The following is a 57,671-nucleotide window of genomic DNA, read 5'->3' as shown; positions in this document are numbered from 1 at the left end:
ATTAAACATATTATTCGTACAACTGTCAGAATGTTGTCTGTATTTAGCCCAAATATGGTCACTAACAAAAACAGGAGAATTAAGTAATATTTTAACAAAAAAAACTTGATCTTCATATAGGGTGCGAAATTGATTTTCAAATGACCCCAATTCGGAAAAAACTTGCCGACGAATAATTGCATTACAAGAAGTCGGAGTTTGGACATTTAACTTTAATAAATTAATTAATAATTTTGGAGGAGGAATCAAATTATTTGGCGTTACACCAAGGGGATAAAAAATATCTTGTTCCTTGTCTTCTTCTTTTCCTGTCCAACTATACCAATATAGGGATTTACCATATATCATCATTGCTTCGGGGTATGTTTGAAAAAGAGCAATTTGTTCAGATAATTTGTTTTTCATCCAAATATCATCACAGTCTAGAAAAGCAATATAATTGCCTTTAGCATGAGCAATACCAAGATTTCGAGAAGCACTCATTCCCTTATTTTCATGATTAGAATGCTTTAAATAATAAACTTTTCCGGGATATTTTTTAGTATAGTTTAGGGCGATTTTTGTACTGCTATCAGTTGAACCATCATCCACTAAAAAAAGTTCCCAATTCTCATAAGTTTGAGCAAAAATGCTTTCTATGGCTTCGGTGAAAAATTTCTCACCGTTGAAAAAAATGATAATAACAGATACTAATTCCATTGACTTTTGTTGTTCTAATTGATATTTTTTTTTGAAGAAATGACTTTCTTCTGTAAGAGATTTTAAGGAACCTATTTATACTATTTTACCATTGTTTAATACAAAAATTTGATCAGCTTTTTCTATCGTAGATTAGGATTTACGCACTCTCCAGGAAATTATTAGGGTTTGAGATTGTCCGAGATCTTTCGCTAGCCCCTTCGCAAGCTCAGGGCTAGGCTACGCCTCGCTACGCGCACGGCTCAGGATGACATAAAATCGTTGCTTTTAATCAGGAGTGCGTAACTCCTAGTAGATAAACGATGAGCAATAATAATTCCTGTACGATTTGTACTGAGTAATTCAATAGATTACTGAATCAATTTTTCCGATATATTATAAAGAGAATTAGTGGCCTCATCTAAAATTAATATGTCCGGATTACATAAAATAGCCCTAGCAATCGAAATTTTTTGCCTTTGTCCACCAGAAAGTTTAACGCCTCTATCGCCAACAAAAGTATCATATCCTTGAGAAAGTTCAACTATAAAATCATGGGCATGGGCTTGTTTTGCAGTCATTATAATTTCTTAATTAATTTTTTTTCCCAATTTAAAGTAGTCTTAATAATTATATCCAAATTGTTGTATTTTGGTTGCCAACTTAGCATCTGACGAATTTTGTCAGGACAGGCGATGACACAAGCCGGATCTCCTTTTCGTCTCGGGGCTTCTTTGACAGGGAAGTCTACCCCTGAAATTTCCTTTACCTTTTCGATGACTTCTTTAACACTGTAGCCTTGTCCATAACCACAATTGAAGATCTGACTCGAATTTTCCTGTTCTAGATAACGCAGTGCATCAATATGAGCTTGAGCTAAATCTTCTACATGAATGTAATCTCGAATTGCGCTTCCATCTGGCGTGGGGAAATCTGTCCCAAAGATACTTACAAAAGGACGACGACCCAACGCCGCGTCACAACAAACTTTGCTCAAATGTTCGGCTTTTTGAGATGATGGCCCGATGTTGGCCTTGAGTTCTGCTCCCGCCACGTTAAAATATCGTAAAATTACATACCTAAATTGTGATGTTCTAGCATAATCATCTATAAAATATTCACTCATGAGCTTAGAGCGACCATAGGGATTAATAGGTTCTGTTGGTGATAATTCAGTAATAGGATTTTCTTTTGGTTCTCCATATACTGCTGCCGTACTAGAAAACACAAATTGGTTAATACCAAAAAGTTGACAACACTGTAACAACTGTAAAGTGTTACAGGTATTATTATTATAATAACTAAGAGGTTTCAGTATAGACTCAGAAACAGAAATACTGGCTGCAAAATGTAAAACAGCATCAAATTTATACTCAGAAAAAATTTGATAAAGTAAGTTTTTATCTTCTAAACTTCCAACAATTAATTTTCCAGATAGAACGGCAGAAGCAGACCCTGTCGAAAGATTATCATATACAACCACATTATATCCCGCTTTTGAAAGTTTACTAACTGTATGAGAACCAATATATCCAGCACCACCGGTAACTAATATTTTTTTACTCATAAATTTAGAAGAAAATGTTCGTAAAGGGGATCAATAGATTTTTTTAGCTCAAATTCTTTGAGAATTTTTTGAGGTAATTCTTCACAACTTTCATTGACTTCAACTTGAAAACGATTGCCCATACTTGTTACCCAACTCAAACGCGAAGCGAACAAGGAGAGTGGCTTCTTTTAGTTTAGTGCATCTTCATAAAGAATTGGTACAGCCCTTTCAAGGTCTTGTCTTTTGCCCCCATTTGTAGTTAGGTAAAGAAATCCCGTTTTCGCATTAGGGTAATAGCTAGAATGGTTTTCAGTCAAGTCTTTGAGCGTTTTGTAGAAGCCAGTCCAGTATTTGTTATGGTTCGCGGACTTCTAGAAAAAGTTTTGTCTCCTCAAAAAAGGAATGATTTATTTGAAAGAAGCACTACAACTCAGTACACGCTCTTAACTACTGTTTTCGACAGTCGTGGAGATGATGAATGCAGTATAAGACGGAATTCGACCCTCAATTCATGCTACTTATCAGGTGCTTTGCGTCAAATATGAGCGTTTTTATTACTTCAGTTTATAACAAGCGATTGGGCTATGGAGCCTAATGTTAGTGCTGAATTGGGAGCGATAAACAGCCTGTGAGATGGAAGCGATTATTAGACATCTAAATGGAAATTTGCTGCTCCTATCAACAAGATAACCAAGGTATTTATACTAAAATTTGTTGACACACATCTATCTTAAGATGTATCTTTACTAGGGGGTTGAAAATCGAGGAAATCAAGAGAGTTAAATCTAGTTAAGTAATATAATGCAAAAGTTTCTTTTAAATCTCGCTTGCTCGTCCGAATTCGCTGACTGGTTAACGCAACAGCATTTAAGTCTTGCTTTTACCACCTATCAAACCAACCGCTTACTTTTCCTGGGTAGCAGTCTTGAAGGAAGGCTAAAAGTCCATGAAAGGCTGTTGGATAAGCCTATGGGTCTTTTTGGCAATACAGAGCGCTTGTACCTGAGTACCCGTTATCAAATCTGGGAATTTCAGAATATTTTGTCCGAAGAAGAAACTTATAACGAAGCGGATTGTCTCTTTGTTCCCCGCAGCGCTTATTTTACAGGGGATCTGAATGTTCACGATCTCGTTATTAACGATACACAAGAGTTAAAATTTGTCAATACTGATTTTAGTTGTATTTCTAGAGTAAGTCAGGATTATAGCTTTGTTCCTTGCTGGAAACCCCCTTTTATATCTAAATTAGTAGCGGAAGACCGATGTCATCTCAATGGCTTGGCGATGGTTCAGGGGCAACCAGCTTACGTGACAGCCTGTAGCGCGACGGATACGGCAGCCGGGTGGCGCAATTGTCGTCATGATGGCGGAATTGTTATAGATGTAGCGCAAAATGAAATAATTGCGCGGGGCTTATCTATGCCGCACTCACCCCGTTACTATCAGGGGAAATTGTGGTTACTCAATTCGGGAACCGGAGAATTTGGCTACATAGAGGGAGAGCAATTTGTCCCCTTCACCTTCTGCCCTGGTTTTGTGCGAGGATTAGCTTTTTGGGGAAATTTCGCCTTTGTCGGCCTATCTAAGCTACGTTCCCAGAATTTTACCGGATTAACCTTAGAAGAGCGCTTAAGGGAGCAGGGAGAGGCTCCTCGCTGTGGTTTAATGGTGATTGATTTAGCAACCGGAAAACCTCTGCATTGGCTCTATTTTGAGACGGTTATCGAAGAATTATTTGATGTGGTAGTTTTGCCCGGAGTCCGTCAACCCAAAGCACTTGGGTTACAGGGAGATGAAATTCAAAGACTGGTAACATTTCCGAATAGTGGCGGGATTATCATTACCAAACCCACCGCACAGCGCCCGAGTTTAGGCGCAACTCCTCCCATTGCTGGCTTGCCTTCAGAATCTATTGAGGTAAAGGAAACAAGAGCTAAGTCAAATATCAGTAATAATGAGGTCAAATATCAACGAGTTTATCACCTAAATAGCACTAATATCCTAGATTACGATGAATTAACCTTTCCTCGCTTACAGAAGCGCTTCAAGAAACAACCGCCCCAAGGGGAAGTAACCGGGCTTTCTGCTTCCGTAGCTGGCGCTATGGTGGGGTTTGCCATTGCTGAACGTTTAAATCTCCAACAAGGGGAAATTATTTCTCTGTTCGTCTTACCCGAATACCGAAACCAGGGAATAGGGACTCGCTTAGTGGCTTATTTAGAGAAAGAATTAGCCCAACAGGGCTGTACTGAGTTAATTATCAGCTATCACACCAGTTTATTAACCAAAGCGGCTTTAGAACCTCTACTACAAAAGCTGAATTGGTCAACTCCAACAATTACCTTGGTGCTAGGCAAAACCTCTACAGAAAAAATTGCCTTAGCTCCCTGGTTACAAAAGTATCCCCTACCTCCAACTTTTGAGGTGTTTCCTTGGTTAGAAGAAAGTTCCACTTCTAATGGGGATCACCCCTTAGAACCCCTAAATAGCCTGGGATTGCGCTATGGGGGGGAGGTAATTGGTCGAGTGTTAACCCATCGGGTGGCCTCTGATACCATTCGTTACACGACTCTGGAAATGGCTGAACCCTTCCAGAGGAAAGGACGAGGGGTTTCTCTGTTAGCTGAGGCTATATCTCGCCAAGTTAACAGTGATGTGCCCTACCTTACGGGTGCGGTTTCACCCGGTTATCCGGGTTTGTGGCAGTTTGTCGGACGACACCTGACTCCCTATTTAATTGGGTTAGGGGAAGTGCGCCAAACCAATAAACTTCTTGCACAAATAAGTCAAAAGTAAAAAAAATTGATGATTTCTGTACAGCAATTGATGTTCTTGGCTTTATGCCAGAGGTCTAATAAGTCGATCAAACCAACAATTAAATCTGGAGACAACTAACTCATGAGTGAGCCTAATTTTTCATCACCCGTTACCAACCCCTTCGGACTCTCCAATGTGGGATCTCTTGCCGCCCCCACCTTCGCTGATCTTGATGGAGATGGAGACCTCGATGCTTTTGTGGGGAATGATTATGGCGATATCCGGTACTATGAGAACACAGGTTCTAGCAGTAGTCCTAGCTTTGCTGCCCCCCTTACCAACCCCTTCGGACTCTCCTATCTGATAGCCTCTGCCGCCCCCACCTTCGCTGATATTGATGGAGATGGAGACCTCGATGCTTTTGTGGGGAATTATGAGGGCAATACCCTGTACTATGAGAACATAGGTTCTAGCAGTAGCCCTAGCTTTGCTGACTTCTCTTTCAACCCCTTCGGACTCTCCAATGTGACATCGTATGCCTCCCCCACCTTCGCTGATATTGATGGAGATGGAGACCTAGATGCTTTTGTGGGAAATTATTATGGCGATACCCACTACTATCAGAACATAGGTTCTAGCACTAGCCCTAGCTTTGCTGCCCCCCTTACCAACCCTTTTGGACTCTCCTATAGGGGATCTTATGCCTCCCCCACCCTAGCTGATGTTGATGGAGATGGAGACTTCGATGTTTTTGTGGGGAATAATCAGGGCGAGATCCTGTACTATCAGAACACAGGTTCTAGCAGTAGCCCTAGCTTTACTGCCTCCGTGACCAACCCCTTCGGACTCTCCAATGTGGGAACTTCTGCAACACCCACCTTCGCTGATCTTGATGGAGATGGAGACCTCGATGCTTTTGTGGGGAATCTTGATGGCGATATCCTGTACTTCGAGAATGCTCCTGTTATTGCTAACCAACCCCCTGTAGCGGTTGATGACAGTGCTATTACTAATGAAGATACGGCGCTTACGGGTAACGTTTTAAGTAACGACAGCGATCCCGATGCCGCCGACACCTTGACAATCGTCGCTGTTAATGGTGTTTCGGGCAGTGTTGGGACTCAAATTACCCTGACCTCGGGTGCCCTCTTAACCCTCAACGCTGACGGGTCTTATAGTTACGACCCCAACGCTCAATTTGAATCCCTCAATACCGGTGAAACGGCACAAGATAGCTTTATTTACACGGTTTCCGATGGGACAGCTACTCAGACAGCTACGGTTACGGTCACTGTTGAGGGAGTAACCGACAATACGGCGGCTCCACCCAACTTTTTATCACCCCTTACCAACCCCTTCGGATTCTCCGATGTGGGATATGTTGCCTCGCCAACCTTCGCTGATATTGATGGAGATGGAGACCTCGATGTTTTTGTGGGGAATAACTATGGCGATACCTTCTACTATGAGAACACAGGTTCTAGCAGTAGTCCTAGCTTTGCTGCCCCCGTTACCAACCCCTTTGGACTCGATAATGTGGGATATTCTGCTTCCCCCACTTTCGCTGATCTCGATGGAGATGGGGATCTTGATGCGTTTGTAGGGAATTTTAAGGGCGATACCTTCTACTATGAGAACACAGGTACAGGTTCTAAGAGTAGCCCTAACTTTGTTGCCCCCCTTATCAACCCCTTTGGACTTTCCGATGTGGGAAATGTGGCCTCCCCCACCTTCGCTGATCTTGATGGAGATGGAGACCTCGATGCTTTTGTGGGGAATGGCTATGGCGATACTTTCTACTATGAGAACACAGGTTCTAGCAGTAGCCCTAGCTTTGCTGCCCCCCTTAGCAACCCCTTTGGACTCTCCGATGTGGGATATTTTGCTTCCCTCACCTTCGCTGATCTTGATGGAGATGGAGACCTCGATGCTTTTGTGGGGAATCGTGATGGCGATACTTTCTACTATGAGAACACAGGTTCTAAGAGTAGCCCTAGCTTTGCTGCCCCCCTTACCAACCCCTTCGGACTCGATAATGTGGGAAATGCTGCCTCCCCAACCTTAGCTGATCTCGATGGAGATGGAGATCTCGATGCTTTTGTGGGGAATTATAATGGCGATATCCTGTACTTCGAGAATGCTCCTGTTATTGCTAACCAACCCCCTGTAGCGGTTGATGACAGTGCTACTACCAATGAAGATACGGCGGTTAGCATCGGTGTACTGAGCAATGATACTGATGTTGATGGTAATCCTTTAAGTATCGATAGCTTTACCCAAGGCAATAGCGGCACTGTTACCCTCAACGATAACGGAACCCCAGGGGATACAACCGATGACTTGTTAGTTTACACGCCTAACGCTAACTTCAACGGTACAGACTCTTTCTCCTACACGATTTCTGACGGAAACGGAGGTACTAGCACCGCCACAGTTAATGTTACTGTTAACCCAGTTAATGATGCTCCTGTTGCCGTTAATAACAGCGCTACCACTAATGAAGATGCGGCGGTTAGCATCGGTGTACTGAGCAATGATACTGATGTTGATGGTAATCCTTTAAGTATCGATAGCTTTACCCAAGGCAATAGCGGCACTGTTACCCTCAACGATAACGGAACCCCAGGGGATACAACCGATGACTTGTTAGTTTACACGCCTAACGCTAACTTCAACGGTACAGACTCCTTCACCTACAGGATTTCTGACGGAAACGGAGGTACTAGCACCGCGACAGTTAATGTTACTGTTAACCCAGTTAATGATGCTCCTGTTGCCGTTAATAACAGTGCTACTACCAATGAAGATACGGCGGTTAGCATCGGTGTACTAAGCAATGATACTGATGTAGATGGTAATCCTTTAAGTATCGACAGCTTTACCCAAGGCAATAGCGGCACTGTTACCCTCAACAATAACGGAACCCCAGGAAATACAACCGATGACTTGTTAGTTTACACGCCTAACGCTAACTTCAACGGTACAGACTCCTTCACCTACAGGATTTCTGACGGAAACGGAGGTACTAGCACCGCCACAGTTAATGTTACTGTTAACCCAGTTAATGATGCTCCTGTTGCCGTTAATAACAGTGCTACCACCAATGAAGATACGGCGGTTAGCATCGGTGTACTAAGCAATGATACTGATGTAGAGGGCAATCCTTTAAGTATCGACAGCTTTACCCAAGGCAATAGCGGCACTGTTACCCTCAACAATAACGGAACTCCAGGGGATACAACCGATGACTTGTTAGTTTACACGCCTAACGCTAACTTCAACGGTACAGACTCTTTCTCCTACACGATTTCTGACGGAAACGGAGGTACTAGCACCGCGACAGTTAATGTTACCGTTAACCCAGTTAATGATGCTCCTGTTGCCGTCAATAACAGTGCTACCACTAATGAAGATGCGGCGGTTAGCATCGGTGTACTGAGCAATGATACTGATGTAGAGGGCAATCCTTTAAGTATCGACAGCTTTACCCAAGGCAATAGCGGCAGCGTTACCCTCAACAATAACGGAACCCCAGGAAATACAACCGATGACTTGTTAGTTTACACGCCTAACGCTAACTTCAACGGTACAGACTCCTTCACCTACAGGATTTCTGACGGAAACGGAGGTACTAGCACCGCGACAGTTAATGTTACTGTTAACCCAGTTAATGATGCTCCTGTTGCCGTCAATAACAGTGCTACCACTAATGAAGATACGGCGGTTAGCATCGGTGTACTAAGCAATGATACTGATGTAGAGGGCGATCCTTTAAGTATCGATAGCTTTACCCAAGGCAATAGCGGCACTGTTACCCTCAACAATAACGGAACTCCAGGGGATACAACCGATGACTTGTTAGTTTACACGCCTAACGCTAACTTCAACGGTACAGACTCCTTCTCCTACACCATTTCTGACGGAAACGGAGGTACTAGCACCGCGACAGTTAATGTTACTGTTAACCCAGTTAATGATGCTCCTGTTGCCGTTAATAACAGCGCTACCACTAATGAAGATACGGCGGTTAGCATCAGTGTACTGAGCAATGATACTGATGTTGATGGTAATCCTTTAAGTATCGATAGCTTTACCCAAGGAAATAGCGGCACTGTTACCCTCAACAATAACGGAACCCCAGGGGATACAACCGATGACTTGTTAGTTTACACGCCTAACGCTAACTTCAACGGTACAGACTCCTTCACCTACAGGATTTCTGATGGAAACGGAGGTACTAGCACCGCGACAGTTAATGTTACCGTTAACCCAGTTAATGATGCTCCTGTTGCCGTCAATGACAGCACTACCACTAACCAAAATACTCCTGTTACTATATCTGTGACTAGCCTTTTAGCTAATGATAGCGATGTGGATAGTTCTACATTAAGTATTACAGAGGTTAATAGCCTGGTCGGTGGTACAGCGACTCTCAATGATAACGGTACTCCTGCTAATACCAGCGATGATTTTATCGTCTTTGACCCCGCTAATAGCTTTACAGGGAATGGTACTTTTAGCTATACTCTGAGCGATGGTAGCCTTAGCAGTACCGCTACAGTGACGGTTAATGTAATTCCTGTTACTGGTTTAAACCTTAATGGCGGCAATGAGGATGATACTATCACTGGGGGCGCAGGAGATGATTACATTAACGGAAGCAATGGTAAAGATCTTCTTTACGGTTTAGCGGGTAATGATACCTTAATGGGTGGCAATGGCACTGATACCCTCTATGGCGGTGCCGGCAATGACCTGTTAAGTGGGGATGATAACGATTCTACAGGTAGTGGTAAAGATATCCTCTATGGAGGAGTCGGCAATGATACCCTTAATGGAGGCAATGGAGCAGATGATCTAACCGGAGGTCAGGGGAATGATCTTCTCATAGGAGGTAATGGTGCTGATAACTTCATCTTTAGCATCGGTGATGGTACAGATACTATTACTGACTTCCAAGATGGGATAGATAAAATAGGTCTGTCCGGGGGTTTAAGCTTTGGACAATTGACCATTACTGCTAGTGGTAGCAATACCCTAGTTAAGTTTGGTAGTGAAACCTTGGCTTCTCTGACTGGAATTAATTCTAGTCTCATTACCTCGGCGGATTTTGTGGTAATTTAGCCTGATTCGAGGTTTTAAGGACTTACGCACAAATCCGCACTTAAGACACTATCTATGCTATGGCTGGATGCGTCTGTGGGACACTTCCTACAAGTAGAGTTACTGCGTAAGTCCTAGTTGGGATTAATAGTGGGCGTTTTTCAGTCTTTCCAGGTTTATCTATCCATACCCTTCGAGTGGGTTGGCACATACCTGTAAGTTTTAAACGCCCTGCCAGTTCTAGTCGTTCGTTTGGGGTTAAGGATTTGACTCCATCGACCCCACCCGTCCGTTTTCCCTGATTCTTTTGTGTCACCCGAGGTACCGCTAACAGCTTGGCGTAGTACGAGTTAAGGAGTGTTTTCTGGAGTTGGCGAATTCGCTCGATATTGCCTTGACGTGATGCACTGTATATTCTCGTTTGAAGCTTCCAAACAGTTTTTTCAACAATTTTCCAATTGATAGATTTCCATTATTCTATTATTGGTTGCTTGTTGCTTTTAGCTGTTTTCATGGGAGCATCCCATTTTTGCACTCTAACTTTTTTTAGGCGGCTGAAACCTTTGCAGTAGTTGGCTTTTAGTTAGGTTTTTACAAAAATGTGATGCTCCCCTTATAATGCCGAGCTATACCTTGAAGAAGCGATCAATAGCATTCTAAAACAGTCCTTTAGCCGTTGGGAAATGATTATTGTCAATGATGGTTTAACTGACAAGACTAAAACTATTATTAAAGATTATATACTTAAAGGTCCAAGAATCAAATTGATTGAGTAAGAAAATCAGGGTTCAGCATTAGCAAAACGCACTGGGTTTATGCACTCTCAAGGAAAATACATTTATTTTTTAGATGCCGATGCTCGGAGTAAACCAAATACTTTGATTATACTTAGCTCTAGAGAAAAGGACGGAAGCTGTTGCTTCTTATGGAAAAATGCTAGAATTTGATAGGCAAAATAATGTGAGCTTTGAACCGGATTCAATTGTGGATGATCTGATCCCTATTGATCTGTTCCCTCGCATTATCGAACGGGGAATTTTTTGTATGGGAGGAGTTTGTATTAGGCGTAAATTTTTAAATGAAGCAGATTTTGTAACTCATTTGAATATTGGTGAAGATTGGTTATTATGGTGTCGTCTGACTGCTAAAGGCCCCTTTATATTTATCGGAGAAGATCCCATTATTGAAATTCGTCGTCATCATACAAATAAAACCCAACTGCCGATTTCTAAACTGGTAAAAAACTGGAACAAGTCTAGAGAAATATTTTTTTTAGATCCAGTGATTAAGCGAAAGTTACCATCGGATTTAGCCGCTAAACATTACCAAGCCAATAAATTTTATACCTACTATGATGTAACTAAATTATGTTGGCGGTTAAAAGCCTACGATTTCATGATTATTTATCTAATGAAATCCCTAATAACTGCTCTAGAAAACACCTTATCATTTTTTCATATTTTCAGAATATTTATGAAGGAAGCAAAAAGATATTTACGTTAGTTTATTTTCTCATTTTATCAGCTTTTTTAAAAATATAGTTTTGTAAAAAAAAATTAAAATTAGTGAAAAATGCTACAATTAATTAAAACCATTAAAATTATAAATCCCTTAATACAGCTTTATCCTTGGGGAATTCCATTAATTATAATTTTAGGAATTTTCGCTTCTCTAGCTGAGGGTATAGGAATTAGTTTACTTATTCCTTTTTTGTATTTATTATCCGGGAATTATTCAAAAATAAATAACGTCTTTTTTAAAAATGTTGAGCAATACTTAATTAATTTTAAACCAGAACAAAAAATCTTATTATTAATATTATGTATTTTAGTAGCAATTTTAATTAAAGTTATTTTATCCTATCTTTATACGCTACTTTGTTACTGGTTGCAAGATTATACTCTTCATCAGTTACGTATAGCAGTATTTGAAAAATTAATAACGGTCAGTCAGAGCTTTTGGGATATCAATAAAAGTGGTGAACTTTTAAACTTAATTACTCAAGAAACTTTCTCTGCAAGCCAAGCATTAACTTATTTAATTTGGCTAATTATAAATTTATGTATGTTGGTTATTTTTAGTTTATTTCTATTATTTATATCGTGGAAATTAACTTTATTAGTGATATTGGTATTTGGGTTAATTTCTGGATTAATTCGTACTCTGACCCTCAAAATAAAAGCGTTGGCACGAGAATTCCAACAAGCCAATCGTTACTTAAGTAACTTAACCTTAGAAACCTTTACTGGAATTAAAACTATACGAGTATTTGGAAGAGAGAACTACGAACAAAACCGTTATTTTCAAGCTTCTAAACAATGCCGAGATAAGTCTATAAAACTACGTATCCAATCTGTAGTGATTGAACCTTTTACTGAAGGATTATCGGTAGCGACACTGGTATTTATAATGCTAATTGCCTTCTATGCTCAGATTAGTTTACCTATACTTATCACTTTTATTTTTATGCTTTATCGCTTACAACCGCAAGTGCAAAAATTAAATTATAACTTAACTCAAGTCATTGCTTTAAGTCCTTATGTTAAATCCGTATTTTCCTTACTTGAACGAGATAAAAAACCTTATATAGTATCAGGAAATATTGATTTTAAAAACTTAAAAAAAGGCATGACTTTTAAAGCTGTTAATTTTTCTTATCCTACTCAAAATAAATTAGCTCTAGAAAACATTTCTCTATTTATAGCTCAAGGTAAAATGACGGCTTTAGTTGGCTATTCAGGTTCAGGTAAATCAACTATAATTAATTTAATTTTTCGCTTTTATGATGTGACATCAGGAGAAATTTATATCGATGATTATCCGCTCAAACAACTTAATTTAGCTGTATGGCGCAGTCATATTTCTCTAGTGAGTCAAGATGTGCATATTTTTAGCGCTACAGTTAAAGAAAATATTGCTTATGGTTGTCCAGAGGCAACCGAAGAAGAAATTATAGGAGCAGCTAAACAAGCTCATGCTCATGAATTTATCTGTGAACTTTCTGAAGGATATAATACATTTGTAGGAGATAGAGGCATCAAACTTTCTGGAGGACAAAGACAACGTATTTCAATTGCTCGTGCAATTTTGTGTAATCCTGAAATTTTAATTTTGGATGAAGCAACAAATGCTCTTGATACTATTTCAGAAAAATTAATTCAAGAAGCAATTAGTCTTCTCAGTCAAAATCGAACTGTGATTGTCATCGCTCATCGTTTATCAACAATTGAAAAAGCAGATCAAATTCTTGTAATGGATGGAGGCAGGCTTGTAGAACAGGGTAGTTTTCGAGATTTATTGAACAATAATTCTTTATTTACTAAGCTTTATCAGTTACAATACGGTAATGTAGAACGTTAGAATACTTTAAAGAAAAATAAAAATGAATAAAAAATTAATTATTGAGTTAGGAACTGGCCGCTGTAGCTCGCTTTCATTATGTTATTTTTTGAATAACCAACCTGGAATTAAACTTCTCTATGAAGGAACGATTGATTACAAACCTCATCCTTTAAAGTGGTATAATGAGCATGAAAATATTTTGAAATGGATAAATAATCTAGATACACTATCAGATTCATCCCAATATTTTGAGGATATAGGTATGTATTTTCTTCCTTATGTTTCTTTTTTAACCCACATTCCGCACTTCAAAAAGTAGCATAAAAAGCTACAAGTTGTTTCCCCAAGGATGGCAGTAAAAATACTTAGGAAAAAGAAAGGGGAAAAAGTGAGATAATAAAAACCGAGCAAATTTATTAAAGGCGCAAAAATTGTCGACAATTCCTGAAATAAAAGTAAAAAATATAGATCACTTAAGTATAGTAAGTACCTGGACATAAATAAAGTTCACTATGTTAATTTTTCTTAAGGTCAAAATTTTTAGCGGCTTAAAATTAAAAAATCAAGCATTTTTACTTGTTTTTTTCTTGAACAAGAATGATAATCATTTTCATTAAAGTTTATTTTTGTGGTTCTTCTAGGGGTGAAGAGGTAATAAGTGGAAAATTGAACACGATGTAAAGTTTTGTTACAACCATGTATATACAAGACTTGCCATGTATATACTTAAAAGAGGAAAAATAAATATTATCCACAAATGAATCAATACTCAGGAACCGGCGAAAATAGAAGGTTCGTGCAACCAGGGGCAACTAATTTTTTGTATTGTGAACGCGCAGTGCCCCTTCGGGATGGGGTAAAACTAGCGAAGCTGTTACCAAGTGCAATGTAGCTCAAAAGTCTTGATATATAAAGGTTTCAGACTTTTCTTTTTAACCTAATCCCAAAGCCCCTCAAATCTCGCTGATGATAGCTGTGTGTAACGCACTGTGTTCTGAATATTGGCATGGCCAAGGTAATCCTGAATTATTCTAGTATCTACGCCCTTATTCGCCAGATAATACCCACAAGCGTGACGAAGTAAATGGGCATGAACTGTAAACTCAAAACCCGCCAGAATTCCGGCTTGATGCACAATATGGCTAATCGTCCTTTCAGTTAAAGGAGTGCGACGATTTCCTGTAAAGACAAACGGAGAAGGAGCGTAGTCTCTGCGAAGTTTTTTTAAGGCTCTCATTTCATCCCCACCTATAGGATGACGACCCGAACGAGAACCTTTAACTCGCCGGATATAAATAGTTCCTTCGGCTAAATCGACATCAGACCATCTTATGTGTGCCGCTTCAGTTCGGCGAAGTCCATGACGATAAAGCATTAAAATTAAAGTAGCATTACGATAGGCATACCACCCGCCTTTTTTCTTCACTGCCTCAATTAACTGACTAACTTCATTGGGTGTAAGATGGTCTCTAGTAATTTTGCAGCTTTCAGTGGTCGGTGTGTTCTGTGAGTTCATAGCCAGCCTCCTGTTAAAGCCTGACCCTATCTCTATTTTAATTATCAGCGAGCTATTGATATTCAGGTTAATTTTGCAGCAAGTAGTTAGATGCTGCAAAAAAAAGAGATAATGGGGCGCACCATCTTAATAACCGAGTAGATGAAACGAATCTGGCAGCCCGAAGAATTAATTGAACACTGGACACTTTTACCTTCTGAGGAAACCCTTGTTAAGAGAAAAACCGCTTCTCATCGTTTGGGATTAGCTTTACTATTGAAATTTTACCAGTATGAAGGTCAATTCCCCGCTAATAAAGGAGATATTCCAACTCAAGCAATTCGCTACGTCGCCGAACAGCTAAAACTTGACCCCAATCGGTTCGACAAATACGATTTCAACGGACGTACCGTCAAAGCGCATCGGGTGGCCATTCGGGATTTTTTGGGCTTTCGGGTTCTTCTAGACTTATTATGCTAAAATGTTAGTAAATATACTTAAAGTATAAATCAAATGAAACGGCAACTTACCAAAATTCTTGATTTACCAGGAGTTTTAGTTAAAGAACAAAAAACTTGTGAAAATACTTTGATTTTAGAGGTAGAGCTTCAAGATAAAGCAGCCCGTTGTCCTAATTGTTGTAAAATAAGTCACCGCCTTCATCAAAACCATTATTTTTTAGTTAAAGATATACCTTGGGGAGAAAAAGAAATTATTTTAAAAGTAAATCGACGACAGTTTAAATGTAATAATTGTCAAAAACCTTTTAGTGAACAGTTAGAATTTGTTGGCTCTCGAAAAAAATATACTCACAGATACGCAAAATTTATTACTGAACAAGTTGTTAATAGCGACCTTTTAAGTGGGGAGCATCCCATTTTTGTAAGTGCATAGCTCTTTCGTCACGATAGGTAAGGGTTTTGGCGACCATAAAATGGTTAAAGTGCAAAAATGGGATGCTCCCTTTAAGTGTAGCTCAAAGAAATAATTTAACCGAAGCTGAAGTTGAATCAATGATTAATCAAATTAGTCAAATAGTTTTGCCAATAAATTTAAAATCTTTAAAAAAGCTAGGAATTGATGAAATCAGTTTAGTTAAAGGGCAAGGAAAGTTTGTTATTGTTTTAGTTGATTTAGAAAAAGGAAAATTAATAGGTTTAATTAAAGATAGAAAAGCTAAAAATTTAGAAAATTATTTAAAAAACTGGGGAAATGAAATTTTAGAACAGATAGAATAAGTTAGTATAGATTTGTGTAAAATGTATAAAAATGTAGTAAAAAAAATCTGTCCTAATGCTGTGGTAACAGCAGATAGATTTCACCTAACGAAACTATTACATGAAGAACTAAATCAAGGTCGAATTGATCAAAAAAAAACGGCTGAATCTTTAGATATTAAGCAGCGAAAGCAGATATTTGCAGCAATAAAAGGAGGAAAATATGTTTTGCTTAAAAGAGAAAGCAAGTTAAAAGATAAACAAAAAATAAAGTTGTATCAAATGAAAGAAGCTTCTCCTCTTATAGAAATAATGCACAATTTAAAAGAAGAGTTTACCTATATTTTTGAAAAAAGTCAAAATTTGGGGGAAGGAACTTTAAATCTGGCAGAATGGATGCTCAAAGCTCAAAAATATTTCCCAAAAACTGTCCGAACTATGAAAAATTGGTTTGCTGAAATAGTTGGTTACTTTGAGCATAAAACAACTAATGGCGTAGTCGAAGGAATTAATAATAGATTAAAGGTTTTAAAGCGTTGCGGATTGGGATTTAAAAATTTTGATAACTATCAAAAAAGAGCTTTATTATTCTGGCATTTAGCTGATAGTTTAGCATAATAAGTCTAGAAGAACCCGAAAAATTAACTCTAACCGGAACGGGCAACCTTGAGGCCATAGGAAATAGTCTTGATAACACCCTCACGGGCAATAGTGGTAATAACACCTTAACGGGAAATGAAGGTAATGATAGCCTTGATGGAAAAGCGGGTAGCGATACTCTCGTTGGAGGGTTAGGGAATGATCTTTACACCGTCGATAATATCAACGATGTCATTACTGAAAATAGCGATGAAGGAATTGATAGCGTTAACGCTTCGGTTAGCTTTACCCTTGCAGATAATGTAGAAAATCTTACCCTCACTGGTAGTAGTAACCTCAACGGAACCGGCAACAGTCTTAATAATACTTTGACCGGTAACACTGGGGCTAATATTTTATCGGCAGGAGACGGTAACGATAGCATTAATGGCGGTAGCGGTGACGACACCCTCTACGGAGAGGAAGGAAATGATACTTTAATCGGTGGTGCGGGTAATGATGTGTTCGATGGGGGAAACGGCGATGATAAACTTACCGGTGGGGCGGGTGCTGACTCCCTTAAAGGAGGAGAAGGCGTTAATACTTTCATCATTAATCCTTTAAGTGATTCCTTATTGGCTAATTTTGACCGTATCAGCGATCTTAAGATTGGTGTGGACTTCATTGATGGTTCTAGTGCTGTAGGAGCGGCATCAGTGATAAAATTAGGAAAAGTTACAGAGTTAAGTGAAGTGTCCATCGCATCAGTTCTCAATTCCACTAACTTCGTTAAAAACGGAGCCACTACTTTTACTTTTGTCGAAGGAACGACTACACGCACTTTCCTTGCTCTTAATAATGGTACAGCCGGCTTTAGTGCCAGCACTGATGCAATTATTGAGATTACAGGTTACACGGGTGACTTAACTAATTTAGCTATTATTTAGCTACAGTCTGAACTTCTTTGACTATTTGAACAATATAAAGTTTTTTAAACTTTGTCGGACTTTTCTAGAGCTAACTCCCAAGAAATTTCCGCGACAAGTCTCTTAAATTCAGCTTTGGTCAACCAATATCTGCTATAAATATCGGCTCTCAATAGCAATTGATCAAAAACCGATTTTTGTTGTAAACAGTCCTTGATCGCCATTCTGGCTTCTTGATGACGTTCAGCTTTCAACTGAGCTATTTTTTGTTGCCGAGTTAATTTGTCCATAATCAAAAAACAACAATGAACTTAGACTTGACAATTATAACAATTATTTCTGATTTCAGGACAGTTATTGCTCTTATTGACATTAAACAACTCAAAAATTTAACTCACCCCCTAAACCGAGCCAAAGTATTGACTAATCCTAAAAGCTTTACTTGATAAGGATTTAACGATTTCAACAAGGATGCTTGTTAAACTGTTGTTGAAGACTTGTTGAAAAGATGTTGAATAACTGTTGAATAAGCTGAAATGTATATATATAAACAGTTTTAACAATTAATTAAACCCATTTAGATACACCCTGTAGAGGGGGGGTGTTCGCCGACCTCTTCACAGAACTTAACAATGAAGTTAATGAGAATAACTTTTATTTAAGGACAAATAGTCGCTCTTTAACAGTAATCCTCAAGTCCCAACCAGTTTGTCGAACGGGTAAGGCTTTTTTAGCTCCCTAAACACACCTTATTTTTAATAGAAATGCTCCTTGAGGAGCCGATAAATATGAGCGTCATTTATCTACTGGTTAAATCTAAATTGAATGATCTTAAAAACCGCTAAAGTGACGATTTTTAAGCATCCTGAAAGGGGCTTGTCATAATTTAAGATAACAAACCTACATACTTTTTCCACCACAGTTACTAGCTCAATAACGATGGTGTTTAAAATTGATTTTTAAGGGGTTTTGATGCCGTAGTTAGAGAGAGTTTAACCCCCCTCATTATCTTCAATTACAGTTGCCCGTAGATAACGCTCATGAACCCAAGTATTAGCGGCATCATTTAATAAATAAACCCATTCAAAAACTTTAAACGCTCGATTAACAATTGTCCTTCCTTTTTGTGTTAAATCATAAGTCGGAATGTAACGCTCCACTTGTTGACCAATTTCAAACAAAGGAGCGGGTTTAGATGGTTGGTTTTCTACTGTCTGGTTATCATCTAATTCATTTAAATCAGTTACTTCAACTTGATTGTTAGGAGCCTCCTCAGATAAATTAGCCACATCCGATGCCGCATTACCGTTATCAGTTGTGCCAGCGCTGCTGGTAATATTTGGTTCTGATTGAGAAACGGTTATTGTCTCAGTATTAGAGAGTGATTCGGTTGGAGGCGGAGTATCCGGTACCGGCGGCGGTTGGCCTCCACCATCGTCATCATCATCCCCAGTAGTTGGCAAACAGTACATCCAACGCCTGGGGTTGACCAGTGAGCGCTGTTTAGTAATTAGTTGCCGGTCTTCTAAGCGATCTAATACGGTATAAAGCGATCGCCCGATATTCAGATAGGAGTCAATTTCGCTGTAATCTAGCCCATGCGGCGCAAACCGAGCCAGTAAATCCAGCACACGCTGACCTTGAGTTCTCTTTTCTCCATTTTCGTCACCGAATTCGCCAACATAATCAAATATGGTGCTAGATGCCCATAAATCCTTGGGATTAAGCTTGAGTATATGGCAAACCGCTTGACCTTCACGCGGCTTAACTCTTAACCAACGACGAGGATCTTGTTCGTCATCAGGGTTAACGGCTTTGAGTTGCAAAACTCCCCAAGTAGCGGCTACAATTCTCGCACTCCCTGAAACTTGGTTGATTCCCTTAGCATCAGGACATTTGTTCTCATGATGAATTAAGATCCCTGACGCGCCATAACTACCGATTAAGTTTTTCAAATGATAAATCGAACGAGCAAACTCTGGGTCTTTTTCCGATACTCCTAAATTATCGGTAATGCTAGTCAATGAATCAATAATTACCAACACCGGTTGATGCTCTCCCAGTGCCTTATCTAAAGGCGATAAGTCATTAATATCCAGCTTGGTTATGATTCTTAGATCATTACGGTTAGCCAGCAGATCAAAACCCTTAGCTCTTAGCCGCCTCTTAGTCGAGTTACCAGACTCATCCGAGGTGACTAACAAGACTTTACCTTTGACTCCTGGTTGCTCCCCCAGAACTCGTTCACCTGTTAACACGCCGTAGGCTATGTCAGTCGCCAAGAGAGTTTTACCGGTTTTGGCTAGAGCGGCTAATAACACCGTTTCCCCTACAGGCAAAATACCAGGAACGAGCCACTGCAAGCCCACTGTACCACTATTTAAAAACTCGTCGAAACTAAAATCTGATTGAGCCATTGTTTCTAACTCTTTTTGGGTCTGTTGGACTAAATAATTTAAATCAGCTTTAGAAAGACGATAATGGCTGCAAATGTGACTTTTAAGCAACATTTTCTCATAAGGGTCTAGAGTCTGGACATAAGCCAAAATCTCCAGCTTCAGCCTGGCTTTCTGGGTTTCTCCCCGAAGTTCCTTTTTAGCGGCTTGGACAAAGTTGTTCTCCCATTGATAGGGATTAATCTTTAGCTCCGAGCGTAGGTGTTCTAGCTTGGCGTTCTGTTGAAGTTCGGATAAATCAGGGATTTTGAGGATTTGCTTTATTTGAGCGATCGCTCTAGATAATAGTGATTTATCCCCTGAAGCGATGGTAAGAGATTGGGCTTGATGGATGATCAGTTCGGCGATTTGAGCGGGAGAATAATTAGGGTCTTCTACCCATTCGGTTATTTTGTAACTGAGGGATTGAAGCTCACGTTTTTCCCAGTGTTTTCTGACAATGTTCCGAGCATAGCTATCTATGTTAGCTGCTGATACGGTACGTTCAATTAAGGTAGCCAGCCGAGAAATTCCGCCAATTTGCTCTAGAACACCTTTTTCTTCCAAGTGATGGCTCACTGTCATCAAATCGGTAGGCAGTCCAGAACGGTACAATTCTAAAGCGGTTTGGTAAATAGTGGCGTGACTACGAACATAAAAGTGTTCGGGGGATAGGATATTTTCGACTTTGGCGATCGCCCTAGAGTCAAATAAAATGCCACCTAAGATGAGTTCTTCGGCTTCAGGATTGGCTAAAAATTTGGGTTCTGTTGGTTTATTTGCTACGGTCATAGTTTTCCAGACAGATGTATTAGCTGGAGTTCCCAATCTTACTGGCAGAATTTGGCTGACTACGAGACAATAATATAAGTGAAAAGTAGAATTGAAGCTTGGTGTTCGCCTCCAAGAAGGCTATCGAAAAGCCAAATCTGAAGTAAAGCAAAGGGGGCAGCCAGGTTTTTTAAAACTGATGCGTCACCATCAGTTAAGTTCTGTAAATCGGATCATTGTTTTTCAAGAGGTTAGTTTCAGCAGAGTTCTCAGATGAGTATTTAAGGAAGACTCCGCTCACTTTAATGAATTTTGGTGCGAGTTTCTCGTACCGCTTCCTCCAATTGTTCAAAAGTGCATTGGTACAGGCGCAATAATTCAGAAATTTTTGTCACGCCTAAAGATGGCTCAGTTTTTCCACTTTCCCAATTTCTGATGGTAGAGTGAGCTACTCCAAGCTTAAAGGCGGCTTCTTCAGCACTCAAGCCAGCCTTTTCTCGCAGTTCTTTCATATCCATACGGGTTGCTGTTAAAAACATAGACTAACCTCATTAGACTACTAGATTACTATGTCCAGATTAGCACAATCTATTAGTCTAATTCATTGATAAGTCCAACCTATTGATATCCCCCCTCTCTTTTGTTAATTAAATGGTCTAATGTATTGCTTTGTCCATTTTATTAGACTAATATATTAATAGGAAGACAAAGTTTAACACTTTGTTCTCCTCATCCCATCAGGGATGTCCCATACGGTTCGTCTGTGTACATACGACTAACAAAAACAAAAAAGGGCAGTCCTAATCCTAGGACTCCCTTCTTAAAAATCTTATTTAATTTCTTCATCAATCATGGCACAAACAACATACCTTACGCAAACGATCGCGGTTGCAGGTATCCCCCGCATAGAATACCGCACAGAGCAACCAATCCAGACACAAATCTGCATTTGCTTCACCCCGACTTACGAAGACGACGACTATGCGTATTCCGAACCAAAGTTCGTATGGGGACAAAAAGTAGCGATCGCGGATGAATACGAAAAAGGGATCGCTGCTGGATTAGCGTCGTCCGTGAATTTATACCGTATCAGGGGGATACAACTGGTTGAGCCAACCATCAAAGTCAGAGGTAATGAGCGTTTAAGTGACGAACCCTACTGGCTCTATGGAATTGTAGCTCGCCACTGCAAGCATGAACTGCGCTGGTTCACGGAAGAGGAATTGCTGCACCAAAGTGAGTTAGAAGCCGAAATCGAGCCATTTTAGAAATCCCTGGGGGAGAGGGGACAATACCCCCCTCTTTCACCAACCAATGTCTTGAATAATACAATTATTGCTACGCAACAGGAATTCAAATGAAAAATAGCCTAGCATCCCATATTGCCCCAATATCCCAAGAATACGCTTTACTCTATTGCCAATACGGCCCAGAAAAAGGCAATCGTGACTGGAAACAGCTTTTAGAAAAGGGGGGAGTAAAAGCGCTCGATATTCAAATAGCTCGAAAGGTAATGGAAATACCGAACAAGCAGCATCTATCAAGAGGAATTATTTACTACGGCTCACCTTATTGTCAAACATTGGAAACTGAAGTTCAAAAACTTGAATACGTCAATAGGATTTTAGAGCGGGTGCAGTACCAACCTTCTCTGACAGATTTCGTCGAAAAAATGCTCACTACCCATCTTAATTATGCCGAGCTTGTTGTAGTGGCATCGGCTACAAAAATGGCCTGTATTAAAGGAATTGCTTGGTATCTAGCCAGTGGTTTCTGGCTTTTGGGGTAATTTCCCCGAAATATCCCTAACAAATCCTCACACAGCCATAGAGACTATTCATAGATTTTCAACTTTCTGAGAAATGAACCCATGAGCAACCGACGAAGAATCCCATTATTTCAGGTACGGCTCGAACACTATCTTCTAGTCAATGCCAGCAACCGTTACTGGGATGGAAGTAACTGGACATCTCAGAAGTACAAAGCCAGACATTACCCAACCTTAACGGCAGCCCAATCTGCACAGCGCCAATTACGACGGCTGAACCGTATTTTTTTAAAATCCTCTACAACAACAATCGAGGCAGTGTTATGACGACTAACTCACCAATTCCTGAACAAGATTCCGTTTTGGTCATTGAGCCTAATTTAATTCGAGGAAACAAGAACGGTATTTTAGATCTGTTGATCGTTCTTGCCAGTGCTTTATCGGGCGGTGGCGGTACCGGAGAATTTTTAGCGCCTTCGGGTGATGCCTTTGATGTAAATGTACGTTGGTGTACCACTTTTGAACAGCTAGAAGGCGACGCAGTAACTCTCCCTATTCCCGAAGTCGATCAAGAATTAGAAGCTATTTTGAGGCAGTTAATTAATAAGCATTCTTTAATGGGAATTCTGACAACTTTAAAGCATATCGGCGATCAAGCCCATAAAAACGATCCTGATAACGATTGGAAGAAGGACGCGGATGCTTTATCAGTAGCCATAGAGAGGATAGAAAACTAATGAATAATTCAACTTGTAAGAATTTAAATGAACCGGATATTGATGTGATTGCGGTTTGGTCGGGTCATGGATACCCAGACCGTCCAAATGCTCTTTATGAATCAACAGCGCGAGTAAGAATCTGGAAGAAAAAAAGCCCATTAATCGTAGTGTTCTCAGATTTAGATGCTGAAGATAGCGGAACGTCAATTACCAACTGTTCGGAGAATCTAGCCACATTGGTGAAGCTGCACTATCAACTAACTGAACCGATTATTTGGCTAGAACATTACAATCGGCACAAACATTCAGAGCTTGAAAGGAAATTCCACAGGCTGAGTGAAAGTATAAGCCAAGTGCTTTACTGTACCAAAAATGGTTACTATTTTCATTCGCGTTGGAAGCACTCGGATTTAGATGAAGCGAGAAAATTAATTGGCCATTCTTTATCAATGGATGGCCAATTCGATCTGCCTGTTGTGCGGCTAACTACGCCTTATGAACAGAAACAGAAAGATGCGCGAAACGGGGAGAAAGGATGCTCTGGCTGGAGTTAGTCAGCCCATCGGGGCAACAAAAGCTTATCAACAAGGCTATCAATACGGACTGAGTGCCGGCATAAGTATTAATTAACAATTTTACCCTTTATTCGAGACAAACCATGAAAATCATCACATCAGAAACGGGAAAAACATCAGTTTTACTGCCAACGCAGCTAACCCAACTGTACACGAGGCTGGATGGGGGAGCGATTGTCAACAAACAATTTGATGCTGATTTGGGAGAAGCCTACCGTTCGGGGGAATTTGACAAGCACATTGTGGCGACTAAAGCGGATTTAGTCTTAATTAATCCGTCACGCCCCAATTATTCTCCTGTTCGTCCCTTAACTCTGGGAGATTTTTATAAAGGTGAACTGTTTCGGGAAATTTTTGCCATCCCCGTATCTGGCTGGATTTTAAAGGATAAGCAGTTCGTCGAAAAACCCAGGCGCGATCCTAATCGCTTGGAAGAAAACGTCTTATGTACATTTCTCTTGAGGGGCAGAAGTCTTGATGAATACGCAAAAATGGTGACACCGTTTGAAGTCTCGCTGTTTCAAGAATATATTGCCCGTGTCAAAGAACTAAAAGCTGACTATCCCTCCATAGAATCCTACGTAGCGGCTAAAGCCAATACTATATACAGCGAGAAAATTTTCACTTTCGAGTTCACCTACACGACCAAGGGAGTCAAGGCGCACTGGTATTTGACTTGGAGCTACCGCGACCCCATAAACGATACAGAAAAAGAATTACTCGAAATTGGGCACTCTATCTCTACTGATCCCGAAATTTGCTCCTATTACCTCGTCAATCCTGTAGCCGAGAAAGGCTATTTAAAAGCTATCTCTAATGAAGCGGCTACGCCATCAGTTCCCGGACTGCGCCCAGGACTAGCCGCTAATTCTTTACCGGCCACCACTACTAAGTAACCGATTACAGCAGTAGGAGTTTTTCTCCTACTGCTATTACACTAACCGATTAGGAGACACAAGCGATGAAGGATAAGAAACCATACATCCACCCGGACGGGTCTATATTGCCCTCTGTCAATCAAATCCTAGACGCTACTGATGAAATCCCATCCAAGACTTTAACGCCGTCAGGAGAGAAAAAAAGGCAGGAGCGTATGGACAGGGGTAGTCGCTGTCATGCGGCGATAGCGGATTTATTAACAGGAGTCACGCCGCACATCGATGAAGTAATTTTACCCTGGTGGGCCAGTATCAGTGGTTTTGTTGGGGCTGTAGTCCAAGGGGAAGCCAAAATACTACTCAGTGAAAAGCCTCTTGTTCATCCGGTTTTACGTTACGGCGGGACTCCTGACCTGATTCTTCAATGGTCATCTAAATCTACGGCTCTAATTGACTTAAAATCTACCGAGGGGTCATGGAGCTACGATAAAGAAACGAAAACCCGCAGTTATACCCCTTACTGGCACGAATACCGATCCTTTGACCCATCCGAAACCCCGCCAAGATTCTTAACCTGGGATAACGCCAATCCCTATCTCAAACGAGCCTGGATTCAGTCAACCTTTTACAAGATGTTAGCTGAATATCACGATATATCTATTTCTGAGATTTGGATTGTGGTTCTGACAAAGGCTAATTATCAGGTTATCCCTCTGCCTGGGGATTTGTGGCCTCTGTGTTATGGAGAAGCGATCGCGCGATTGAATCAGTTTTATGAAAACAAAACAGTAACAGAAGTGGCTTAAACAAAAGCCATAGCCAAGATTTTCACTTTCTTACTCAATTTTTTCATCTTAGCCATGAATAGTATCACTTTACCCTCTTCAATCCGTGACGAATTCAGCATCAACCCCGATGGCAGTACCCGAACTTCTATTAGAGGGGCTGCTAGATTGGCCGGAGTTGACCATAAAGCATTAACTTATCATTTTACGAGTGGGGAAAAATCTTTGACCAAACTGGGTCAAAAGCTTATGGAACAAGGGTTTATTCCTCGTTCATTTTTTCAAGCTGGAATTCCTTTAAAAGCGATTCACATCATAATTCAACATTATGCTTTTGAAGCTGGCTCAAAATGTAGACAAAAAGCTTTTAACAATTATTATCAACTAAATAACTTACCTATTCCCCATCAAAAATTTGCTTCAAATAAAGTTACCAGAGTAGAAGATTTTTATAGAAATACTTGGGCAGCGAAACTTAATGGACAAATAGAAATTTTTACGACTGCTGGAAAAATTGACATATTAACTTCATCTGAAGTCATAGAAGTCAAAAACTTAAAAAATTGGAAAGCTGCTTATAGAAAATCATTGTAAGAGGCTAAATATTATTGTGACCTTTCCTCAATAATGAAACTGTTTTTAAACTCAAGAAAATCCCAATGCAAACTTCAATAAAATTTTCCCATGAACCTTGACAAATTTAACGAAGCATACTATCCTTTTTACATAGATCTTGGTTACACAATCACAGATATTCCCTCCGTAACCGACTCAGAACTTGAAAAATTATATACCGACCTTGAAGCCGGACTAGAAGCGGCACTAGAAAAAGGTTTTCGTGAAGGAAAAGTTAAATATTTTCTTCTTCTTTCAGGCTACGGTAATCGAATAGCTACCGTTCCCGTAGATACGGATAGCTTTGACCAGGAAGTGCAGGGCGAAATATTTGAGATAGTAAAAAACTATCAGCCACCAGTATTTGATTAAAAGCTTTAACTAACAAGGAATACAGACGATGATAGACGTAGAGACTTGCCTCATAATAGATACGGAGACAACGGGAAATAAAGATAACAATCAAGTTCTCGAAGTGGGTGCGGTATTGTATTCAATCCCTAATCAATGTATGCTCAGTTGTGGCTCCTCGTTAATAGCGGTAGATGCAGATACAATCAATGAAGCTTACTTGATTAACAAAATTGACCCATTAGCCACACAAATTTGTCCCCAACAACAAAATTATTTCCTCAATTGGTTACAAGCTGCTTATGCTTCTGCTGATGTTGTAGTTGCTCATAATGCTAACTTTGATAAAGACGTAGTTAAAAAGTTGACATGGGCACAGAAGTGGGATAAAATCTGGTTATGCAGCCTCAAAGATTTCGAGCTTTTTCCCAAACAATATAACGGCAAAAGAGACTTAATTAGTCTCTCTCAATTTTACGGAATTGGAATCAGTTGCAGCCATAGAGCAATTGATGATTGCCTGTTACTTAAAGAGGTTTTTAACCGAGTCCAAAATTTACCAGAACATTTTCGGATAGCGCAACTGCCATTAGTGGAAGCGATCGCACCGAGAAAAATTGAAGGGTCGGATAATGAAGCTGTCTTGAGTCATGGCTTTAGATGGGATAAAGACACACACGCGCTCGTAAAGAAAGATAGAAGCGAAACCTTCGATTTCCCTGTTATTCCCTATTGTGCAGACCGGAAAAAATTTAAGGCGCTGGTCAGTTTCGACAACAGACAAAAAGCATCAGACTGGGGCTTCAGTTGGAAACCTGAAACAAAAACATGGTGGCGGTTGCTGAACCCATACATGATAGATTTTTTCCCCTTCCCCGTTGCCGAACTGCATCCTGACCCCGAAGCCCAAGACCATTTAATCAATGCGTGAGGAGTGTAGCCCATGAAACCATACCAGCAACCATCGAGCAATCTGCCCCTCGGTCGGAAATTAAAGAAGAAGCTGCCAGTTAAAGTTATTCGCCCTTTTGGTCAATTACTTGAAGAAAACCAAAAACTGTCTCTTCAATTAGAGCGAGAACGTCCCCTAAAAACTTGTCACTCTAATCCGCTTCTTATCAGTCAGTTACAGGCGGAAAATTCAAGACTTAAAAATGAATTATCCTCGTTATTTTGGGGAAAATTAAACCCCTATCAATGACGATTAACTTCCCTAATTTTTGCCTTAATAAACCTTTTCAATAACTAGAGAGAATCCCATGAGTGTCTTACAAAAATCTATCGAACTAACCGAAGAAAATAATCAAGAGATTCTGTCTCATATTGCTAATCTCAAAAAGCAACTGACTGACTTAGAGCAGGAATTCCGAATTAGAGAACAACTTGCTCAAGGACAGAAAACCGCAGAAAGAGAGGCGCAATCATTATTGAACCAAATCCGAAAATTGTTTAAAGATCTCTGCCCCGTTTTTGACCCTGACAGTTTACAAAACTTGGCAACTGAAATACAAGAGATTGCCACTGAGGTAATCAATAATCATTCTGAGTATGCCCAATCTGGCCGGTTCTTAAATCCACAAGGAGAGGACACTGAACCTACAACTGATGCTCAAAATATTCCTTTAATGGTAGAAGCTTTACCACCCCACGACGACGATAGTACAAAGTTAACTCCGACTCAAATACAGACAATTCTACAAAGTGAACCCGAAACCACCGTGAACTTTATCAAGCAACAACTTGAGATTTCAGGGAAAGCCAAGCAGTTGCCGACCATCGCTCAAAAGATCTCAGAAATTGGTCTAACCCACAAACGACTCAGAAACTTGATACAAGCCGCCTTCCTTACAGCTTCACCCCCCATGTTAACGGGTAACGGTGTAGTGGCGGCTTAAAAATTGTCGAGAGAAGAGAGATATTTTATCTCTCTCTTCTCGGAAAAATCCCTAAATTGATTTAATAAAGAGGAAAATCCCGATGACATTTCCAGATTTGCCTGAAAAACAACTTATTAGACCTCAAGAAATTCCCTTGAAGTATTGGAATAAATTAATCGAGGAAATTGAAAAAGACATTTCATACATTCAAGAAAATGGGGCTGAAGACTTTTATGCAGAAAATGGATTTGATTTGGAAATTTCTCCAGATTTAGAAGAAGCTTTTTCCGATATTTATAAAATCCTCGCTCTTTCCCGAGAAGATACAGAATGGCAGGATTATTGCCCTGAATGCAATAGTAATAGAATAATTGTCGGAGAAGGCTCTGCAAAATGTGTTGATTGTGATTGGCAGAGTTTTGAAACCGATCCTCCGCCTTACTACGACATGATTGATACTTTAATTGAAAATCCTCAAACTGAAAACTTTGACTAATAAAAATTTATTTATGTTAAGCGAATCGGACAACAACAGCGACGAACAAATCCTTGAAGCCATTTTATTGCTCCTTGAAAACCTCCCCATTGAACGGGCTAGTCAAAAACTTAAACAAACCCATTTGGGCACAATAATCAATGTCATTCTAAAAAAAAGACAGTCACCCTTAAAAAGCTGAGGTAAAATTGATGAATAACCCAGAATATAACCCCGTTGGATTAGATATTTATTTCCCTTTTCTTGATTTAATTAAAGTCTCAAATTTCGTCTCTCCTTACGGACAAATAGTTATTTCAGGTTTTTCCGATAATTACACTAATATTGTCCTGCGGCTAAAAAATGGCTCAAAAAGAGAAGAAATTAAAAGTCGCTTATTATCTGAGGCTATCGCTGTCTTTAACTTTCCTCATGGCAAGGAAGATAAATTAGCACTCTACAAATTCCAAACAGGAATTGATCTAACTTCATTGTTAAAAAAACTTGAACAAGTCCAAACGGTTGAAGAACTTAAAATCATTTTTGAACAATACCCATCCGAGGATATTGATGAGTGTTGGATGATCTTTGATGACAATACTCTTAAAAGATTAAATTCTTTAGCCCAATATCTCTGACCCCAAAATTCTCGACTTTTATGCCCATTCTCTGGAGTTTCGCTTTCTCCTAGCCTCCTTTTCCTTTTAAAATTCAAATAAGCCACCTTAAGCTACCCGATCATTAATCAATATGAACAGCACCATTCCCGCCTTAGCTAAAGCCCAATACCGAGAAATTAGCAATCTCTATCAAAAAACTCGCCTTTACCAACAACTACTCCAAAAATACAATTACCAAAAAGTTAGAGGTTACACCCCATTAAAGTCTGTGTGTTTGGCCAATACGTTTTTAACAGGTGGCAGTGATAAGATTCTTCCGTCAAATTTTTACGATCCCGACATCTTAAATGATCCTGTTTGGATCACCGCCTTGGCCGGAGCTTATGACTTCCGATACAGAAAATGCCCCCATTTACTGGGTAAATAAAGATTTAATTAAGGCTTTGCTCTCCACCGAATTACCTTTATCTGTTGGCGAACTCAAAATCCCTTTTAGCCGAGCGATGTTCATCCTACCATCCCCATTTAATCCTCACTCCCGACAAACTGCCCCTGGAGTGGCTTTATTTCCGCTATTTACCCAGTGGCTTCCATCAACCATCCATCGAAATATTTGATTCAACAGGGCAAGTTCAATCCCTTCTTGGCACAACCTTGACGGTGGATAAAATCGTTTGGACGACTTCGGTTAAAGGTTTGATTTATAAAGGAATACAGGAGATTACAGAAGGAGAAATCACACGAGGCGAACTCACTATTATCGAATACCATGATTATCTTAATATTCCCCGAGCCGACAAAGAAACCGAGCAACGCTTTTGCTCTATGATTGATGATTTAATCATAAAAATTCTTCTTTATCTACAAATACGGGGTGATAAGATTGATTTATCCGAAGAAAGAGCTTATAGTCCTAAAAATACGAAAAATATCCCCTTAACACCCTCTTGGATTGGCAAAAATTATCAAGCCCCTACTCCGTCAAGTCCCAAGATTTCCCCTTCAAACCATGCCTCTCCTCGCCCTCATTTTAGAAGAGGCCACATGAAAAAGGTTGCTGTCGGGCACCTGCTGACTGAGCGTAAATGGGTGTGGATCGAACCAACATTAGTTAACTGGTCTTGAACAATTAAATTCTCTAGCCCAATACCTCTGGTCGAATAATCCTTAATACTTTATGCCCATTCCCATTAGGGAATGCTCGAACTTTAGAACCCTTACTTAAAGGACAAAAAACCGTTACACGACGGTTGTGGAAACTTCGCCACGCTCAAATATTTATCAAATATTTCGAGCAACAGACTCCAATACCAGCTATTAGTAAAGACCGGCGTTGTCCGGATTGTGTGATTGTTGGTTCAGTAACTTTAACACAACTCCCTTACTGCGAACAACTCTCTGATCTGCCTGAATCTGATGTAATTGCTGAGGGATTTCCACACCTGAGTAAGAAAGAATTTATCAATCAATTCTTTGGAGGGGATGACTCTTTAACAGTCTGGGTTATTCGTTTTAATTTTACCCCTAATGCTTCGCGGTCATTGAATTTTGTTTTGGACAAATAACCCATTTTTTGATACGATTAATAAAGATTATAGCCAAGAAGAAATTAATGAATTTATAGCTGAAATTACTAAGAGTAAAATTTTTTCAGATATGGCCAAACTATCAAAAGAAACCCGCTCAACTTTGAGCCAGCAAAAAGAACAACTGTTAGACCTGATCGACGAAGCCAAATTGCTAGAGTTTCTTCTTCTGGAAAATCGAGGAGAAAATCTTGAAACAACATCAACTTTAGAACAATTGACGGAAATAGCCGAACAAGCTAGAACTCGACTTTCCCAATTATCAACTCTTCATTTACGAGTTGCGGAAGTACAGCCTACTATTCCGGACAATCTGCTAAGGTTGATGAATGAGGCTATTACAAATATTCAAAATCGCATTGCGGCTTTGGAGCGCAGTCTAGAAGAAATAAATTTAGATTGGAGGTTGAAATGACTGGTATGCCGACTTTCCCCGATCCCGAACAAATACAACAAACATTAACTAAAGCGCATCGAAATTGCCAGGAAATGGAATTAGCGGGAATAGAATTAGAGGAAGTTATTGTTCTTCTTGAGCAAGAAATTAGAAGAACACGCAGAAAACATTTAGGAAAAATGTTGGAGCAAGAATCGAGTTAGCGCCTTTTTAAAGACGCGCTCCTCAATAATGTATCGAGCAATTAAAATATGTCGAATAATATAGATCAAGCCGCGCTCTTGAAAGCCTTATTATCTACCCCTCCAATTTATCCAGATTGGTTGGATGTGGGAAAACTCGTCTATTCGACCCAACATAAGGCTCATGGTAGAGTAATCGGTTTTTTAGATCGAATTGTCAATATACAAATCAACGGCAAAACTTATCAGGTAGCATTAAACTCTTTAAGTGCCCCAACAATCGAAATAACGAACACAATTGACCTGAGTATTATCGAAAATCCCACTTACAAACAGATTGCTTCGGAGTGGTCGATGGATTTGAATGCGGTGAAGATAATCCCAGGAAACTCCGCTAACACTTCACCAATTCCCGATAATCTGCATCATGGTTTAAAAAGCGCCTTATTGACCACAGGAATTAAACAATTTTACTCCCATCAACTAGCGGCTTGGAAAGCATTAACAACGGGTAAATCCATCACCCTCACCACCCCGACAGCATCGGGGAAAACGATAGCTTTTACTCCCTACGCCTTTGAGACAGCGTTATCAAAGCAAAAAACCTCTGTACCAATCCTAGTTGTACTTATTATAGACAGCACGGACTCTCAAATGATGCCGAACGAGTTCGGCATCCGAGTCCTCCTCAAAAGGATTTAAAACAATGCCGTCGCTGCTATCGAAAATTATCCGAGCGGCTAACTCAAAAATTAATCGGCGAGAACCGTTTTGAGCCATTAATTACATCATATTCAGCACCGATTTTAAGATTAGAAGCTAATTATGCTCTCACCTCAAAAATATTCGATGAAGCCGAATTATTAAAAAAGGAACTACTTCATGAGTTTGGAGATGCTCAATCCGTACCAGGATTGTTGAACTCAATTAATGAAGTCAATCCCGTCCAAGTAGCACTCCATTCGCTGACTCATTTCTTAGAAAAATCCGTCCCGCTATTGTTCTTGGCATCAGAATTTGATGTTAGCTCAGTGGTCGTCGAGCGGCAATTAGAACCCGAAAAAAAAAGTAATGCTCATCCAATCGTTGGCTATATTTTCGACAGTAATCATGAGGGAAACGGCACGACTGAAGCGATTTTTACCGATTGGGATAACTGTATCACTAAAGCTTATGAATTAGCCAGTAGTTGTGATTGTAATGATTCCGGTTGCCCTAAATGTCTAACCTCTCATGGTTGCCCCGAATTAAATGTTGGTCTGCATAAAACGTTGGGACTTTGGTTAGTAGAACAATTCCTGAAAAAATAGCCAATACTTCCCCTGCGCCACATGGGAGGACGATTAGTAATAAATATAAATTCGATAACTTCAATAATTTGTTAAACTAAAATAAATTAAAGCTTTGGAGTAAAAAAAACATGAATCAGTCTACAAAAAAACACGCACGACGCGGAAGAATTTTTCCAGAAATCCAATGGACACCAGAAGAAAAGGCCAGAAGAAAAGCCGAAAGGGAAGCTTTTCACCAACGTTGTCAAGTAATATTTAATGAAGTCTATACAAAGTTAATTGAAGATCATTACGGTTGGTATATCGCCATTGAACCATTAAGTGGAGAATATTTTATTGATTCAGATAAAGAAACCGCTCATAAAAAAGCGCGTCAGGCACATCCTAATTCAATTCATTGTGTTTTTTGTTTAAACGAAACAGGAGCTTGTGGCACGATATGATTCAAGGCCAATTTGGCGAACAGGGGGAAATATTTTTCACTATTGATTTAATAACCGAAGAAGGGGAATATCTGCCTGTAGATGCCATGTTAGATACGGGTTTCACTGAATATCTGGCTATTAATAAACAGGATCTGCAAGAATTAGCATGGCCATACTTCGATCAAGAAGAACTCTTAACTGCCCAAGGATTAGCCAACTTTGATATCTATAGGGGAAAAATTGTAATTAATGAACAAGATTTTGAAATTCCCGTATTTGCCGGCGACGAGCTTCAAGAAATTTTACTTGGCTCAAAATGGCTCAAGCTATTCAACCTAATAGCCAAGTACAGAGAAGGAGAATTAAAATTAGAATAAAAAAACTTAGAGCCGGTAAAAACATTTAAAAAATCATTTTATGTCTTAAGCATAAACTAACAAATTTTAATCAGCTAGTAGTCCATTATTTTACCCTTAAAACTAAAGAGGAAATTGAAGCTATGTTTAACTTAAGTGATTTAAAACAAACTCGTGTTTATCAAGAAGCATTAGCTGAAGGGGAAGCTAATCTGATTTTACGTCAACTCAACCGTCGTCTTAGTCAAATTCCTCCCGTACAAATTGAACAAATTCGAGGGCTATCAGTGGAACAGTTAGAGAACTTGGGAGAAGCTTTATTGGATTTCAGCAGTGTGGAACATTTGAGGCGGTGGCTGGAAGAAAATTAAGCCTCAATATTTGTACAAACAACTAACATTATTTTAAAAGATTGATTAGAGGCTATTTATAAAGTCAATCTTAAGAAACGAGGCGACGCAACATTATCCTTGTCATAACTGCATAAATAGCGGCTTCACTCATTTCTGATAATTTTTCATAATCTTTACTCAAACGACGATACCAGTTAAACCAGCCGAACGTTCGTTCCACAATCCATCTTTTCGGTAAAACTTTAAATTTTTTGTCTGAACGCTTTATTACTTCTACTCTTGCTTGAATCATCAACCAAATAGCCAGAGCAAATTTATCACCACTATAACCAGCATCTACCCACATTAAAGCCACTTTTTCAAGCAGTTTGGGATTTTCTTCTAATAGTTCCATTACCGCCGTCGCCGCTAAGACTCTTTCTTGACCATGAGCTTCAGCTACAATTACTTTCAAGATTAATCCTAAACTATCAACTAATAATTGCCTTTTTCGGCCTTTGACTTTTTTTCCACCGTCAAAGCCATACACATCCCCCTTTTTTCGGTTGTTTCCACCGATTGGCTGTCTGCTATGATTACACTACTTTGCGGAGATTTCCCTACCTGTTGACGAACCATCTGCCGGAGGGTGTGATTGATTTTTTCCCAAACCCCCTTTTTGACCCATTTGCGATAATAACTATAGACTGTGGAGGGAGGAGGAAAATTTTTGGGTAAATATCTCCATTGGCATCCGGTCTTCAAATGATAATATATCGCATTACAGACTTGTCTAATATCTGTAGTACGCGGATGTCCCCCGGATTTAGCGGCTGGAATAAGTGGGGCAAGCAATTCCCATTCGGCATCAGATAAATCACTTGGATACAAGCAGATCGCTCCTCACTTTTGATTGCGAACAATTACCCAGATTAGATTAATCGTTTTTGGCCTATTTTTTTCTTGTCTTTAGATTTACTTTATAAACACCCTCTAACTGCTACTATTGCACTACCATCTTCATTAACACTAAATTCTGAGTTGCTAAAAGCTAAAATACCTGAGCCAATAGGATTATACGAAGTATTAAATTTCCAATCTAAAATATCATGAATTCCACTTGCTGCTCCTGTACCGGAAGTAAAACCAATAAAGGCATTTTTTTGTCCTAAAACTGTAAGTAAATCAACACTATAAGTTAATAACGGATCAACAGGTCGTTGATTAGTTTGGGCTAAACGGACTTCCAAAATATTTGTACTGCCATTGTAATCTACCCAAGCTCTCCAAACATTACCATTATTCAAACGGGTAGGAATAGGTTGAAGCGCAACTGAATCAATATTTCCATTAAGATTAATCCCAACATGATTGCCGCTATTGTCGTCAATTCCTCCATTATTAAAAGTGTCAAATTCGATTCCCAGACTTTTGTTAATTCCTTCATAACCTATTCCACCACCACCACCACCAACATTATTAGCGATTGTTTGTATGACAAAAACTAATCCATCAGCACCTTGCCCATCAAGATCAGAAACACCTTGAGGATTGCTAATTTGAAACTCGAAGAAAGTGCTAAAAGAAACATCATCTGCTAAAGAAATAGGATTAGTAACAAATGCTCCCCCACTCTGACTAAGGTTATCGGTTAAACGAAGAACGGGGGATATTCCATTGACTCCAGTAGTTAATTTGGCGACCCCATTTAAAGTTAAATTAGGACTGATAACTAATGTTGCTGTATTTTGAGTTCCAATTGTAGCATTACCTGTAGGATTACTTAAGCTAAGATTAACAGTTTCTAAAAACTCAAATTCTGACTCTAAAAAATCATCAGGTATAGTAAGGGTAATGTTTTTGGTGGTTTCACCTGGGGCAAAAGTGATGTTAATGGGAGTATTATCATAATCCCCTGGAGATGTTGCTGTACCATCGGATAAGGAAAGGGTTGCGCCGACTTCTCCATCTGTGCTACCTGTACGATTGACAGTAACTTGTATTGTTCCCCCTTCATCGACAGTGTAGTTAACAACACTAAAATTGATAACAGGTTCTTCAACAATGGTTAAGGTTGCTGTACCTATTGTGCCTGTTGTTGTTCCACTGGGGGAACTGGTGATAGTAAAACTTAAGTTAATGGTTTCATTCCCTTCATATAGGGTGTCATCGGTAATGGGAATAAGAACCGTTTTTTGGCTTTCTCCTTCGGCAAAGACGGCTTGAATCGGAGTGTTATTATAATCAAGTCCTGCGGTAGCTGTTCCGTCATTGAGGTTAAGGGTAACATTAACTTGCCCTCGGTTACCTAGGGTACGAGTAAGGGTAACAACAGCATTAGTTGTTCCGTCTTCTCCAGTACGGAAGTTAGCGGCACTAAAGGCGATTTCGTCTATTGTTTGCACGAAATAGCTGGAATTCAGGTTTAAATCGGCAACGGCTACCCCTTCAATGATGGCAATGAGTTCATCGGGTTCAGGTAATGTTTTAACGCGATAAATGGCTGTTCCTGTAATCCCGTTTATGGGTGAAGCGGCTAGGCGATAATTAGTTTTAGACCCGTATAGTTGGATAAAGTCTTCGGTTTTGTTGAAGTTTTGGATGCGGGCATAGTTCCCAGTTCCCGAAGAGGTGGTGCTGTTATCATCATAAAAATATTGAGTGTTGTTACCGAGAATAATGGTGTCGCTTCCTGCGCCGCCGTCGATAATGTCAATTTCATTTAATCCTGGGGTTGCTGTATAAGGGTTGACTCCGATAATAACGTCGTTACCTGCGCCGCCTTTGAGGGTGTCGTTTCCTGTGCCGCCTATAATGGTGTCGGCGTTATCAAATCCTGTTAAGTTGTCATTAGAGCTAGTGCCGGTGATGTTAAATTGCTCAATATTGCTGTAGCGCAGTAATTTCTGTCCTGTTCCATAGTATTTACCATAATAACTCCCATAGATGCCTGAACTATCATTGCTAATGCCGAGATTCTCATATCCTAAATAGGTAAAAGAAGCATTAGTATAGTCAACGGTTATACTATCTGTTCCCGTTCCTCCATTTACCGAACCGTTACTAACTAATGCCGCTCCTGTTAAAGTGAAGCTATCATTACCACTACCGGTTGTTATCGTGCCGATACTTTCAAAATTTTTAACTTGAGTATTGCTGTCACCACTTAATTGATTATTAGCTAATCCCCAGTTTAAACTCCAGTTTGTTGTGGTACTGCCTAAATCGAGATTAAGTAGATCTGTTCCTGTTCCTCCATCAAGGTAGTCTCCGGTTTTCCCACTGAGGGTATCATTTCCCCCTCCTCCGTTTAAAATATACTGACCCACTAAACTTGTCAGGTTGTCATTTTGAGAGGTTCCAGTGATGTTAAATTGCTCAATATTGCTGTAGCGCAGTAATTTCTGTCCTGTTCCATAGTATTTACCATAGTAACTCCCATAGATGCCTGAACTATCATTGCTAATGCCGAGATTCTCATATCCTAAATAGGTAAAAGAAGCATTAGTATAGTCAACGGTTATACTATCTGTTCCCGTTCCTCCATTTACCGAACCGTTACTAACTAATGCCGCTCCTGTTAAAGTGAAGCTATCACTACCACTACCAGTTGTTATCGTGCCGATACTTTCAAAATTTTTAACTTGAGTATTGCTGTCACCACTTAATTGATTATTAGCTAATCCCCAGTTTAAACTCCAGTTTGTTGTGGTACTGCCTAAATCGAGATTAAGTAGATCTGTTCCTGTTCCTCCATCAAGGTAGTCTCCGGTTTTCCCACTGAGGGTATCATTTCCCCCTCCTCCGTTTAAAATATACTGACCCACTAAACTTGTCAGGTTGTCATTTTGAGAGGTTCCAGTGATGTTAAATTGCTCAATATTGCTGTAGCGCAGTAATTTCTGTCCTGTTCCATAGTATTTACCATAGTAACTCCCATAGATGCCTGAACTATCATTGCTAATGCCGAGATTCTCATATCCTAAATAGGTAAAAGAAGCATTAGTATAGTCAACGGTTATACTATCTGTTCCCGTTCCTCCATTTACCGAACCGTTACTAACTAATGCCGCTCCTGTTAAAGTGAAGCTATCACTACCACTACCAGTTGTTATCGTGCCGATATTTTCAAAATTCTTAACTTGAGTATTGCTATCTCCGCTTAATTGATTATTAGCTAATCCCCAGTTTAAACTCCAGTTTGTTGTGGTACTGCCTAAATCGAGATTAAGTAGATCTGTTCCTGTTCCTCCATCAAGGTAGTCTCCAGTTTTCCCACTGAGGGTATCATTTCCCCCTCCTCCGTTCAAAGTGTACTGACCCACTAAACTTGTCAGGTTGTCATTTTGAGCGGTTCCAGTGATGTTAAATTGCTCAATATTACTGTAGCGTAGTAATCTTTGTATTCCATAGTATTTAGCATAGTAACTACCATAGATGCCTGAACTATCATTGCTAATGCCGAGATTGTCATATCCTATATAGCTAAAAGAAGCATTAGTATAATCAACGGTTAAACTATCTGTTCCCGTTCCTCCATTTACCGAACCGTTATTAACTAATGCCGCTCCTGTTAAAGTGAAGCTATCACTACCACTACCAGTTGTTATCGTGCCGATATTTTCAAAATTCTTAACTTGAGTATTGCTATCTCCGCTTAACTGATTATTAGTCAAGCTCAAGTTTAAAGCCCAATTTATTGTTGTCGTAGCTAAATCGAGATTAAGTGTATCTGTTCCTTCTCCTCCATCGAGAAAACTGCCCATTTGCCCAGTTACACTGTCATTGCCGGTTTCTCCATAAATTGAGTCACCTGCTTTTCCACTTAAAGTATCATTTCCGGCTCCTCCTTTTAAAATATACTGACCCACTAAACTTGTCAGGTTGTCATTTTGAGCGGTTCCGGTAATGTTGAATTGCTCAATATTACTGTAGCGTAGTAATCTTTGTATTCCATAGTATTTAGCATAGTAACTACCATAGATGCCTGAACTATCATTGCTAATACCGAGATTGTCATATCCTAAATAACTAAAAGAAGCATTGGTGTAGTCAACTGTTATACTATCTGTCCCCGTTCCTCCATCAACAGTATCATCTCCTAAACCCGGTTGTAGAGTATCATTTCCATCACCACCACTGAGGCTATCATTTCCCACCCCTCCATCTAAAATATCATCCCCTCCCAGAGCATTAATGACATCATTACCACTCCCTCCGCTAATAAAATCATCGTTCAAAGTGCCTGTTAAAGTATCGTTATTAGAAGTTCCGGTGATAATGTTTGCCATAATAATGCTACTCAAAAAATTAACAAATTTCTTACGGTCCACTAGCCACAAAAAATTTACTATCTTGAAATTTTTTTAAAGTTTTTCAAGACAAATTTATTATTAATTAAGCTAAAACTCGCTAACCTCAATTTAGTTTTACCGAGTTTAAGAGTTTTCTTAAAATTATATTTCCGTAATTTCCCGTATTTGTCAAGAGGGAGCATCCCATTTAAGCACTTTAACTTTTTAGGGGAACTGAAACCGTTGCAACTCTTTGTTTTCGGTTATGCCAACTACAAAAATATAATGCTCTCTGTCAAAAATTTAAAGTAAACTTCATAATTAGAGGGGATTTATAAAGTAAATTTAAAGACACAAGAGAAACAAGTCAGGAGCAGTTAATCCCAACAGAGTAATTGTTCAGGAGCAAAAGTGAAGGGCGACAAACTGAATTTAAGTGACTTATCTAAAGCAGAATGGGCATTGCTTGCTCCACTTATTCCACCGGCTAAATGTGTATAATAAACCTGTGCTATAAATATCAGACAAGCCTGTAATCCTATTAATAGCTGTTTGAAAACTTCTTTGGTTGAACTGATGATTTTAATCTCTTTTAAAACTTTAATCGAACGCTACTTGGTGGAATAAAGACCAAACAGGAGTTGAGGGTTACAATTTGACTGAATCCCTATGACGGATTGAAACTTAGGTGGTTCGGGCTGGACAATTTAAGAGCGTTAAAGTTGTTACACAAGTCTTACAAAACGGCGCAAAACTTAAAAAAACCTATTGGTATGCTGACGGAGTGGGATTAGTGAAAGGAATGATTGAATCAGAGAATTTTAGCTCAACTTCTGAGTTAATTAAATATACTTTAAAGAAATAATTCGACTAAAGGGGGGAGTTTTCAGTTCGGCCTGGTCATTGGCGACATGGATGGGTATATAGAAAAGTTAAATGAGGAAGAACGTTTTTCTTTTACTTGGGAAGGTTCTGATGAAATGGATGAAGCGAGTGGAAGCGGATGGATAAAGTTAGCGGTACCAAATGAAATTGAGGGGGTGATCAAACTTTCGGTTCGGAGATCAATCTGGCTTCAAAGCCAAAAAAGTTTAAAAACGAATCAATCATCTAAGGTGTCACGCTTTCCATGTCACGCTTTATGTTTATGAGCAGTATTTGAGGAATTTTTGGCCTGTTGAGGCAAGAATAATTACTCTCATTAAAATAGCCAATTAGCTTTTTCTCTAACAATCACCTTGCCCTGACGGGTAACGACTAATTGGTTACGAGTGAGAGTATAACGGACGTTACCGTTAACGGCTTCAACAACAGTTTAACAAGCATCTGTGTTAAAATTCTAAAATCCTTATTGGTAAAGCTTTTAGGGTTAGTCAACACTTTGGCTCTCTCTTGGGGGGGAGGGGTAAGGGAAGAGTTGTTGATGTCAATAAATAAAGATTATTGATAATAAAACGTTAAAGGAGTTTGCCTCATATCATCAAATATTTAAATTAGCGACTCGAAGGGGCAGCTTTGCGGAAGACCTAATTTTCTCAAGGGGTTATAATATACCTATACTAAACGAGTTATCAACTTCTCTTAAAACAGATAGACAAAGGTTTGATAATCTATATAATTATTTTGTTAATTGTTCGAGAAATTTTAAAGCTCTTGAGCTAGATATATAGATTTGGGGTTTTTGATTAACTGACAGTAACCACCCTGTGTCAATTTGAAATAAAACCCAATTCGGTTTTAAATAAATTATCCATTGATTTTGTTGAGTCGTTTGAAAATTTAATCCAAGTTTTTTAGCTTTATTAATTATTAAACCTAGTTCATCATACAAAATGTTCATAATTAAAAAATCGGTGAAATTTTTTCCCCATTTAGAATAGCTTCTTATTGTGAAGATTTCGAGCATATTAATTTAATTGCTCTTGAGGTAAAAGCACTCACCTGTAGGCGAATGTACTACCAAGTGACTGACATATTGTGTTAAAGTTTTCTTCTCGCCCAAATTAGCCGCCCCCAATGGAGTTGTCATGGGAGATTTAGGCGGGAAGCTCGCATTTAGCATACTAAATCCCGAAAAATCCGAAATTTTCCCGAAGATTAGTGAGATTTTTGAAATTGATGAAATCGTTGTCTATAATAGCTACTGAAGTTATTTATTATAGCCAACCCCCTAATGACGATTGAGATAGTTGAAATCGGTTTTGGTTTTTCCGTAGCTACAAAGGAAATTATTGCCATCCTAGATCCCGACTCCAGTCCGATTAAACGCCTGATTTCGGTAGCAAAAGCCGAAAATCGGCTGATAGATTCCACGAATACAAGAACTGTTCGCTCAGTTATTATTACCCGCTCCAATGAAGTTATCTTGTCCGGGGTTCAGGCAGCGACTATAGGGGATAAATTTGTCAATAGACATTTCCAGAAATCCAAGATCGACCCTTGATATATATAGATTTTGGAATCATTTCTAAAGATGTCTAATAGAAATAAATACTCCCCCAAACGGGCAGGGAAATTGCGCTAATTCTTAAAAAAAATCTATATTTTAGATGCTGGTGTTGTACGGGAGATAATTACCGGATATCATAAGGAGTATCCCAAGCGCATTAGAACTTGCTCAAGGGGGAGGTTGATTTTGTCTAAAGCCTCTTGTACAATAGACCTCTTGCGTAATTCACATTTTTAATTCATAATTATAGATACCAGCTATCAAATTAACTCGCAAGCCAAAGCGTTTTCTTCTATTGCGATAGCGGCTTGATAAAATGCGAAAAATCTTTAAGCTTCTAATAATGTGTTCGACAAGAATTCGCCATCGAAGCATGACGACGGTTTTCTCGTTTTTGCTCGTGACTTAATTGACTTTTTCGGGGCTTTTTATGAGGCAATAAACTATTTTTATGAAGCTTATTTATCCCTTGATAACCTTTGTCAGTCAAAAGCTGTATATCTTCATTGATAAGTATTTTGCTAGTTTTAAATATGTGAAAATCATGTCTTTTTCCTTTCCCATAATCTGTAGCGATAATCTCTCCTGTATTTTTATTAATAATCAATTGCGCTTTTAGGGTATGGCATCGTTGTTTGCCGCTATAAAAGCTTTTTTGTTTTTTTTAGGGCGTTCTATTTCTACTTCGGTTGCATCAATAACAATGACTTCTATAGCCGCTTCTACTTTTTGGAGTTCACGTTGACTAGGCAAACGAAATTTTTCTGATTTTATTAAAATATTTTCTATTTTTTTAACAATGCGTGAAGCAGTAGACTCATGAATCCCCCAGTCTTGAGCTATATGAAAAAATGTTCTGTATTATCTCCAATATTGTAAAGTTAACAAAATTTGGTCAGGAATTAACAGTTTACATAAGCGGCCTCTTTTACCTAAAGAGGCTTTAGCCACTTCTCTTATCATAACTTTAAATGTGTCTTTTGATACCCCATATAATCGTTTAAATTGTGATGAAGGTAGTTCAACAGCTTTTTTATAGCGCATAAATAGTCAATTAAAGTTTTAGTTTTATTCCTATTTATTTAGCTTAAAATCTGTATTTACGCAAGAGGTCTAATTACTTCTATAGCCGCTTGTTTTTTTTGAGTTCACGTTGGCTAGGCAAACGAAATTTTTCTGATTTTATTAATATATTTTCTATTTTTTTAACGATGCGGGAAGCTGTAGAATCATGAATTCCCCAATCTTGAGATATATGAAAAAATGTCCTGTACTCACGCCAGTATTGTAAAGTCAGCAAAATTTGGTGAGGGGCTGTCCCCCGCTCGCAAAGCGGCGCGGAGCGCATCGAATTCGGGAGGGGCTGTGGGGCTAACTCGTTCGCCCCTTCAAACGCCCCGTAGGGCTTGTACGCCCCGTCAGGAATTAACAATTTACATGGACTACCTTTCTTACCTAATCTGGCTTTAGCGACTTCTCTTATCATCACTTGAAAGGTATCTTTTGATACAGCATATAATCGTTTAAATTGTGATTGAGGCAGTTGAATAGCTTTTTTATAGCGCATAGGTGGGTGAATAGAATAAACTTTTAGCTTTATACCTATTTATTTAGCTTAAAATTCAGATTTACGTAAGTAGTATATTAAATATTATCGCTTAAAAGATGTAAAAGCTTTATTCACTGCTCAACATCCATTGACAGGTGTTGTAACTCGTTTATCCTACCGCCGAGTTAAGAGTCTCTGGGGTAAATATATTTGTAAAAGTGTATTATTAAAAGGTACTCGACTTCACGACTTGCGACATACTTTTGCGACTGAGCGAGTCGGATTAATGTCGATAGAAGAATTACGAGCATTAATGGGTCATACGAATATTCAAACCACTTTGAAATATCAAAAAGTCACCTCTAGTAAAGCTGAAGAAGTAGCAAGAATGGCTTTAACTCGATTAATTAGTGCAGAGTAGTTATTCTACTGTGCCGCAGGCTTTTAACTGTTCCCCCGGCGATCCCTTCGTGGCGCGGGAGCGCTCGCACTTGGACTACTGACCCTCTTGTTAATTCATTTGAACTTACAAGAAGCTATGAATAAGATAAGGTAAAGGTTTTAGCCTTAGCGGACGAAATCGTTCCATTGCTACTCAAGGGCGATCAAAGACATAAAAAACTTCCTATTGATCAGGAGAGTGCCAAATATTCCAATCTATTATCCAATGAGTCTGTCCTTTTGTATTATCTTGTTCTATCAAAAGATTGGCTTTATAATAGTCAAGTTGTTCTTGACAAAACAAAATATTATATAAACTTGTTTCTATTAAATATTCAACTGTGAAAGTTAATTTTAATTTATTTTTATAGACAGTTTTAATTTCAATAGTTGGATAATAAATTTTTCCTGCTTGATTTTTAGGATAAGCGTTTTCTCCTTTTTGTCCTTTTGATAAAATCGTATCAACTATACGATTGAATACTATAATAAATCGACCAGGCTTTACTTTTTCTAAATTAGAGTGACCGGACTGAAAATCCATTTGTATTATTCGCTCAAGTTCAACATGATAGTCTTTGAAATATGTGGAATTAAGACATTTTATAGCTAGTTTTAAGGCTTCTTCTATTGTCAAATAGCCCCAGATTTCATCAAATAAATCATAATTAGAAAATAAATTTTCTAACCGAGGAAAATGGTTGATTAATTTCAAACAAAGAGTATCAAAAGACTCAAAAATTTTCTCAGTAGCGATCTCCGTTTCAAGCCAAGTTTGATTAAGCTCTAAAGATATTTTACCATGATTAATACTTTCTTTAAGTTTTTGTTTAAACCAACTCTCTTTCTCTGATAAAACTAATTTTAAATTAAACAAATTTTGTAATTCTTTATTGATTTTGTCACTAAATTGATCGCTTAATACGGCAAATTCTTTGTAAGCTTGCCTTCGCTCCAGCTTGTTCATTAATTGCTGATTAAGTTCCATTAATCTTTGATTAAGTTCTTTAATTGTTCTGTTATCAACTACTCTATAAAATTCATAATCTAATCCGCTTAACACAATCCCCAGGCTCCACAAAATGATTAAAGAGGGAACTAAAGGAAACCACATAGCTTCTAAAAATAAGAAATAGCTAATAACCCCTAAAATGGCAGAACTCCCTAACAAAAAAATGACTATTTGAATCCACTTACGACTCAAAAAAGTAAGAACCACATAAACAATTATTCCACACCCAATTAACCAATGTAAAATTTGACGTGGACTCCAAAAAGCTAAAGAAATAGGGCGGTCATCTAAAACTTGGCCGATCATAGCCGAAGTCAATTGAGCCTGGATCTCCATCCCGAACATTTCGCGCGGACTATCGCCTAAAGTTCTGCTATAAGGAGTAAGAAACTTATCTTTTTTACTTGGGGCATAAGAGCCAATTATTACAATACGATTGTCGAATAAACCCGAAATATTTTTTCGCGCTAAAACATCACCTACTGAAACTACATGAAATTTAATTTTTCGCCAATTAAAAGATATTTGATAACCACCATCATCAGCTTGAGTATAAGGCCCAGAAGGATTAGAAAAAGGAAAAAAGGTAGCTCGACCTAATTTTAAAGCTTTTCTTTCTCCCTCTTCGGGTTTTATTGCTTTTTGCTTTTCGAGGTACATAAAAGCCAACACCAAGCCCAAATTGGGAAGTGCTGGAGGAGTTGTTTTCGGGTACAAAAGTTGCCTTCTTACAACACTATCTCCATCTTCTAGAGCCGACGCTTCCGTTATTTGAGCAAAGTTAATAGGTGGTGGGGCTATTGGCGCAAAATCCGGATCTCCTGGAATACCGGTCTGCTTCCCAACTCCATAAAGATTGGGAGTATTATTGAAAATATTTAGTAGTTCTTGGCGACCTTCTCCTATAGGTTGATCGCGCAAAAAATCAAGCCCAATGGCAACAGGCTTTCCCTCTTTAATGATTTTAATCAATTGAGCAACAGAGCGATCGCTAAGGTAAGCCGACTTCATATTTTTTATATCGTCTTCAGTTTGCCCAACTAAAACAATTCGATCATCTATTGACTCAGAAGGACGCAATTGAAAAAATATATCAAGGTTTACCCACTCAAACCATTGAAGGCTACCCCGATTTCTAATTTCTCCTATTCCCAAAATTAGCAATAGACCTAAAGCGACTTTTATCAAGTTAAAGAGAATATTATCTCGATTTTTATCATTTTTTTGCTTAATATTCCTTAAAAAAACTCGATTAATCATTGTTTTTAGATAAATACTGGTTGACAATTTGATCAAGCTGAGTGATTTGGTTAGTTCGATTTAGTTTAACTTCGAGCGCTTTAGCATTGATTACACTTTCCTGGCATAATAGCCCTGCAACAATTTTATATAAGGTATTTGGAAATAAATCTGCTTGAACTTTAATTAGTAAAGTTCCCTCTCCTTGAATTTCAATTGTTTGAGAATAAACTGGCTTTAGCTCGGCATCTCTAATAACAAATAAGAAAGTCTCTTCCCTGTCCCCTGTGTTATACTCAAACAATAAGTTGGGACGCGGATAATAAGTTTCGATGCTGTTTTCAGAACTTACTAGCAATGATAAATCTCCCTGTGGAACAGGGCAACCTCTCGAACTTGAAGCTTTAGCTTTTTCAGCCTCACCACTCGTTGGTGGAGGACTATAACCCGAACCAGAAATTAAATAAGAAATTAGGAAAAGGATAGTTAAAAGCTGTTGAGAGCGGGACAAAATCATTTTATAAAAACATCTCTTAAGTTGGATTTTTAACAATTTGAAATTCCGGAGAGTCTTGATTAATGCCTCAAAAAATTTTTTTATTTTTTTTCATGGTAACTCTTACCTTAATTGGCTTTTTTTCTCAGAAATCTCTTAGCCAATCTGAAGATTTAAAATCCGAATTAACCCAGGTTCAAAAATTGATTGAACAAGGCAATCTTAATTTGGCCTCTTATCTTTTAGAGAAAGTTTCCCAGTCGGGGGAAAATTCTTACATTCAAGCTATTAAAGCCAACTTAGCTCTAGCTCAGGGAGATTATATTAGATCTATATCTATCTTCGAATCCCTCTATCAGCAGAATTTTGGCTTAACCGAGAGGAACAAAGAAAACCGATTAGCTTTGCTTAATAATTATTCTCAAGCTTTAACAGAACGCTCTCAAATCTACCTAGCTCTAGCCTCTGAGGAGCTATATCGTCGCCAAGAATTTTCAAGAGCGGCTTTGGATGATAAAAACCACGCTTTGGGTTTAGTAAGGGAGGCTGTAGCTCAAAGTGCTTTAAGCAGCCAACAATCCCAAATTCAAGCCCGGCTAAATTTAGGGAAACTAGATCCCGCTAGTTTTAGTTTAGAGGATTTAGAAAAAATTAAGGACGAAATTCGATCCTTACCGGCTTCTAATCAACAAGTTAATTTTTGGCTTTTATTAATCGAAATTCATTCTAGCCTTCCCTTGTTGCAAGAGGCTCTCTCTATTGCTCTGGAATTAAACGATCCCTTAAGTTTAACTAGAGCTTGGGGTGCTTTAGCTCAATACTACGAGCTATCAGGAGATTACAAAGAAGCACTCACAGCCAGTCAGCAAGCCTCACTTGCTGCGTCTTCTATCTCTAATTGGGAACAATTAGCCAAGTGGCAGTGGCTTTCTGCTAGAGTTTACCGTCGTCTTAATCAACCAGAAAACGCTAACGTAGCTTATAGGAACGCTGTCAATGCAGTTAAACAATTGCGGTATTCTTTGACTGGTAATCGAGTCAGCCAGGCACTATATCTTGATACTATAGAGCCTCTGCTCAGAGATTTTTTAGCTTTTTTGCTCAATCAGCCTTCAGCCAGTCAGGAAACCTTAGCTGAGGCTCTAGAAATTTTGCGTCTGGGCCAATTAAGTGAACTAGACAATTATTTTGGGCGTATTTGTGAAGTTATTGTTAGTAACGAGCCATCATTAAAGGCGGATACCGCGATAATTTATACAATTCTCCTACCTCAAAAAAGCTATATTATCTTACGCTTGGGCAACACTTATCACTTATTTGAACTCGAAGCATCCTCAGAAACGATCAAAAAAGAGGCGTTAAATTGGCGGCATCAGATCGCCGATCGTTTCTACGGAGATTATCGACCAGGAAGTTATTACTTTTATGACAAGTTAATTCGTCCTATTAAACCCAAATTGGCCTTAAACAAAATTAGCCATCTTATTTTTGTTCAGGATGGAATTTTACGAAATTTGCCTATGGCCGCCCTTTATGATGACGATAAAAAATTTCTAATAGAGAGCTTTTCAATTAGCTATTCTTTAGGCTTGGGAGGGCGAATTGTGTCTTCTCGCCCCAAATCCCCTCTTGTTGTGGCAGCTTCCCAACCAAGCTCTGCCTTTCCTAATCCCATTCCTGCTGCTATTGACGAAGCCCGAAATATTAATAATCTTTTGGGAGGGACCCAACTGATCAACGAGGCTTTTTCTCCTGCTACTTTATTAAAACAGCTTGAAAAGCCACACCAATTGCTGCATATTGCCAGCCATAGCCGATTTTCAGGTTTAATCGAAGAATCTTTAGTTCAAACCGGCACACAGACTTTAACCTTATTTGAATTTGAAAGGATATTGCAATCTCGGCAATCTCCTATTAAACGCCTGATCCTGAGTGCTTGCCAAACGGCAGAAGGCTCTCGCTATGCCGTTTTGGGATTAGCCGGAATCGGATTGCGATCAGGAATTGACAATGTTATTGGCTCTTTATGGTTTTCTGAGGATAAAAAAACGTCAAGTTTTATTACATCTTTTTATCAGTTTTGGAAATTCAATCTCAGTGAAGAAGAAGCTCTTAGACAAGCACAAATTGAACAAATACGCAAAGGGACAAGCCCTATAGATTGGGCTGCATTTGTTTGTATAACCCCTTGAGCCATTAGGGAAGTTTTCTGTCCTTGTTATGATTAGAAATCATTTCACACCAATTTATTTTAAGAAAAAATATTTCCTCCTTTTTTAATAACCTGCCCGGCCACAGACCACATGGCCTTTGTCTTTTGCGTTCTCCAGTAATCAACAGTTGATTCAACTTTTTCGTTTGATAGGTACTGAGTTAAGAATTCATAACAGTAATTAGCGTTTCGCTTTTTATCTTGAGATATTTCGATTAAGCCTGATTTAATTTCTCGCAAAACAAGATCGTTTTCCGGCAACGCATTAGCCATGTACAGGTATTCTTTGCTAGAATCTAATTCTAAAATATAGGTACTTCCTGCAAAGACAATCCAATCTATATTAGGTGGCGTTAGTGCTTGCCGAGGATACTCTTTAAAGTATTCTATGAATAAAGAACCTACTTGTTCTTCAACGGGAAGACTTTCGCAATCGACTATTTCCTGGTCAAATGATTTAAGAGTACGAGCAAGAATTTCGCCATGTTTGTTTTTATCAGCTATATGGCGTTCTAGCTGCTCACCTAACCATTCCTTTCCTTCGCGCATTGCTCTTTCCTTGAGGTCTTGGAGGTACAAAATAGCATTAGACTCTGAGATGTGAAACCGCTTTAAAACATCCGGACGAGTTGAGGAATCTCGAATAGAGCGGGCTAAAATATAAGCCGACGCTCCAGTTGCCAAAAAATGTAATATGTTTGTTGCCAAGTCCATCGTTTTAATTAATCTCTTCTTTAAACTTCATTTATTCTGATCATTATGACAAAATTATCAAATTTGCCAATTACCAAATGTAGTAATGTTTTGATTGGGCTTTTTAGCTTTTTATTATATCCAGTGCCTATTCACGCTCAAATTACTCCAGACCAAACTCTGCCCAATAACTCAATAATCAAAGTTAACGGCAATGTGATTGAGATTACTGGCGGAACTCAAGCGGGCAATAATTTATTTCACAGCTTTCGGCAATTTAGTTTGCCTAATGGAACTGCCTATTTTAATAATCCTTCAAGCATTCAAATTATTTTGGGACGAGTAACAGGACTAGAAGCTTCTTATATAAACGGCTTGCTAAAAGCTAATGGAAATGCCAACTTGTTTTTGATCAATCCTAATGGTATTGTTTTTGGTCCCGATGCAGCTTTAGAAGTTGGTGGTTCTTTTATTGCCGCTACCGCAAATAGCATTAATTTTGCTGATGGAACTAAATTTGAAGCGGGTTCTTCTACAACAAACCCTATATTAACTGTAAGCATTCCTATAGGGATAGAATTTAAGGATGCTAAACCAATTCAAATTAACAATCAAGGGCAAAATTTAATCATAGGATCTTCCCCGATTTCAGGTTTTCCAACAACTGGATTGCAATCTTACAATGGGCGAACTATAGCGATTGTTGGAGGTGAAGTCACTCTTAATGGAGGAATTATTTCTACAGACGGGCGGATTGAAGTAGGGGCTGTAGATTCGGGGGTGGTCGGTTTAAATCTTTCAGATCAATTAACTTTAGATTATGGAACATTAAATAGTTTTAAGAACATTCAATTAGACAATAAATCTTTACTAAATGTTTACGGTCTTAATCCAGGCAGTATTCAAATCCGAGGACATGATATTAGTTTTAAAAATGGTTCTTTAGCCTCTATTCAAAACTTAGGTTCTACTAACCCTAACAATCAAATTAACGTTCAAGCGACCGGCTCTTTATCTTTGGATGGTGTTAGTAGAGTTGGCAACCGACGAGGATCTTTTAGTGGGTTCAATACAGAAGCGGTAGATACCGGAAATGGTTCAGATATCAACATAATTGCACCATTTTTTACAGTAACTAACGGTGCAGGAGCTTCCACAGCTTCTTTTGGTTTAGGTAAAGGTGGAACAATTAATTTTTCAGGTGGCCGCCTGCTGGTTCGAGATGGCTCTGGGTTAGCTGCCTCGGCTTTTGGCCTTGGTGATAGTGGCGGAGTCAGACTAGAAGCTACTGATAGCATCGAAATTTCGGGTTTTTCTACCGATCCGGCTACGGCCAGCGTTGTGTTTCCGGGTTTTGTCGATTTTCCGGCTACCGTAGGAAGCTTCACTTTTTTGGGAAATGCTGGAAATGTTGAAGTTATTACTCCTCGTTTGCGCGTTGGTGATGGTGCGGCACTAGGGACAGTCGCTTTTGGAGGTAATGGAGGTGACGTTAATATTAACAGTAATTCTGTAGAGATTGTCCGAACAACTCCTTCATTGACCCGAAGTGCTATAAACAGTTCCACTTATGGTAGGGGAAATGCCGGCAATATTACTATTAACGCTTCACAAATCAGCTTACTTGAGGGAGGAAGCATTAACTCTTCAACTTTTGAGGGTGGCAATGCTGGAAGAATTACTCTTAATGCTAATTCAATTGATGTCAGGGGCTTTTCTTCTTCGGCTAATAGAAGTGTTAGCAGCAGTATCGATTCGGCTACTTTAATTCCTTCTCCTGAGACACGCGAGGCTTTCTTTTTACCCGACGTACTCCCTACCGGACCATCAGGAGATATTTTAATTAATACTGAAAAGCTAACAATCGCGGATCAGGGAAGCATTAATGTCAACAACGAAGGGATTTTAAATAATGCTGGAAATATACAAATTAATGCGCCGGCAATTATTTTAGATAGAGGCAAAATCACGGCGACTAACCGCACTGGAAACGGCGGTAACATAAATATTATCTCCCAAGATACAAGGCTTTTTAACGGCGAGATTTCGGCTTCTGCACAGGGAGAGGGCAATGGAGGTAACATCAACATCAACACAGATTTTTTAACCTTAGCTAATAGTAGCCAAATCAGTGCCAACGCTATTGAAGGTTCTGGCGGAAATATTAACATTACAGCCCAAGGCTTGCTACAATCTCCAGATAGCTCGATTACAGCCAGTTCTGAGTTTGGCGCATCCGGCGTGGTTCAATTAAACATCAACCCTTTCCAAATCCTTGCCGCCGAAGGGCTTCCGACGAACGCTCCAAATCTAAAAGAATTACTGGCGCAGACTTGCTCAGTTTTGGCAAAGCGACAAGAGCGCTTTACTTCTGTTGGCCAGGGGGGAATTCCCAATACATCGATCCAGCCTTATACTTTAGAGGATCTCGTCCCATCAGGACAGGTTTTTGGCATCCTTAAGAAACCGGACGGGAAAGTTAAGTTATTAAGCTGCGATCGCCTAGATGTTCTTGATTCAGAATCGGCGAATCCACAATAAATTTGCATTCCACTGTTGTTCCTCAAACGATTGTGGAAGCCGATTAAGCGGGTTTCCATAATCCAAGCGAAAATATACGGATTCAGCTATTTGCCAGCGTAGCCCCAACCCAATACTAATTAAAGTATCATCGTTGTTCGATCTGCCTTCATTATTATTTCCAATTGTCCCAAAATCAACAAAAGGAACAAGGCTAATAGTTCCGAAATTCCGACTTTTAACTACATCAAACCAAAGTTCGGTTGAAGCAGCCAAACAATTATCGCCAAAACGAACGTTAGTCGCATAACCTCTGACAGGATTTCCATTGATATTTTGATTCCCATTTATTCCGCCAATGGCGCACTGTTCTAATGTGGGCAATTTATCTCCTGTTAATTGTGCAGAAGCCCGCGATAGTAATCGGATGCGATCGTTAAAAACATGAATATGTTGGATTTGCAGTAACCAACTAAAAAAGTTTGACTGCTCGATCAAATTCGTCCAGCCGTAGTTAAATTGAGAACTCAACCAAACAACATCATCATTATCTCGAATTCGTATATTTTGAAAAAATCGTGTCACCTCTAACTCAGTAAACCCATTTCTTACATTTTGCTGGAATGAAAAAGGAATATCGTTGAAGATTTTCGTTTGCAGTTGTTCATAATTCAAGTCAAAGCCGATCAAGAAACTCGTCTTTGGGGTACGAATTATAAATTGTTGATAGTTGGCAGCAACCGTGAAAGAATTATTAACAATCCCTAAATCTTTAAAAGGTTCAGCTACCACTTCGCTATCGACAAATTGATAATTTAACCCCAAAAAACTATCTTGAGAATTGACAGGCAGATTCACCGAAAATACACCCCTTGTCAAGCCCTCTGTCCCGTTTATCTCGGCTTGAGCCGCTTCGCCACCACCAAATAGATTACGGTTTTCAAGCCCAATTTGCCATCCCAAATCTCCTACAAGAGGGCTTTCTTCATTATTGGTTCCTACGCCTACTTCCCAAGCAGGGGCTTCATCAATCTGTACTACCCAAATACTCTGCATTTTATTGTCACCAGGAATTATTTGAGAATTTATTCCTTTTATAAGGGAATTTTCTCGTAGTATTAATAATCCTTCTTCCAGTTTGTTAATATTTAAAGGAGTCGAAGCGTAAGGTAACAAGCGATCGCGGATGTAACTTTCTTTCATTTTAGATAATCCTTGAATCTGTAAAGTTTGTAAACTTCCTTCTTCGGCTCGAAAAACTAAAATTCCTTTTCCCGCTTCAAGGTCTTCATTGTCTTCGGGGAAGAAGTTAACTCTTGAGTTGATATATCCTTTATTTTTATACAGGTTATTGAGCTTCTCTTGTATTTGTAAAGCGTCTTCAAACGTTATATTTTTGCCTTGATAAGATTGAGCAATTCTCTTAATTTCATCAATAGATATTACAGTAGAATTCTTTAAAAAAACTGTTTGTAAAGTTACACCTGGGGGGAACAAAGTCGAATCGGCGGGGAGACGAGCCGTTTCTAAATTAGAATCTGAAAGCCAAGGAACTATTTCTATAATCGAATCTTTGGGGAATAAAGGAACTGTTTCTAATTTAAGATCTAAGGGCGAAGGTACTATTTCTGCTTTTAGCGGCAGTAGCAAGTGAGCTTGAGCCATTTGCCGCTCTACTTGTTGAGCTAAAGAGCAATTCGCGGATAGCAGACAGAAGCATAAACCTTCGCCGATTATCAACCATCGATATTTAGGGGAGATCATAATAATCTTCGTAAATTTTTAATATTTATGAGTTAAAAAAGCTGTCAATGCAAAAAATCGAGCTTTTGTCCCAAAAGTTTTTTATGGGAGTAAAAAGACTAAAAAGATTAGGAGAACAAATTTATTATGAGTTAAGCCTATCGTGCAGATATTTAGGCTCAAAATTAAGAATCAAAAGAATTATAGATTATTTTATCATTACAAATTTTTTTTAGTCAATTTTTTTTGAAAATATAAAAATTTACGAAAATTTGTTTTGCTCGTCCCCGTGTAAGGGCTATTTTTGTAAACTATTCAGTCTTCAGGATTCTCAAGACTGGGGACAATCTTGTTGATCGTCAGAGAAATTCGCCATAAAGCATCAACTGCACCTAAATATTTTTTAATGTCTTCAGGAACTCTCTGAGACGAATAAAACCAATTTTTGGCAGTCTTTTCACTTTTTAAGGTTATTTTAGCAATTAAGCGGATACTAAGAATGGCATACTTAGGATTTCCGGGGTTCACATTATAAATTAAAGGAGTCCATCGCCGACAGAATTGATCGAGTTCTATGGGAGATAAAGGCGCAAGCCATTGCTCAATATCGTCGGGTTCTTTATGTGATCGAGCCATCCTGTTTTAAAATAGTCCTTGATCAAGGACTACACTCCTCTTTCGCAATTTTTCTTATTCATTCACTTTAAAACAAGTGTTACAAATGCTAAACTTTTAAGGAAGTTGACTTTTCAATCTATGCAAGATTTCCCCTCAAGGGCTAAAAACTCCTACAGGATTCTTTACATTGACGACGATACAGAAAGAGCTTCGCAGGTACAGATGTTCTTCAATCAACTCTCAAAAAGCGAACCTCGATTTCAATTTATTCCTGTATCGAGTTATAAATTTGCTCTACAAGTTCTTGCGGTTTGTCATTTGGATGAATTAGCTCAAAATGAGGGTTTTAAGCCTTTTGATTTTATTGTTTTCAATATTCATCTAAAAAATCCCAAGGATAAATATGATTTATCAACTTTCTTAGAACATATTTTTGCTTTAGGAATTTTCCGCTTAAATCTTCCTTTTGGTATTAGCTCTCTAATTGCTTTAGGAAATCCTGATTGCCAGGATAAAGATTTTCTTTTATATTCTCAAGTCGGAGTTATTCAAAGTCACGGAATTAAGCAATTACAAAAAACTTTAATTAAACAGGTTCAAACCTATTCTCCACAGCAAGAAAAACCTTTAGAGCTTGAAAGGCAAACAAACTATTATAGAGTTTTATATATTGATGCTGATCCTTTAAGAGCCTCAAAAATGCAGATCTTTTTTAATGATGTAACTGCCCAAGCTTCGGCTCGATTTGTTCTTATTCAGGTTTCTAACTATGATGCAGCAATTGAGCTTTTATCTTACTCTAATTTAAAGGAACCCTCTTCACAACGAGATTGGAAACCCTTTGATTTTGTTGTCTTTAATTTAATAACAGATCCCGAAAATCCTGCTAAATGGCAGGATTTCATCAAATCACTTTTTGAGCTAGGGATACCAGGCTTAAATTTTCGTTTTGGAATAGGATCTTTAATAGCTTTAGGAAAAAAGGATCATTCTGAAGCTACCAAAGATTTTCTCTTAGCTTTTCAGATATCTCTTTTATCAGAAGACCCTCTTACAGAGCAAATTTTAAGGGAAAAGCTAATCAGTCAAATCAGTAAATTTCAAGGTTCTTCAGTTTTTTATACTGAAAAACATACGGTGGAGGAATCTAACGAAGCTAGAACCATCAAGCGGGTATTGCGCCTTTACAAATCTTTACCTGGGATTCTTCTATCCTACGAGCAAGGAATATTTGATCAAAAAAACGAAGTTAAGCAAATAAAACCGATATTTAAACGAAATGCTGATTTTTTTTCTCTTCTCCTTGAATCAGGGCTTGAAACTTCCTTGCTCGTCCAACAACACCCTAATGTCTGAGTTTACAAGTTCATAGACTTTCATTAATTTAGACAGATTTTAATAAAGCCATATTCCGTCTAGCCGATTTTTGTTGTACACTTTCCATTAATGAAAATTGAAAGCCAACGCGATCTGATTTAGATCTTTACCGTTGGCGTACTTCATATACATTTATTTTATGGAAGACACAATTATAACATCCATCTCTTCTCAAGATTATCCGATTACGGTCAATACTCTTGGAACTCTTGTTCCTCCTCATCTTACCATCTCTGATAGCGACGATCGCCCCTCGGCACAATTAAATGATTTAATCGCTGAAGCTGAGAATATTCCCGATTTAGAAAAGATCTGCGGCGGTGATCGCGCCTTAAAAAACTTTGTGGTCAGGGGGGTCAAGCGAATCAATAGAAGTCGTTACCTCCTGTTTAAAGAGTTTTACAGGCTAGGGCGTTTCATCGATGGCCTTAAGAATAAGAAGAAAATTTCTGATGAACACTTCAACAAAATCAGCCTCATCCTCCGTGAAGATGCCGGCATATCTAAAGGAGAGCAAAAAGCCGCACTGAAACTTTATGAAAAGCTCGAAGCCCTTTCCGAAGCCAAGCGCAGACAGTTAACCGGAATCGATAAACCCATCTGGAACCTGACTCTGTTCAATAAGCTGTGCCAACTGTCTGAGCCTAAATGGGCGCAGTTTAGCGAGTCTCTGACAAAATTAAAAAGACGGGCAAACTTCGGCCACAGCGCCCTTAAAGATTTAATAGAGTCCCTCATCCCCCCGAAATATCTCAAACTCGGTCAACCTTTCAAAGATATCGATCGAGAGTTGATTGCCACTAAACTAAAACGAACCCCAGAAGTCGTTGCCACTATCGTTGAAGCGGCTGGTGCGCTCGCGGCCAATAGAGAAGACCCAACTTTGCAAACCGACGATGTGATCGCCGCGTTAAGCGAGGCGGGATACGACACTTCTGGAATCCTTGCGCCGCCACCCAAGCCGACGAAACGCGAAGCTGAGGTTTTAGCCACATTAGAGAAAGCCGAGCTTGAAAGAGCGGATGCTCTGGCTCTGGTTGAAAGACTGCAACAAAAGATAAAAGAGCTTCAAAAGCAAATCGATTCATCAACAATGAATGTTGAGACTTCACTTATTCAACCAACAGGCGAAGAAGCTACTACAAAATCAACTTCAATTGAAGCGGGTTCGAGTAGCAACTTGAATAAGGCTATCATCAAAGATGAAGAATTTGCGTCTTTGTTAGTTCCCCAGGCCACGGGCGAAAGCGAGGTCATCTGTGCATTCCGAGCGGCTGATCAAATACAAGCCCAACAAATGCCCGACTTGGTGGACACTTTAGCCCTTCATGATCCCGTTGCCTTATTAGTTGTGCCAACAGACGCTCAACAGTTGAAAGAGCAGACGAGCGACTTAGAGAGCGCTGGCACTTTACTTCCTACTGCCATTACTGCTGTAGCCAACAAGGAGCCGGAAGCGCTTGACTCAAGTTCTCCCTCATCGGAAAAAGCCGAAGCCTTGGTGGAAGAAAACCTACAGTTGAGTGATGCTGATGGCGAACGGCTAACAAATTCTCAACCAATACAGCAACAAGAAACGAACTTCCTTCAAGTAGTGAGTGTTGTTGAAACTGCCAACAAGCAGCAGCAGTTGTTAAACGTCAGACCGGTTCAGCGTTTTGCTAAAGATGCTAAAATTCTCATCTTTGATGAAGATAAGGGGCAAATTGTCAATCGGGGGAAGATGGTAAAACAAGTCGACAAACAGATTTTAGTGCGGCATAACGACGGGACTTCCCATTTATACGAAAAGAGCTTACTGCGTATTCAAGTCCCCGAAAAATTATCTTCTTCTAATAAACCGAAAAAAGGATTTGCGGATTGATAGCACCGCGCCGTTTTCCCTAAAAAAATGGGTGCGCTCGCGCCCGGCTCGGTAAAGAAGCAATCTTATATTCTCTTTA

General features: G+C 39.0%; 59 protein-coding genes and 4 pseudogenes (1 of these 63 running past the window's edge). 44 read left to right on the top strand and 19 right to left on the bottom strand.

What is annotated here, in order from left to right; translation table 11 throughout:
- The 4 genes and pseudogenes from CYAN7822_RS32770 to CYAN7822_RS40300 all read right to left on the bottom strand — a co-directional run.
- Positions 1-699: the 5' portion of a glycosyltransferase family 2 protein gene (locus CYAN7822_RS32770; RefSeq protein ID WP_013325561.1), read on the bottom strand. It extends 234 nt beyond the left edge of the window; only the first 699 of its 933 coding nucleotides appear in the window; its start codon is at positions 697-699; the stop codon falls past the left edge of the window.
- A 290-nt stretch (positions 700-989) separates the two neighbouring features.
- A pseudogene (locus CYAN7822_RS37195) lies at positions 990-1,268 on the bottom strand (ATP-binding cassette domain-containing protein); the annotation flags it as partial.
- A complete protein-coding gene (gene galE, locus CYAN7822_RS32760; RefSeq protein ID WP_013325560.1) occupies positions 1,259-2,245 on the bottom strand; it encodes a UDP-glucose 4-epimerase GalE in 987 nt (328 codons plus the stop codon). The pseudogene CYAN7822_RS37195 and the gene galE, both read right to left, overlap by 10 nt.
- Positions 2,242-2,367 (bottom strand): hypothetical protein, encoded by a 126-nt coding sequence (locus CYAN7822_RS40300; RefSeq protein ID WP_280990653.1) that lies wholly within the window; start codon positions 2,365-2,367, stop codon positions 2,242-2,244. Before CYAN7822_RS40300 ends, galE begins: the two co-directional genes overlap by 4 nt.
- Before the next feature lie 162 nt (positions 2,368-2,529).
- Between CYAN7822_RS40300 and CYAN7822_RS36480 the strand changes: the two genes are divergently transcribed.
- The 3 genes from CYAN7822_RS36480 to CYAN7822_RS32750 all read left to right on the top strand — a co-directional run bounded on the left by CYAN7822_RS36480 (position 2,530) and on the right by CYAN7822_RS32750 (position 10,108).
- Positions 2,530-2,772 (top strand): hypothetical protein, encoded by a 243-nt coding sequence (locus CYAN7822_RS36480; RefSeq protein WP_245602862.1) that lies wholly within the window; start codon positions 2,530-2,532, stop codon positions 2,770-2,772.
- Positions 2,773-3,028: 256 nt separating this feature from the next.
- A complete protein-coding gene (locus CYAN7822_RS32755) occupies positions 3,029-5,023 on the top strand; it encodes a TIGR03032 family protein (protein WP_013325559.1) in 1,995 nt (664 codons plus the stop codon).
- A gap of 102 nt (positions 5,024-5,125) precedes the next feature.
- Positions 5,126-10,108, top strand: a complete 4,983-nt coding sequence (locus CYAN7822_RS32750) for a beta strand repeat-containing protein (protein ID WP_013325558.1) — start codon at positions 5,126-5,128, stop codon at positions 10,106-10,108.
- A gap of 52 nt (positions 10,109-10,160) precedes the next feature.
- On the opposite strand, the gene CYAN7822_RS37190 is transcribed toward CYAN7822_RS32750, so the two are convergent.
- Positions 10,161-10,550, bottom strand: coding sequence for a reverse transcriptase N-terminal domain-containing protein (locus CYAN7822_RS37190; RefSeq protein WP_342635725.1), 390 nt, complete (start codon positions 10,548-10,550; stop codon positions 10,161-10,163).
- Positions 10,551-10,731: 181 nt separating this feature from the next.
- Between CYAN7822_RS37190 and CYAN7822_RS39955 the strand changes: the two are divergent.
- The 4 genes and pseudogenes from CYAN7822_RS39955 (at position 10,732) to CYAN7822_RS32735 (ending at position 13,748) form a co-directional block, all read left to right on the top strand.
- A pseudogene (locus CYAN7822_RS39955) lies at positions 10,732-11,034 on the top strand (glycosyltransferase family 2 protein).
- Positions 11,021-11,590, top strand: a complete 570-nt coding sequence (locus CYAN7822_RS39950) for a hypothetical protein (RefSeq protein WP_013325557.1) — start codon at positions 11,021-11,023, stop codon at positions 11,588-11,590. The pseudogene CYAN7822_RS39955 and the gene CYAN7822_RS39950 overlap by 14 nt, the downstream one beginning before the upstream one ends.
- Before the next feature lie 69 nt (positions 11,591-11,659).
- A complete protein-coding gene (locus CYAN7822_RS32740; protein WP_013325556.1) occupies positions 11,660-13,447 on the top strand; it encodes an ABC transporter ATP-binding protein in 1,788 nt (595 codons plus the stop codon).
- Between the two features lie 22 nt (positions 13,448-13,469).
- Positions 13,470-13,748, top strand: a complete 279-nt coding sequence (locus tag CYAN7822_RS32735) for a hypothetical protein (protein ID WP_013325555.1) — start codon at positions 13,470-13,472, stop codon at positions 13,746-13,748.
- Positions 13,749-14,366: 618 nt separating this feature from the next.
- On the opposite strand, the gene CYAN7822_RS32730 is transcribed toward CYAN7822_RS32735, so the two are convergent.
- A complete protein-coding gene (locus CYAN7822_RS32730) occupies positions 14,367-14,945 on the bottom strand; it encodes a tyrosine-type recombinase/integrase (RefSeq protein WP_013325554.1) in 579 nt (192 codons plus the stop codon).
- Between the two features lie 141 nt (positions 14,946-15,086).
- Between CYAN7822_RS32730 and CYAN7822_RS32725 the strand changes: the two genes are divergently transcribed.
- The 4 genes and pseudogenes from CYAN7822_RS32725 (at position 15,087) to CYAN7822_RS40640 (ending at position 17,667) form a co-directional block, all read left to right on the top strand.
- A complete protein-coding gene (locus CYAN7822_RS32725) occupies positions 15,087-15,404 on the top strand; it encodes a DUF4158 domain-containing protein (RefSeq protein ID WP_049802845.1) in 318 nt (105 codons plus the stop codon).
- A 33-nt stretch (positions 15,405-15,437) separates the two neighbouring features.
- Entirely contained in the window at positions 15,438-15,818 is a 381-nt protein-coding gene (locus tag CYAN7822_RS32720) for a transposase family protein (RefSeq protein WP_041934380.1), read from the top strand.
- Between the two features lie 62 nt (positions 15,819-15,880).
- Positions 15,881-16,759, top strand: a pseudogene (locus tag CYAN7822_RS32715) (ISL3 family transposase).
- Positions 16,756-17,667: a bluetail domain-containing putative surface protein gene (locus CYAN7822_RS40640; protein WP_083786961.1), complete on the top strand. Its 912-nt coding sequence runs from the start codon at positions 16,756-16,758 to the stop codon at positions 17,665-17,667. Before CYAN7822_RS32715 ends, CYAN7822_RS40640 begins: the two are co-directional and overlap by 4 nt.
- Before the next feature lie 44 nt (positions 17,668-17,711).
- On the opposite strand, the gene CYAN7822_RS32705 is transcribed toward CYAN7822_RS40640, so the two are convergent.
- The 3 genes from CYAN7822_RS32705 to CYAN7822_RS32695 form a co-directional block, all read right to left on the bottom strand.
- Positions 17,712-17,936, bottom strand: a complete 225-nt coding sequence (locus CYAN7822_RS32705) for a hypothetical protein (protein WP_013325553.1) — start codon at positions 17,934-17,936, stop codon at positions 17,712-17,714.
- A 702-nt stretch (positions 17,937-18,638) separates the two neighbouring features.
- Positions 18,639-20,873 (bottom strand): AAA family ATPase, encoded by a 2,235-nt coding sequence (locus CYAN7822_RS35165; RefSeq protein ID WP_013325552.1) that lies wholly within the window; start codon positions 20,871-20,873, stop codon positions 18,639-18,641.
- Between the two features lie 281 nt (positions 20,874-21,154).
- Positions 21,155-21,391 carry a helix-turn-helix domain-containing protein gene (locus tag CYAN7822_RS32695; protein WP_013325551.1) on the bottom strand — a complete coding sequence of 79 codons (237 nt, stop codon included), beginning with the start codon at positions 21,389-21,391 and terminating at the stop codon, positions 21,155-21,157.
- A 312-nt stretch (positions 21,392-21,703) separates the two neighbouring features.
- Here CYAN7822_RS32695 and CYAN7822_RS32690 point away from each other — a divergent pair, with 312 nt between their 5' ends.
- From CYAN7822_RS32690 to CYAN7822_RS32580, 25 genes are all read left to right on the top strand, one after another.
- Positions 21,704-22,120: a hypothetical protein gene (locus CYAN7822_RS32690; RefSeq protein WP_013325550.1), complete on the top strand. Its 417-nt coding sequence runs from the start codon at positions 21,704-21,706 to the stop codon at positions 22,118-22,120.
- An 89-nt stretch (positions 22,121-22,209) separates the two neighbouring features.
- On the top strand, positions 22,210-22,641 hold the full coding sequence (locus CYAN7822_RS35160; protein ID WP_013325549.1) for a hypothetical protein: 432 nt from the start codon (positions 22,210-22,212) through the stop codon (positions 22,639-22,641).
- A gap of 81 nt (positions 22,642-22,722) precedes the next feature.
- Positions 22,723-22,947 (top strand): hypothetical protein, encoded by a 225-nt coding sequence (locus CYAN7822_RS37180; RefSeq protein WP_013325548.1) that lies wholly within the window; start codon positions 22,723-22,725, stop codon positions 22,945-22,947.
- The gene (locus tag CYAN7822_RS32680) at positions 22,944-23,357 is read left to right on the top strand and encodes a hypothetical protein (RefSeq protein ID WP_013325547.1); all 414 of its coding nucleotides are present in this window, start codon (positions 22,944-22,946) and stop codon (positions 23,355-23,357) included. Before CYAN7822_RS37180 ends, CYAN7822_RS32680 begins: the two co-directional genes overlap by 4 nt.
- On the top strand, positions 23,357-23,893 hold the full coding sequence (locus CYAN7822_RS32675) for a hypothetical protein (protein WP_013325546.1): 537 nt from the start codon (positions 23,357-23,359) through the stop codon (positions 23,891-23,893). Before CYAN7822_RS32680 ends, CYAN7822_RS32675 begins: the two co-directional genes overlap by 1 nt.
- A gap of 104 nt (positions 23,894-23,997) precedes the next feature.
- Entirely contained in the window at positions 23,998-24,810 is an 813-nt protein-coding gene (locus CYAN7822_RS32670; RefSeq protein ID WP_013325545.1) for a hypothetical protein, read from the top strand.
- A 65-nt stretch (positions 24,811-24,875) separates the two neighbouring features.
- On the top strand, positions 24,876-25,598 hold the full coding sequence (locus CYAN7822_RS32665; protein WP_013325544.1) for a hypothetical protein: 723 nt from the start codon (positions 24,876-24,878) through the stop codon (positions 25,596-25,598).
- Positions 25,599-25,652: 54 nt separating this feature from the next.
- Positions 25,653-26,171 carry a hypothetical protein gene (locus CYAN7822_RS35155; protein WP_013325543.1) on the top strand — a complete coding sequence of 173 codons (519 nt, stop codon included), beginning with the start codon at positions 25,653-25,655 and terminating at the stop codon, positions 26,169-26,171.
- Between the two features lie 90 nt (positions 26,172-26,261).
- The gene (locus CYAN7822_RS32655) at positions 26,262-26,564 is read left to right on the top strand and encodes a hypothetical protein (protein WP_013325542.1); all 303 of its coding nucleotides are present in this window, start codon (positions 26,262-26,264) and stop codon (positions 26,562-26,564) included.
- A 28-nt stretch (positions 26,565-26,592) separates the two neighbouring features.
- Positions 26,593-27,474, top strand: a complete 882-nt coding sequence (locus CYAN7822_RS32650; RefSeq protein WP_013325541.1) for a 3'-5' exonuclease — start codon at positions 26,593-26,595, stop codon at positions 27,472-27,474.
- A gap of 12 nt (positions 27,475-27,486) precedes the next feature.
- On the top strand, positions 27,487-27,744 hold the full coding sequence (locus tag CYAN7822_RS32645; protein WP_013325540.1) for a hypothetical protein: 258 nt from the start codon (positions 27,487-27,489) through the stop codon (positions 27,742-27,744).
- 58 nt (positions 27,745-27,802) lie between these two features.
- Positions 27,803-28,438: a hypothetical protein gene (locus CYAN7822_RS32640; RefSeq protein WP_013325539.1), complete on the top strand. Its 636-nt coding sequence runs from the start codon at positions 27,803-27,805 to the stop codon at positions 28,436-28,438.
- An 82-nt stretch (positions 28,439-28,520) separates the two neighbouring features.
- On the top strand, positions 28,521-28,916 hold the full coding sequence (locus CYAN7822_RS32635; RefSeq protein WP_013325538.1) for a hypothetical protein: 396 nt from the start codon (positions 28,521-28,523) through the stop codon (positions 28,914-28,916).
- Positions 28,917-28,929: 13 nt separating this feature from the next.
- Entirely contained in the window at positions 28,930-29,097 is a 168-nt protein-coding gene (locus CYAN7822_RS38305) for a hypothetical protein (RefSeq protein WP_013325537.1), read from the top strand.
- Positions 29,098-29,107: 10 nt separating this feature from the next.
- Positions 29,108-29,533: a hypothetical protein gene (locus tag CYAN7822_RS32630; RefSeq protein ID WP_013325536.1), complete on the top strand. Its 426-nt coding sequence runs from the start codon at positions 29,108-29,110 to the stop codon at positions 29,531-29,533.
- 112 nt (positions 29,534-29,645) lie between these two features.
- Positions 29,646-29,942, top strand: a complete 297-nt coding sequence (locus CYAN7822_RS32625) for a hypothetical protein (protein WP_013325535.1) — start codon at positions 29,646-29,648, stop codon at positions 29,940-29,942.
- 44 nt (positions 29,943-29,986) lie between these two features.
- Positions 29,987-30,640 (top strand): AcrVA2 family anti-CRISPR protein, encoded by a 654-nt coding sequence (locus CYAN7822_RS32620; RefSeq protein ID WP_041934378.1) that lies wholly within the window; start codon positions 29,987-29,989, stop codon positions 30,638-30,640.
- Positions 30,641-30,765: 125 nt separating this feature from the next.
- Positions 30,766-31,080: a hypothetical protein gene (locus CYAN7822_RS32615; RefSeq protein ID WP_041934377.1), complete on the top strand. Its 315-nt coding sequence runs from the start codon at positions 30,766-30,768 to the stop codon at positions 31,078-31,080.
- Complete coding sequence (locus tag CYAN7822_RS32610; protein WP_013325531.1) at positions 31,064-31,516, top strand: hypothetical protein; 453 nt, start codon at positions 31,064-31,066, stop codon at positions 31,514-31,516. The genes CYAN7822_RS32615 and CYAN7822_RS32610 overlap by 17 nt, the downstream gene beginning before the upstream one ends.
- Entirely contained in the window at positions 31,513-31,701 is a 189-nt protein-coding gene (locus CYAN7822_RS32605; protein ID WP_013325530.1) for a hypothetical protein, read from the top strand. The genes CYAN7822_RS32610 and CYAN7822_RS32605 overlap by 4 nt, the downstream gene beginning before the upstream one ends.
- A 48-nt stretch (positions 31,702-31,749) precedes the next feature.
- On the top strand, positions 31,750-32,382 hold the full coding sequence (locus tag CYAN7822_RS39935; protein ID WP_041934376.1) for a hypothetical protein: 633 nt from the start codon (positions 31,750-31,752) through the stop codon (positions 32,380-32,382).
- A 215-nt stretch (positions 32,383-32,597) separates the two neighbouring features.
- Positions 32,598-32,990, top strand: a complete 393-nt coding sequence (locus tag CYAN7822_RS39930; protein WP_071881465.1) for a Zn-binding domain-containing protein — start codon at positions 32,598-32,600, stop codon at positions 32,988-32,990.
- Between the two features lie 110 nt (positions 32,991-33,100).
- Positions 33,101-33,415 carry a hypothetical protein gene (locus CYAN7822_RS32590; protein ID WP_013325529.1) on the top strand — a complete coding sequence of 105 codons (315 nt, stop codon included), beginning with the start codon at positions 33,101-33,103 and terminating at the stop codon, positions 33,413-33,415.
- The gene (locus tag CYAN7822_RS32585) at positions 33,412-33,774 is read left to right on the top strand and encodes a hypothetical protein (protein WP_013325528.1); all 363 of its coding nucleotides are present in this window, start codon (positions 33,412-33,414) and stop codon (positions 33,772-33,774) included. Before CYAN7822_RS32590 ends, CYAN7822_RS32585 begins: the two co-directional genes overlap by 4 nt.
- Positions 33,775-33,896: 122 nt before the next feature.
- Positions 33,897-34,124 (top strand): DUF4351 domain-containing protein, encoded by a 228-nt coding sequence (locus CYAN7822_RS32580; RefSeq protein ID WP_049802839.1) that lies wholly within the window; start codon positions 33,897-33,899, stop codon positions 34,122-34,124.
- Between the two features lie 70 nt (positions 34,125-34,194).
- On the opposite strand, the gene CYAN7822_RS37165 is transcribed toward CYAN7822_RS32580, so the two are convergent.
- A protein-coding gene (locus CYAN7822_RS37165) for an IS5 family transposase (protein WP_173362888.1) occupies positions 34,195-34,976 on the bottom strand; the annotation gives its coding sequence in 2 pieces (ribosomal slippage) (positions 34,195-34,649 and positions 34,649-34,976; 783 coding nt in all).
- A gap of 89 nt (positions 34,977-35,065) precedes the next feature.
- The gene (locus tag CYAN7822_RS32565) at positions 35,066-39,376 is read right to left on the bottom strand and encodes a Calx-beta domain-containing protein (RefSeq protein WP_013325527.1); all 4,311 of its coding nucleotides are present in this window, start codon (positions 39,374-39,376) and stop codon (positions 35,066-35,068) included.
- A 691-nt stretch (positions 39,377-40,067) separates the two neighbouring features.
- On the opposite strand from CYAN7822_RS32565, the gene CYAN7822_RS38300 reads away from it, so the two are divergent.
- Both CYAN7822_RS38300 and CYAN7822_RS32560 read left to right on the top strand, forming a co-directional pair.
- Positions 40,068-40,244 carry a hypothetical protein gene (locus tag CYAN7822_RS38300; RefSeq protein WP_013325526.1) on the top strand — a complete coding sequence of 59 codons (177 nt, stop codon included), beginning with the start codon at positions 40,068-40,070 and terminating at the stop codon, positions 40,242-40,244.
- Between the two features lie 46 nt (positions 40,245-40,290).
- On the top strand, positions 40,291-40,530 hold the full coding sequence (locus CYAN7822_RS32560; protein WP_013325525.1) for a hypothetical protein: 240 nt from the start codon (positions 40,291-40,293) through the stop codon (positions 40,528-40,530).
- Positions 40,531-40,997: 467 nt separating this feature from the next.
- On the opposite strand, the gene CYAN7822_RS32555 is transcribed toward CYAN7822_RS32560, so the two are convergent.
- On the bottom strand, positions 40,998-41,219 hold the full coding sequence (locus CYAN7822_RS32555; RefSeq protein WP_013325524.1) for a hypothetical protein: 222 nt from the start codon (positions 41,217-41,219) through the stop codon (positions 40,998-41,000).
- 333 nt (positions 41,220-41,552) lie between these two features.
- Between CYAN7822_RS32555 and CYAN7822_RS32550 the strand changes: the two genes are divergently transcribed.
- Positions 41,553-41,822: a DUF370 domain-containing protein gene (locus tag CYAN7822_RS32550; RefSeq protein ID WP_013325523.1), complete on the top strand. Its 270-nt coding sequence runs from the start codon at positions 41,553-41,555 to the stop codon at positions 41,820-41,822.
- A 231-nt stretch (positions 41,823-42,053) separates the two neighbouring features.
- Here the strand turns inward: CYAN7822_RS32550 and CYAN7822_RS36460 are convergent.
- Positions 42,054-42,872: pseudogene (locus CYAN7822_RS36460) on the bottom strand (IS5 family transposase).
- 79 nt (positions 42,873-42,951) lie between these two features.
- Positions 42,952-43,395 carry a helix-turn-helix domain-containing protein gene (locus tag CYAN7822_RS39925; protein WP_049802837.1) on the bottom strand — a complete coding sequence of 148 codons (444 nt, stop codon included), beginning with the start codon at positions 43,393-43,395 and terminating at the stop codon, positions 42,952-42,954.
- 76 nt (positions 43,396-43,471) lie between these two features.
- On the opposite strand from CYAN7822_RS39925, the gene CYAN7822_RS36455 reads away from it, so the two are divergent.
- Positions 43,472-43,798, top strand: a complete 327-nt coding sequence (locus CYAN7822_RS36455) for a tyrosine-type recombinase/integrase (protein WP_083786960.1) — start codon at positions 43,472-43,474, stop codon at positions 43,796-43,798.
- A gap of 204 nt (positions 43,799-44,002) precedes the next feature.
- On the opposite strand, the gene CYAN7822_RS32525 is transcribed toward CYAN7822_RS36455, so the two are convergent.
- Together CYAN7822_RS32525 and CYAN7822_RS32520 are read right to left on the bottom strand one after the other, a co-directional pair.
- Complete coding sequence (locus CYAN7822_RS32525; RefSeq protein ID WP_013325522.1) at positions 44,003-46,090, bottom strand: CHASE2 domain-containing protein; 2,088 nt, start codon at positions 46,088-46,090, stop codon at positions 44,003-44,005.
- Positions 46,083-46,622 (bottom strand): hypothetical protein, encoded by a 540-nt coding sequence (locus CYAN7822_RS32520; RefSeq protein ID WP_245602861.1) that lies wholly within the window; start codon positions 46,620-46,622, stop codon positions 46,083-46,085. The genes CYAN7822_RS32525 and CYAN7822_RS32520 overlap by 8 nt, the downstream gene beginning before the upstream one ends.
- A 56-nt stretch (positions 46,623-46,678) precedes the next feature.
- Between CYAN7822_RS32520 and CYAN7822_RS32515 the strand changes: the two genes are divergently transcribed.
- Complete coding sequence (locus CYAN7822_RS32515) at positions 46,679-48,757, top strand: CHAT domain-containing protein (protein ID WP_245602860.1); 2,079 nt, start codon at positions 46,679-46,681, stop codon at positions 48,755-48,757.
- Positions 48,758-48,816: 59 nt separating this feature from the next.
- Here CYAN7822_RS32515 and CYAN7822_RS32510 read toward each other — a convergent pair whose 3' ends face one another.
- Positions 48,817-49,491 (bottom strand): hypothetical protein, encoded by a 675-nt coding sequence (locus tag CYAN7822_RS32510; protein ID WP_013325519.1) that lies wholly within the window; start codon positions 49,489-49,491, stop codon positions 48,817-48,819.
- 45 nt (positions 49,492-49,536) lie between these two features.
- Here CYAN7822_RS32510 and CYAN7822_RS32505 point away from each other — a divergent pair, with 45 nt between their 5' ends.
- Positions 49,537-52,011 carry a two-partner secretion domain-containing protein gene (locus CYAN7822_RS32505; protein WP_013325518.1) on the top strand — a complete coding sequence of 825 codons (2,475 nt, stop codon included), beginning with the start codon at positions 49,537-49,539 and terminating at the stop codon, positions 52,009-52,011.
- Here CYAN7822_RS32505 and CYAN7822_RS32500 read toward each other — a convergent pair.
- The gene (locus CYAN7822_RS32500; protein ID WP_013325517.1) at positions 51,988-53,754 is read right to left on the bottom strand and encodes a ShlB/FhaC/HecB family hemolysin secretion/activation protein; all 1,767 of its coding nucleotides are present in this window, start codon (positions 53,752-53,754) and stop codon (positions 51,988-51,990) included. The two genes, CYAN7822_RS32505 and CYAN7822_RS32500, sit on opposite strands and share 24 nt — an antisense overlap.
- 294 nt (positions 53,755-54,048) lie before the next feature.
- Positions 54,049-54,369, bottom strand: a complete 321-nt coding sequence (locus tag CYAN7822_RS32495; RefSeq protein ID WP_013325516.1) for a hypothetical protein — start codon at positions 54,367-54,369, stop codon at positions 54,049-54,051.
- A gap of 105 nt (positions 54,370-54,474) precedes the next feature.
- Here CYAN7822_RS32495 and CYAN7822_RS32490 point away from each other — a divergent pair, with 105 nt between their 5' ends.
- Together CYAN7822_RS32490 and CYAN7822_RS32485 are read left to right on the top strand one after the other, a co-directional pair.
- Positions 54,475-55,707, top strand: coding sequence for a hypothetical protein (locus CYAN7822_RS32490; RefSeq protein WP_245602859.1), 1,233 nt, complete (start codon positions 54,475-54,477; stop codon positions 55,705-55,707).
- Positions 55,708-55,867: 160 nt separating this feature from the next.
- Positions 55,868-57,592, top strand: a complete 1,725-nt coding sequence (locus tag CYAN7822_RS32485) for a hypothetical protein (protein WP_013325514.1) — start codon at positions 55,868-55,870, stop codon at positions 57,590-57,592.
- Positions 57,593-57,671 lie beyond the last annotated feature (79 nt).

The sequence above is a fragment of the Gloeothece verrucosa PCC 7822 genome (assembly GCF_000147335.1).
Classification (GTDB): domain Bacteria; phylum Cyanobacteriota; class Cyanobacteriia; order Cyanobacteriales; family Microcystaceae; genus Gloeothece; species Gloeothece verrucosa.
Note: the sequence above shows the minus strand (reverse complement) of the source record. Positions and strands in the feature narration are given on the sequence as shown.

Bases quoted from the DNA above. Each gene is read 5' to 3' on its own strand.
- CYAN7822_RS39950 (WP_013325557.1), top strand. From the start codon at position 11,021: ATGCTAGAATTTGATAGGCAAAATAATGTGAGCTTTGAACCGGATTCA.
- CYAN7822_RS32580 (WP_049802839.1), top strand. From the start codon at position 33,897: ATGTTTAACTTAAGTGATTTAAAACAAACTCGTGTTTATCAAGAAGCA.
- CYAN7822_RS32625 (WP_013325535.1), top strand. From the start codon at position 29,646: ATGAACAGCACCATTCCCGCCTTAGCTAAAGCCCAATACCGAGAAATT.
- CYAN7822_RS32585 (WP_013325528.1), top strand. From the start codon at position 33,412: ATGATTCAAGGCCAATTTGGCGAACAGGGGGAAATATTTTTCACTATT.
- CYAN7822_RS32735 (WP_013325555.1), top strand. From the start codon at position 13,470: ATGAATAAAAAATTAATTATTGAGTTAGGAACTGGCCGCTGTAGCTCG.
- CYAN7822_RS32560 (WP_013325525.1), top strand. From the start codon at position 40,291: ATGGATGGGTATATAGAAAAGTTAAATGAGGAAGAACGTTTTTCTTTT.
- CYAN7822_RS32725 (WP_049802845.1), top strand. From the start codon at position 15,087: ATGAAACGAATCTGGCAGCCCGAAGAATTAATTGAACACTGGACACTT.
- CYAN7822_RS32650 (WP_013325541.1), top strand. From the start codon at position 26,593: ATGATAGACGTAGAGACTTGCCTCATAATAGATACGGAGACAACGGGA.
- CYAN7822_RS39925 (WP_049802837.1), bottom strand. From the start codon at position 43,395: ATGCGCTATAAAAAAGCTATTCAACTGCCTCAATCACAATTTAAACGA.
- CYAN7822_RS32750 (WP_013325558.1), top strand. From the start codon at position 5,126: ATGAGTGAGCCTAATTTTTCATCACCCGTTACCAACCCCTTCGGACTC.
- CYAN7822_RS32630 (WP_013325536.1), top strand. From the start codon at position 29,108: ATGAATAACCCAGAATATAACCCCGTTGGATTAGATATTTATTTCCCT.
- CYAN7822_RS32755 (WP_013325559.1), top strand. From the start codon at position 3,029: ATGCAAAAGTTTCTTTTAAATCTCGCTTGCTCGTCCGAATTCGCTGAC.
- CYAN7822_RS32555 (WP_013325524.1), bottom strand. From the start codon at position 41,219: ATGAACATTTTGTATGATGAACTAGGTTTAATAATTAATAAAGCTAAA.
- CYAN7822_RS32665 (WP_013325544.1), top strand. From the start codon at position 24,876: ATGAAGGATAAGAAACCATACATCCACCCGGACGGGTCTATATTGCCC.
- CYAN7822_RS32680 (WP_013325547.1), top strand. From the start codon at position 22,944: ATGACGACTAACTCACCAATTCCTGAACAAGATTCCGTTTTGGTCATT.
- CYAN7822_RS32605 (WP_013325530.1), top strand. From the start codon at position 31,513: ATGACTGGTATGCCGACTTTCCCCGATCCCGAACAAATACAACAAACA.
- CYAN7822_RS32730 (WP_013325554.1), bottom strand. From the start codon at position 14,945: ATGAACTCACAGAACACACCGACCACTGAAAGCTGCAAAATTACTAGA.
- CYAN7822_RS32500 (WP_013325517.1), bottom strand. From the start codon at position 53,754: ATGATCTCCCCTAAATATCGATGGTTGATAATCGGCGAAGGTTTATGC.
- CYAN7822_RS32695 (WP_013325551.1), bottom strand. From the start codon at position 21,391: ATGTTTTTAACAGCAACCCGTATGGATATGAAAGAACTGCGAGAAAAG.
- CYAN7822_RS35165 (WP_013325552.1), bottom strand. From the start codon at position 20,873: ATGACCGTAGCAAATAAACCAACAGAACCCAAATTTTTAGCCAATCCT.
- CYAN7822_RS32670 (WP_013325545.1), top strand. From the start codon at position 23,998: ATGAAAATCATCACATCAGAAACGGGAAAAACATCAGTTTTACTGCCA.
- CYAN7822_RS32485 (WP_013325514.1), top strand. From the start codon at position 55,868: ATGGAAGACACAATTATAACATCCATCTCTTCTCAAGATTATCCGATT.
- CYAN7822_RS36480 (WP_245602862.1), top strand. From the start codon at position 2,530: ATGGTTTTCAGTCAAGTCTTTGAGCGTTTTGTAGAAGCCAGTCCAGTA.
- CYAN7822_RS35160 (WP_013325549.1), top strand. From the start codon at position 22,210: ATGAAAAATAGCCTAGCATCCCATATTGCCCCAATATCCCAAGAATAC.
- CYAN7822_RS40300 (WP_280990653.1), bottom strand. From the start codon at position 2,367: ATGGGCAATCGTTTTCAAGTTGAAGTCAATGAAAGTTGTGAAGAATTA.
- CYAN7822_RS32525 (WP_013325522.1), bottom strand. From the start codon at position 46,090: ATGATTAATCGAGTTTTTTTAAGGAATATTAAGCAAAAAAATGATAAA.
- CYAN7822_RS32640 (WP_013325539.1), top strand. From the start codon at position 27,803: ATGAGTGTCTTACAAAAATCTATCGAACTAACCGAAGAAAATAATCAA.
- CYAN7822_RS32635 (WP_013325538.1), top strand. From the start codon at position 28,521: ATGACATTTCCAGATTTGCCTGAAAAACAACTTATTAGACCTCAAGAA.
- CYAN7822_RS37180 (WP_013325548.1), top strand. From the start codon at position 22,723: ATGAGCAACCGACGAAGAATCCCATTATTTCAGGTACGGCTCGAACAC.
- CYAN7822_RS32515 (WP_245602860.1), top strand. From the start codon at position 46,679: ATGGTAACTCTTACCTTAATTGGCTTTTTTTCTCAGAAATCTCTTAGC.
- CYAN7822_RS32565 (WP_013325527.1), bottom strand. From the start codon at position 39,376: ATGGCAAACATTATCACCGGAACTTCTAATAACGATACTTTAACAGGC.
- CYAN7822_RS32510 (WP_013325519.1), bottom strand. From the start codon at position 49,491: ATGGACTTGGCAACAAACATATTACATTTTTTGGCAACTGGAGCGTCG.
- CYAN7822_RS35155 (WP_013325543.1), top strand. From the start codon at position 25,653: ATGAATAGTATCACTTTACCCTCTTCAATCCGTGACGAATTCAGCATC.
- CYAN7822_RS39935 (WP_041934376.1), top strand. From the start codon at position 31,750: ATGTCGAATAATATAGATCAAGCCGCGCTCTTGAAAGCCTTATTATCT.
- CYAN7822_RS32550 (WP_013325523.1), top strand. From the start codon at position 41,553: ATGACGATTGAGATAGTTGAAATCGGTTTTGGTTTTTCCGTAGCTACA.
- CYAN7822_RS32675 (WP_013325546.1), top strand. From the start codon at position 23,357: ATGAATAATTCAACTTGTAAGAATTTAAATGAACCGGATATTGATGTG.
- CYAN7822_RS32740 (WP_013325556.1), top strand. From the start codon at position 11,660: ATGCTACAATTAATTAAAACCATTAAAATTATAAATCCCTTAATACAG.
- CYAN7822_RS32720 (WP_041934380.1), top strand. From the start codon at position 15,438: ATGAAACGGCAACTTACCAAAATTCTTGATTTACCAGGAGTTTTAGTT.
- CYAN7822_RS38305 (WP_013325537.1), top strand. From the start codon at position 28,930: ATGTTAAGCGAATCGGACAACAACAGCGACGAACAAATCCTTGAAGCC.
- CYAN7822_RS32705 (WP_013325553.1), bottom strand. From the start codon at position 17,936: ATGGACAAATTAACTCGGCAACAAAAAATAGCTCAGTTGAAAGCTGAA.
- CYAN7822_RS32690 (WP_013325550.1), top strand. From the start codon at position 21,704: ATGGCACAAACAACATACCTTACGCAAACGATCGCGGTTGCAGGTATC.
- CYAN7822_RS32495 (WP_013325516.1), bottom strand. From the start codon at position 54,369: ATGGCTCGATCACATAAAGAACCCGACGATATTGAGCAATGGCTTGCG.
- CYAN7822_RS32655 (WP_013325542.1), top strand. From the start codon at position 26,262: ATGAACCTTGACAAATTTAACGAAGCATACTATCCTTTTTACATAGAT.
- CYAN7822_RS32645 (WP_013325540.1), top strand. From the start codon at position 27,487: ATGAAACCATACCAGCAACCATCGAGCAATCTGCCCCTCGGTCGGAAA.
- CYAN7822_RS32590 (WP_013325529.1), top strand. From the start codon at position 33,101: ATGAATCAGTCTACAAAAAAACACGCACGACGCGGAAGAATTTTTCCA.
- CYAN7822_RS32505 (WP_013325518.1), top strand. From the start codon at position 49,537: ATGACAAAATTATCAAATTTGCCAATTACCAAATGTAGTAATGTTTTG.
- galE (WP_013325560.1), bottom strand. From the start codon at position 2,245: ATGAGTAAAAAAATATTAGTTACCGGTGGTGCTGGATATATTGGTTCT.